Source organism: Bacillus sp. NMCN1, from assembly GCF_002998085.1.
Lineage (GTDB): Bacteria > Bacillota > Bacilli > Bacillales > Bacillaceae > Bacillus.
In genome coordinates, this window is record NZ_PVQL01000006.1 from 1 (window position 1) to 55,367 (window position 55,367).

The 55,367-nt window shown below is 41.8% G+C and carries 58 protein-coding genes, 2 tRNA genes, 1 rRNA gene and 1 pseudogene; 61 read left to right on the top strand and 1 reads right to left on the bottom strand.

The window, feature by feature from the left end:
* Positions 1-7 precede the first annotated feature (7 nt).
* From rrf to rsmI, 14 genes are all read left to right on the top strand, one after another.
* A 5S ribosomal RNA gene (rrf, locus tag C6W21_RS18415) occupies positions 8-123 on the top strand.
* A gap of 171 nt (positions 124-294) precedes the next feature.
* Positions 295-486 (top strand): sigma factor G inhibitor Gin, encoded by a 192-nt coding sequence (locus C6W21_RS18420; RefSeq protein ID WP_003217973.1) that lies wholly within the window; start codon positions 295-297, stop codon positions 484-486.
* A 128-nt stretch (positions 487-614) separates the two neighbouring features.
* On the top strand, positions 615-1,229 hold the full coding sequence (locus C6W21_RS18425) for a 5-bromo-4-chloroindolyl phosphate hydrolysis family protein (protein ID WP_106052203.1): 615 nt from the start codon (positions 615-617) through the stop codon (positions 1,227-1,229).
* Between the two features lie 19 nt (positions 1,230-1,248).
* Entirely contained in the window at positions 1,249-2,307 is a 1,059-nt protein-coding gene (locus tag C6W21_RS18430; protein WP_106052206.1) for a toxic anion resistance protein, read from the top strand.
* Positions 2,308-2,384: 77 nt separating this feature from the next.
* The gene (locus C6W21_RS18435; protein WP_106052208.1) at positions 2,385-3,794 is read left to right on the top strand and encodes an aminotransferase class I/II-fold pyridoxal phosphate-dependent enzyme; all 1,410 of its coding nucleotides are present in this window, start codon (positions 2,385-2,387) and stop codon (positions 3,792-3,794) included.
* Positions 3,791-4,429: a dTMP kinase gene (gene tmk / locus C6W21_RS18440; protein ID WP_106052212.1), complete on the top strand. Its 639-nt coding sequence runs from the start codon at positions 3,791-3,793 to the stop codon at positions 4,427-4,429. Before C6W21_RS18435 ends, tmk begins: the two co-directional genes overlap by 4 nt.
* 79 nt (positions 4,430-4,508) lie before the next feature.
* On the top strand, positions 4,509-4,838 hold the full coding sequence (locus C6W21_RS18445) for a cyclic-di-AMP receptor (RefSeq protein WP_012008640.1): 330 nt from the start codon (positions 4,509-4,511) through the stop codon (positions 4,836-4,838).
* A gap of 12 nt (positions 4,839-4,850) precedes the next feature.
* On the top strand, positions 4,851-5,291 hold the full coding sequence (locus tag C6W21_RS18450; RefSeq protein ID WP_106052216.1) for a YaaR family protein: 441 nt from the start codon (positions 4,851-4,853) through the stop codon (positions 5,289-5,291).
* Between the two features lie 11 nt (positions 5,292-5,302).
* Positions 5,303-6,292 carry a DNA polymerase III subunit delta' gene (holB, locus tag C6W21_RS18455; RefSeq protein ID WP_106052218.1) on the top strand — a complete coding sequence of 330 codons (990 nt, stop codon included), beginning with the start codon at positions 5,303-5,305 and terminating at the stop codon, positions 6,290-6,292.
* Between the two features lie 2 nt (positions 6,293-6,294).
* Positions 6,295-7,122: a competence/sporulation regulator complex protein RicT gene (gene ricT, locus C6W21_RS18460; RefSeq protein WP_106052221.1), complete on the top strand. Its 828-nt coding sequence runs from the start codon at positions 6,295-6,297 to the stop codon at positions 7,120-7,122.
* Between the two features lie 14 nt (positions 7,123-7,136).
* Entirely contained in the window at positions 7,137-7,490 is a 354-nt protein-coding gene (yabA, locus tag C6W21_RS18465) for a DNA replication initiation control protein YabA (RefSeq protein WP_106052223.1), read from the top strand.
* Positions 7,491-7,545: 55 nt separating this feature from the next.
* Entirely contained in the window at positions 7,546-8,289 is a 744-nt protein-coding gene (locus tag C6W21_RS18470; protein WP_044140390.1) for a tRNA1(Val) (adenine(37)-N6)-methyltransferase, read from the top strand.
* On the top strand, positions 8,276-8,572 hold the full coding sequence (locus C6W21_RS18475; RefSeq protein ID WP_106052225.1) for a GIY-YIG nuclease family protein: 297 nt from the start codon (positions 8,276-8,278) through the stop codon (positions 8,570-8,572). The genes C6W21_RS18470 and C6W21_RS18475 overlap by 14 nt, the downstream gene beginning before the upstream one ends.
* Positions 8,550-9,428, top strand: coding sequence for a 16S rRNA (cytidine(1402)-2'-O)-methyltransferase (gene rsmI, locus C6W21_RS18480; protein ID WP_106052228.1), 879 nt, complete (start codon positions 8,550-8,552; stop codon positions 9,426-9,428). The genes C6W21_RS18475 and rsmI overlap by 23 nt, the downstream gene beginning before the upstream one ends.
* Before the next feature lie 45 nt (positions 9,429-9,473).
* Here rsmI and abrB read toward each other — a convergent pair whose 3' ends face one another.
* The gene (gene abrB, locus C6W21_RS18485) at positions 9,474-9,764 is read right to left on the bottom strand and encodes a transition state genes transcriptional regulator AbrB (protein ID WP_087975202.1); all 291 of its coding nucleotides are present in this window, start codon (positions 9,762-9,764) and stop codon (positions 9,474-9,476) included.
* A gap of 520 nt (positions 9,765-10,284) precedes the next feature.
* Here abrB and metG point away from each other — a divergent pair.
* The 47 genes and pseudogenes from metG to lysS all read left to right on the top strand — a co-directional run bounded on the left by metG (position 10,285) and on the right by lysS (position 55,019).
* A complete protein-coding gene (metG, locus tag C6W21_RS18490; RefSeq protein WP_106052230.1) occupies positions 10,285-12,285 on the top strand; it encodes a methionine--tRNA ligase in 2,001 nt (666 codons plus the stop codon).
* Positions 12,286-12,367: 82 nt separating this feature from the next.
* Entirely contained in the window at positions 12,368-13,135 is a 768-nt protein-coding gene (locus tag C6W21_RS18495) for a TatD family hydrolase (protein WP_106052233.1), read from the top strand.
* 244 nt (positions 13,136-13,379) lie between these two features.
* Complete coding sequence (locus C6W21_RS18500; RefSeq protein ID WP_106052235.1) at positions 13,380-14,582, top strand: G5 and 3D domain-containing protein; 1,203 nt, start codon at positions 13,380-13,382, stop codon at positions 14,580-14,582.
* A gap of 160 nt (positions 14,583-14,742) precedes the next feature.
* Complete coding sequence (rnmV, locus tag C6W21_RS18505; RefSeq protein ID WP_106052238.1) at positions 14,743-15,303, top strand: ribonuclease M5; 561 nt, start codon at positions 14,743-14,745, stop codon at positions 15,301-15,303.
* Complete coding sequence (gene rsmA / locus C6W21_RS18510) at positions 15,296-16,174, top strand: 16S rRNA (adenine(1518)-N(6)/adenine(1519)-N(6))-dimethyltransferase RsmA (protein ID WP_106052240.1); 879 nt, start codon at positions 15,296-15,298, stop codon at positions 16,172-16,174. The genes rnmV and rsmA overlap by 8 nt, the downstream gene beginning before the upstream one ends.
* A 134-nt stretch (positions 16,175-16,308) precedes the next feature.
* Positions 16,309-17,193 carry a sporulation peptidase YabG gene (gene yabG, locus C6W21_RS18515; RefSeq protein ID WP_106052242.1) on the top strand — a complete coding sequence of 295 codons (885 nt, stop codon included), beginning with the start codon at positions 16,309-16,311 and terminating at the stop codon, positions 17,191-17,193.
* Positions 17,194-17,405: 212 nt separating this feature from the next.
* Positions 17,406-17,663 (top strand): biofilm formation stimulator Veg, encoded by a 258-nt coding sequence (gene veg, locus C6W21_RS18520; RefSeq protein WP_003217979.1) that lies wholly within the window; start codon positions 17,406-17,408, stop codon positions 17,661-17,663.
* 164 nt (positions 17,664-17,827) lie between these two features.
* Positions 17,828-18,013, top strand: a complete 186-nt coding sequence (locus C6W21_RS18525) for a small, acid-soluble spore protein, alpha/beta type (protein WP_012008653.1) — start codon at positions 17,828-17,830, stop codon at positions 18,011-18,013.
* 146 nt (positions 18,014-18,159) lie between these two features.
* Positions 18,160-19,029, top strand: coding sequence for a 4-(cytidine 5'-diphospho)-2-C-methyl-D-erythritol kinase (ispE, locus tag C6W21_RS18530; RefSeq protein WP_106052245.1), 870 nt, complete (start codon positions 18,160-18,162; stop codon positions 19,027-19,029).
* Positions 19,030-19,084: 55 nt separating this feature from the next.
* Positions 19,085-19,918, top strand: a complete 834-nt coding sequence (purR, locus tag C6W21_RS18535; RefSeq protein ID WP_106052247.1) for a pur operon repressor — start codon at positions 19,085-19,087, stop codon at positions 19,916-19,918.
* 38 nt (positions 19,919-19,956) lie between these two features.
* Positions 19,957-20,334 carry a 2-iminobutanoate/2-iminopropanoate deaminase gene (gene ridA / locus C6W21_RS18540; RefSeq protein ID WP_106052249.1) on the top strand — a complete coding sequence of 126 codons (378 nt, stop codon included), beginning with the start codon at positions 19,957-19,959 and terminating at the stop codon, positions 20,332-20,334.
* A 224-nt stretch (positions 20,335-20,558) separates the two neighbouring features.
* A complete protein-coding gene (gene spoVG, locus C6W21_RS18545; RefSeq protein ID WP_034324487.1) occupies positions 20,559-20,855 on the top strand; it encodes a septation regulator SpoVG in 297 nt (98 codons plus the stop codon).
* 199 nt (positions 20,856-21,054) lie between these two features.
* Positions 21,055-22,425, top strand: coding sequence for a bifunctional UDP-N-acetylglucosamine diphosphorylase/glucosamine-1-phosphate N-acetyltransferase GlmU (gene glmU, locus C6W21_RS18550; RefSeq protein ID WP_106052251.1), 1,371 nt, complete (start codon positions 21,055-21,057; stop codon positions 22,423-22,425).
* A gap of 22 nt (positions 22,426-22,447) precedes the next feature.
* Positions 22,448-23,401 carry a ribose-phosphate diphosphokinase gene (locus tag C6W21_RS18555; RefSeq protein ID WP_106052253.1) on the top strand — a complete coding sequence of 318 codons (954 nt, stop codon included), beginning with the start codon at positions 22,448-22,450 and terminating at the stop codon, positions 23,399-23,401.
* A gap of 136 nt (positions 23,402-23,537) precedes the next feature.
* Positions 23,538-24,164, top strand: a complete 627-nt coding sequence (locus tag C6W21_RS18560; protein ID WP_060595355.1) for a 50S ribosomal protein L25/general stress protein Ctc — start codon at positions 23,538-23,540, stop codon at positions 24,162-24,164.
* A gap of 140 nt (positions 24,165-24,304) precedes the next feature.
* A complete protein-coding gene (gene pth / locus C6W21_RS18565; RefSeq protein ID WP_012008658.1) occupies positions 24,305-24,871 on the top strand; it encodes an aminoacyl-tRNA hydrolase in 567 nt (188 codons plus the stop codon).
* A 55-nt stretch (positions 24,872-24,926) separates the two neighbouring features.
* Positions 24,927-25,157: an anti-sigma-F factor Fin gene (gene fin / locus C6W21_RS18570; protein ID WP_106052255.1), complete on the top strand. Its 231-nt coding sequence runs from the start codon at positions 24,927-24,929 to the stop codon at positions 25,155-25,157.
* Positions 25,158-25,224: 67 nt separating this feature from the next.
* Positions 25,225-28,758 carry a transcription-repair coupling factor gene (gene mfd, locus C6W21_RS18575; RefSeq protein WP_106052257.1) on the top strand — a complete coding sequence of 1,178 codons (3,534 nt, stop codon included), beginning with the start codon at positions 25,225-25,227 and terminating at the stop codon, positions 28,756-28,758.
* A 139-nt stretch (positions 28,759-28,897) separates the two neighbouring features.
* Complete coding sequence (gene spoVT / locus C6W21_RS18580) at positions 28,898-29,434, top strand: stage V sporulation protein T (RefSeq protein WP_003217990.1); 537 nt, start codon at positions 28,898-28,900, stop codon at positions 29,432-29,434.
* 193 nt (positions 29,435-29,627) lie between these two features.
* On the top strand, positions 29,628-31,232 hold the full coding sequence (locus tag C6W21_RS18585) for a putative polysaccharide biosynthesis protein (RefSeq protein ID WP_106052259.1): 1,605 nt from the start codon (positions 29,628-29,630) through the stop codon (positions 31,230-31,232).
* Entirely contained in the window at positions 31,222-32,706 is a 1,485-nt protein-coding gene (yabN, locus tag C6W21_RS18590) for a bifunctional methyltransferase/pyrophosphohydrolase YabN (protein ID WP_106052261.1), read from the top strand. The genes C6W21_RS18585 and yabN overlap by 11 nt, the downstream gene beginning before the upstream one ends.
* A complete protein-coding gene (locus C6W21_RS18595) occupies positions 32,703-32,963 on the top strand; it encodes an RNA-binding S4 domain-containing protein (RefSeq protein WP_008341839.1) in 261 nt (86 codons plus the stop codon). Before yabN ends, C6W21_RS18595 begins: the two co-directional genes overlap by 4 nt.
* Before the next feature lie 74 nt (positions 32,964-33,037).
* Positions 33,038-33,346, top strand: coding sequence for a sporulation protein YabP (gene yabP / locus C6W21_RS18600; protein WP_106052263.1), 309 nt, complete (start codon positions 33,038-33,040; stop codon positions 33,344-33,346).
* Positions 33,343-33,981: a spore cortex biosynthesis protein YabQ gene (yabQ, locus tag C6W21_RS18605; RefSeq protein ID WP_106052265.1), complete on the top strand. Its 639-nt coding sequence runs from the start codon at positions 33,343-33,345 to the stop codon at positions 33,979-33,981. Before yabP ends, yabQ begins: the two co-directional genes overlap by 4 nt.
* A gap of 18 nt (positions 33,982-33,999) precedes the next feature.
* Entirely contained in the window at positions 34,000-34,374 is a 375-nt protein-coding gene (locus C6W21_RS18610) for an FtsB family cell division protein (protein ID WP_106052267.1), read from the top strand.
* 82 nt (positions 34,375-34,456) lie between these two features.
* The gene (locus tag C6W21_RS18615) at positions 34,457-34,852 is read left to right on the top strand and encodes a S1 domain-containing RNA-binding protein (RefSeq protein WP_008357409.1); all 396 of its coding nucleotides are present in this window, start codon (positions 34,457-34,459) and stop codon (positions 34,850-34,852) included.
* A gap of 177 nt (positions 34,853-35,029) precedes the next feature.
* Positions 35,030-35,103, top strand: a tRNA-Met gene (locus C6W21_RS18620).
* Between the two features lie 26 nt (positions 35,104-35,129).
* Positions 35,130-35,201: transfer RNA gene (locus C6W21_RS18625), tRNA-Glu, on the top strand.
* Positions 35,202-35,404: 203 nt separating this feature from the next.
* Positions 35,405-37,888, top strand: a complete 2,484-nt coding sequence (spoIIE, locus tag C6W21_RS18630) for a stage II sporulation protein E (RefSeq protein WP_106052269.1) — start codon at positions 35,405-35,407, stop codon at positions 37,886-37,888.
* A 77-nt stretch (positions 37,889-37,965) separates the two neighbouring features.
* Positions 37,966-38,703 carry a vWA domain-containing protein gene (locus C6W21_RS18635; protein ID WP_106052271.1) on the top strand — a complete coding sequence of 246 codons (738 nt, stop codon included), beginning with the start codon at positions 37,966-37,968 and terminating at the stop codon, positions 38,701-38,703.
* The gene (locus C6W21_RS18640; RefSeq protein ID WP_106052301.1) at positions 38,687-39,694 is read left to right on the top strand and encodes a protein kinase domain-containing protein; all 1,008 of its coding nucleotides are present in this window, start codon (positions 38,687-38,689) and stop codon (positions 39,692-39,694) included. The genes C6W21_RS18635 and C6W21_RS18640 overlap by 17 nt, the downstream gene beginning before the upstream one ends.
* A 96-nt stretch (positions 39,695-39,790) precedes the next feature.
* A pseudogene (gene tilS, locus C6W21_RS18645) lies at positions 39,791-41,213 on the top strand (tRNA lysidine(34) synthetase TilS).
* Positions 41,210-41,749, top strand: coding sequence for a hypoxanthine phosphoribosyltransferase (gene hpt / locus C6W21_RS18650; RefSeq protein ID WP_008357399.1), 540 nt, complete (start codon positions 41,210-41,212; stop codon positions 41,747-41,749). Before tilS ends, hpt begins: the two are co-directional and overlap by 4 nt.
* Positions 41,750-41,844: 95 nt before the next feature.
* Positions 41,845-43,749 (top strand): ATP-dependent zinc metalloprotease FtsH, encoded by a 1,905-nt coding sequence (gene ftsH / locus C6W21_RS18655; RefSeq protein ID WP_034665747.1) that lies wholly within the window; start codon positions 41,845-41,847, stop codon positions 43,747-43,749.
* Between the two features lie 161 nt (positions 43,750-43,910).
* Entirely contained in the window at positions 43,911-44,687 is a 777-nt protein-coding gene (locus C6W21_RS18660; RefSeq protein ID WP_008341820.1) for a type III pantothenate kinase, read from the top strand.
* Between the two features lie 14 nt (positions 44,688-44,701).
* Positions 44,702-45,577, top strand: a complete 876-nt coding sequence (hslO, locus tag C6W21_RS18665; protein ID WP_012008671.1) for an Hsp33 family molecular chaperone HslO — start codon at positions 44,702-44,704, stop codon at positions 45,575-45,577.
* Between the two features lie 52 nt (positions 45,578-45,629).
* On the top strand, positions 45,630-46,532 hold the full coding sequence (locus C6W21_RS18670) for a peptidyl-prolyl cis-trans isomerase (protein ID WP_223249633.1): 903 nt from the start codon (positions 45,630-45,632) through the stop codon (positions 46,530-46,532).
* A 77-nt stretch (positions 46,533-46,609) separates the two neighbouring features.
* Positions 46,610-47,533: a cysteine synthase A gene (gene cysK, locus C6W21_RS18675; protein WP_106052277.1), complete on the top strand. Its 924-nt coding sequence runs from the start codon at positions 46,610-46,612 to the stop codon at positions 47,531-47,533.
* 124 nt (positions 47,534-47,657) lie between these two features.
* Entirely contained in the window at positions 47,658-49,076 is a 1,419-nt protein-coding gene (locus C6W21_RS18680) for an anthranilate synthase component I family protein (protein ID WP_106052304.1), read from the top strand.
* 13 nt (positions 49,077-49,089) lie between these two features.
* Positions 49,090-49,683, top strand: a complete 594-nt coding sequence (gene pabA / locus C6W21_RS18685; RefSeq protein WP_106052279.1) for an aminodeoxychorismate/anthranilate synthase component II — start codon at positions 49,090-49,092, stop codon at positions 49,681-49,683.
* Positions 49,680-50,528 (top strand): aminodeoxychorismate lyase, encoded by an 849-nt coding sequence (gene pabC, locus C6W21_RS18690; protein ID WP_106052281.1) that lies wholly within the window; start codon positions 49,680-49,682, stop codon positions 50,526-50,528. The genes pabA and pabC overlap by 4 nt, the downstream gene beginning before the upstream one ends.
* Positions 50,529-50,537: 9 nt before the next feature.
* Positions 50,538-51,395, top strand: coding sequence for a dihydropteroate synthase (gene folP / locus C6W21_RS18695; RefSeq protein WP_106052283.1), 858 nt, complete (start codon positions 50,538-50,540; stop codon positions 51,393-51,395).
* A complete protein-coding gene (gene folB / locus C6W21_RS18700) occupies positions 51,388-51,750 on the top strand; it encodes a dihydroneopterin aldolase (RefSeq protein ID WP_106052285.1) in 363 nt (120 codons plus the stop codon). Before folP ends, folB begins: the two co-directional genes overlap by 8 nt.
* Positions 51,747-52,250, top strand: a complete 504-nt coding sequence (gene folK / locus C6W21_RS18705; RefSeq protein WP_106052288.1) for a 2-amino-4-hydroxy-6-hydroxymethyldihydropteridine diphosphokinase — start codon at positions 51,747-51,749, stop codon at positions 52,248-52,250. Before folB ends, folK begins: the two co-directional genes overlap by 4 nt.
* Positions 52,202-52,435, top strand: coding sequence for a helix-turn-helix domain-containing protein (locus C6W21_RS18710; protein ID WP_106052290.1), 234 nt, complete (start codon positions 52,202-52,204; stop codon positions 52,433-52,435). Before folK ends, C6W21_RS18710 begins: the two co-directional genes overlap by 49 nt.
* Positions 52,428-53,429, top strand: a complete 1,002-nt coding sequence (gene dusB, locus C6W21_RS18715; protein WP_106052293.1) for a tRNA dihydrouridine synthase DusB — start codon at positions 52,428-52,430, stop codon at positions 53,427-53,429. The genes C6W21_RS18710 and dusB overlap by 8 nt, the downstream gene beginning before the upstream one ends.
* Positions 53,430-53,519: 90 nt before the next feature.
* Positions 53,520-55,019, top strand: a complete 1,500-nt coding sequence (gene lysS, locus C6W21_RS18720) for a lysine--tRNA ligase (protein ID WP_106052297.1) — start codon at positions 53,520-53,522, stop codon at positions 55,017-55,019.
* Positions 55,020-55,367: the final 348 nt, after the last annotated feature.

A 55,367-nucleotide genomic window follows, 5' to 3' on the forward strand; every position in this document is an offset into this window, starting at 1 on the left:
CATCAGGTTTGGTGGCGATAGCGAAGAGGTCACACCCGTTCCCATACCGAACACGGAAGTTAAGCTCTTCAGCGCCGATGGTAGTTGGGGGTCTCCCCCTGTGAGAGTAGGACGCCGCCAAGCTTTTCTAAGGATCAGTTCCATTCGGAACTGGTCTTTTTTGTTTTTTAAGAAAAGGAACAAACACCCGATCTGACATGGATACATATACTAAACTACCATCTGAAACATTCTTAATTTTGTATACAATTGAAAGCGCTAGGGCATACTGAAGCTATAAGTGGAGGTGTCACAATGAGCAAAAAAGAGCGAGAAGCGATTTGTTTGATTTGTGAAGAGAAAAAGACAAAGGGAATTTATTTATATCATCAGTTTTTGTGCCGAGACTGTGAGCGAAAGTTGATTTCTACATCGACCTCGGATCCTAGCTATTCCGATTATGTGAGAAAGCTTAAAAATCTTCATACGCCCCCTTTGTATTCATAGACCATTAGATGGTCTTTTTTTATGAGCTATGAAGGATTGGGCTTGCTTTTTGGAACTTAGTTTGGACATCATCCGTAATTCATAATAAGATAAACAGAGAGCCTGATTATTCATAGGAGTCGATGAACATGAAATCAATCTTTTATACATTTATATGGGCCATCCTCTCTACTTTTTTTTCGCTTGTGATTTTAACCGTTAGTATTGGGGTTTTCCATCATCATGCTGGATTATCGATACTGTATGCGATGATTGGGTGGGGTGTGATGTTTGTAGGGAGCAGATGGACTGCTTTCCAATTGTTTTTAAAGAAACACGGACTGTCTCGTAGTGATTATGTATATATCAAACAGCATTTAAAAGAAGCAGGGCAAAAGCTTGTGCGTTTAAAAAAAGCTTTATTTGCTGTGAAAAACGTACAAACGATCAAACATAATTATGAAGTTCTTCGGCTTGCACGACGAATCTATACAATAACAAAAAAAGAGCCAAATCGATTTTATGATGCACAGCGTTTTTATTTCGAAAGCTTGGATTCTGTCGTTGAACTAACTGAGAAATATGCACTATTGTATAATCAGCCTAATCGTAGTCATGAGCTGGAAATGACATTGAGCCAAACCCGAGTGACATTGACAGAGCTGCAAAAGCAATTGACGAATGATTTGCAGCAAGTTTTAGGAAGAGACATAGAAGCTCTTCATATTGAGCTTGAAGTAGCAGATAAAATGATAAAGAAATAGACGAAAGGAGTCAAACTCGATGAAACCGGAAGATCACGTCACACCATCACCTGTCTCCACTACAGATCTTCAGTTTCGGGTGTTTGATACCTTATCTGATGAAGAGAAAAAAGAAGCCATACAGCGTGCTAAGCAGATCCCTGACAATCCGCAAAAGCTGCTTTTCTATGGTACACGTGTGCAAGAACGATTATTGGAACAATCACAACAGATGATGAAATATGTTGAGAAAAAAGATATCGATCAAATAGGAGACGTGCTTGAGACCTTTTTGCAGCAGCTGCATGTAGTGGAGCCTGAGGATTTACTGCCAAAGAAACAAGGCTTTTTTTTAAAATGGTTTCAACGGGATAAACGATCTACTCAGGAGATCATATCGCGTTTTCAACATGCAAAATCACAGATCGAGAGATTGTCAGCAAGGCTTCGTTATGCAAGAGGCATATTAATCTCGGATCATATGTTATTAGAGCGTTTATTTGAAGAAAATCAAACTTATTTTCAAGAGATGACACTGCAGGTCGCGGCAGTTGAAGCGAAAATGACAACATTAGAGCAGCAGCCTATTTCAGAAACACAACTTTCTGTTGACCAGACAATAGAGGAGCAATTGATGAGTCAGGGATTCAATGAGGAAGAGTATGTGGAGAGACTAAAGGAACGAAAGTATGATTTGCTGTTAAGCCGGCAAATAGCATTGCAATGTAATGCTCAAATTCGGATGATCCAGCATACGAATCATACATTGGCCAATCACATTCAATCAACTGTTTCTGCGTCTATTCCTCTATGGATCAATCAAATGTCGATTGCGTTAACGCATATTCAGCAGCGGGCCAATTCAGCTCTTGAGAACCGAATCCAAAAAACATATGAAAAGGTATCGAAGCAGCAGGGACAGCTTCTTGAAGAGGCATCTTTTGCTCCTATAGATACGTTGAAAAAGGTTCAACGTCAATTAGCTGAAACATTACAGGAAACGTTACAGGTGAAAGAGCATGGAAGCCAAGAGCGAGCTCAATTGAAAAGCAGTATGTATGAGGCAGAACAGCAGCTGGTGAATCCAATAAAGGAATGAGAAACCATCTTTCGGTTCACTTGTTTGAACGTTATAATAGACTTAAGATATCGTTAAAGTGAAAAGGGTCGATATGTTTGAGAACACCTTTATATACAGCATTAGCACAGCATGCGGAAAAGAAGCCTTATTCTTTTCACGTTCCAGGACATCACAATGGAGATGTCTTTTTTGATGAGGCACGGTCTCACTATGCTTCAATCCTTCAGCTGGATGTGACGGAACTTGAAGGTCTAGATGATCTCCATCACCCGACTGGTGTCATTCAAGAGGCAGAAGATTTATTGACTAAGCTATATGGTTCAGATCAAAGCTTTTTCCTTGTGAATGGCACAACAGTCGGAAATTTGGCGATGGTGATGGCTGCATGCCGCACGGGAGACGAGATTTTTGTCCAGCGTAATTGCCATAAGTCTGTCTTCCATGCGATCGAGCTTGCAGGGGCAACGCCTATTTTGGTAGACGCTGAGATAGACCGACACTTGCATGTTCCAACACATGTGACGGATGATACAGTCAGAAAAGCCATAGCAAGACATCCTAATTGCCGGGCAATCGTTTTGACTTATCCGAATTACTACGGACATGCAGCTGATTTATCAAAGCTGATTCACATGTGTCATGAAGCAGGTATGATTGTTTTGGTTGATGAGGCACATGGTGCGCATTTTGTACTAGGTGGCGCCTTTCCTCCATCTGCTCTTTCCTATGGAGCGGACGTGGTGGTACAATCAGCACATAAAACCCTTCCGGCAATGACGATGGGTTCCTATCTTCATCTTCAAGGGGACCGAATCGATGCGAAGCGTTTGAAAACATTGCTCACGATGCTTCAAAGCAGTTCGCCCTCTTATCCAATTATGGCCTCATTAGATGTGGCGAGAGCTTATGTCGAAGAGATCAAAGGAAAAGGGACATTGGATGTAATCATGAAAGAGCTGACAGAGCTGAAAGATCAGTTCAACTGTCTGACTCATCTTGAAGTGATTGAGCCTGACTCGCTGCCTTCCGATCCGTTAAAATGTGTCATTCGATCAACAAAAAGACTGACAGGTTATGAATTAAAACGGGTGCTTGAGTCAGTGGATGTTCATCCAGAGCTTGCGGACGAACATCAGGTTTTACTTGTTCTTAGCTTAGAACAGAGGAAGGACGTTCCTTTCAAGCGGATCGAGCAGGCTCTTAAGAAAAGTAATTCATTGCTCAAAGGAAAAAACCATATCCAAAATGAGACGGTATCTATTGAGACTGATGAGCAAAATCAAGACATAGAGGCTGTCCCATTTGAACAAGCAGCAGGCCGGATGAGTGCAGAATCAATTATTCCCTATCCGCCTGGTATTCCTTTGATGATTAAAGGAGAGCGTATTAAGAAAGATCAAATTGAGGCGTTAAGCCGTTTGCTTGGACATCAGGTTCATGTTCAAGCAAGTCAGGTCATTCATCAGAGAAAATTATATGTTTATATAGAAGAGGAGACACTATGAGCGGTATGTTTATTACGTTTGAAGGACCAGAGGGCGCCGGAAAAACGACAGTGATTCGAAAAGTGTACGAAGAAATGGAACGTCAAGGATATGCAGTCATGGCGACACGAGAGCCGGGCGGCATTGACATTGCTGAGCAGATCCGTGAAGTCATTTTAAATGAAAAAAACACGAAAATGGATGCGAAAACAGAGGCATTGCTGTATGCAGCAGCGAGAAGGCAGCATTTGGCTGAAAAGGTAGAACCCGCATTGCAACGCGGAGAGACAGTCTTATGTGATCGTTTTGTTGATAGCTCTCTTGCTTATCAAGGCTATGCGAGAGGGCTTGGAATTGACCAAGTCAGATCAATTAACGACTTTGCTATTAATGGCACGATGCCGCAAATGACTATTTACTTTTCCATTACACCTGAGGAAGGGCTAAAGCGAATTCACGCCAATCAAGGAAGAGAAAAAAACCGATTAGACATGGAGACGCTGAATTTCCACCAGTTGGTCAGAGAAGGCTATGAACTGCTTATTGCGCAATCACCAGAACGATTCCATGTAGTGGATGCTTCTCAGCCGATGCAAGATGTATATAAAGAAGTACTTCGAGTAATTCAGGACACATTAAAGAAAAATCAAATATGACCTCATTCCCAATAGTTGTTATAATATAGAGGAAGACATCGGCATGTCACCTGTGCCTAAAACAAAGGAGGCCAATCAAATGAAATTAATTGTTGCCGTTGTACAGGACCAAGATAGCAGCAAGTTGTTGAAAATATTGACTGAACATCAATTCGGCGTGACAAAATTAGCTTCAACTGGTGGGTTTTTAAAGTCTGGGAATACGACTTTTATCATTGGTTGTGATGATGTCCGAGTGGATAAAGCGTTACAGCTTATAAAAGAAAATTGCCGTAAACGTGATCAAATGATTGCACCTGTATCTCCAATGGGTGGTAATGCAGATTCATATGTACCATACCCTGTTGAGGTAGAAGTTGGTGGAGCTACTGTCTTTATTCTGCCAGTTGAACAATTTCATCAATTCTAAGGATGGGTTGCTGTGAAAATTAATCAAGATATGCGGCTGCTTTTAGAAAAGCGTGAACGCCAAGGCATGAAAGGAAGCCAAACATCGGCCTCCTTTAAAGCATCGATGGAGACGCAAAGCGGCAAAATGCGCTTAGAGCAACTGACGGTCATGCTAAGTGATATCGAAGTGTTCGGTAAAAAGCTGACAAAGTCACGAAACTTAAAGGACTTGGCTAGATTTAAAGGGCTTGTGAAGCGCTTTGTAAAAGAGACAGTCGATAATGGATTAAATATAGAAACATCAAGAAGCTTCGACATTTATGGCAACACGCGTACACTCGCTTTAGTCAAAGCATTAGATGAAAAGCTGATAGAATTAACAGAGGATATGATGGACCAAGAGAAACCATCTATTGATTTGCTTGAACGTATTGGAGAAATAAAAGGTTTATTGATTAACCTTTACACATAGAGAGTGATAACATGGCAATTAGCTGGGATGACATGAATGATTTGCAGCCGCGCGTTATGCGGCTGATTTTTAATAGTATTGATAAAGACCGACTTGCGCATGCCTACTTATTTGAAGGAAAAAAAGGGACGGGAAAGCGTGATGCTGCGATGCTTTTGGCTAAGAGCTTTTTTTGCTTGGAAGCAGGAGTGAAACCATGTGAATCCTGTCAAAACTGCAAAAGGATTGAATCAGGAAACCATCCCGATTTACATCTCGTGCAGCCTGATGGTCAATCGATTAAGAAAGCGCAAGTGCAGGCATTGCAAGAAGAATTTACAAAAGCAGGTGTGGAATCTCACCGAAAAATGTATATCATTCTTCATGCGGACAAAATGACGGTCAATGCCGCGAACAGTTTATTGAAGTTCCTAGAGGAGCCTAACCGGGAAACGATGGCAATTTTAATCACTGAGCAATCGCATAAAATGCTGGATACGATTATTTCAAGATGTCAGATGCTTAGCTTTCAGCCGCTGCAGCCGCAATCCTTGGAGCAGCAGCTATTACAAGAAGGCGTATCTCAGCATCTTGCAAGGCTTTTGTCGAATTTAACCAACAATTTAGCAGAAGCACTCGAATTAAGTCGAAATGATCAGTTTGCAGAGTCTAGAGCGAAAGTGATAAAATTGTATGAAGTCTTACACCAGCGAAAAGAACATGCATTTTTTTATATACAGGATCAATGGATGCCTTTTTTCAAAGAGAAAGACCTTCAAGAAACAGGTCTGGATATGCTTTTATTTATATATCGTGATGTATTGTCGATTCAAATAGGAAATGAAGATAAAGTCATTTATCAAGACTTATTCCAGACAATGAAGCAGCACGCGCTGCATTCCACACAGCAGATGGTGACGAACCAGATCCTTGCTGTATTAGAAGCGAAAAAGAGACTTCAATCCAACGTGAATGCCCAAGGGCTGATGGAGCAATTGGTGTTGATGTTGCAGGAGGGATAAGCTTGTACAACGTAATTGGTGTTCGCTTTAAAAAAGCGGGCAAAATCTATTATTTCGATCCTAATGGATTTGATATAGAAAATGATAGTTGTGTCATTGTAGAGACGGTCAGAGGAGTTGAGTACGGACAAGTGGTCATCGCTAATAAAAAAGTAGATGAACACGATGTCGTTCTTCCTCTGCGCAAGGTAATTCGCGTAGCAGACGAACGAGACCGGCTCATCGTTGAGGAAAACAAAGAAGCAGCGATGACAGCCTTTGATACATGTCTTCAGAAGGTAAGTGAACACGGGCTAGAAATGAAGCTGGTCGATGTTGAATTTACATTTGATCGAAACAAGGTCATCTTCTACTTCACAGCGGATGGCAGAGTAGATTTCCGCGAGCTAGTGAAGGATCTTGCATCGATCTTCAAGACGAGAATTGAACTTCGCCAGATTGGTGTAAGAGACGAGGCAAAAATGCTGGGCGGCATAGGTCCTTGCGGGCGAATGCTTTGCTGTTCGACATTCTTAGGAGACTTTGAACCAGTATCCATTAAGATGGCAAAAGATCAAAACCTGTCGCTAAATCCTACAAAAATTTCAGGGCTTTGCGGCCGTTTGATGTGCTGCTTGAAATATGAGAATGATGAGTATGAAACAGCGAAAGAACAATTGCCGGATATAGGTGAAACGATTCAGACATCTAGTGGCTCTGCAAAGGTAGTAGGGCTCAACATTTTAGAACGAATTTTGCAAGTTGAATTAACCGGACAAGAAAAAGTGATAGAATATACTTGGGAAGAATTATTACAAGAAGGCGTTGTATCTGCACAAACAACTGAGTAACGAGGTGTGCCACCTTGGATAAAAAGGAACTATTTGATACGGTGATCAATTTAGAAGAACAAATCGGTTCTCTTTATCGCCAGTTAGGTGATTTGAAAAATCATATCGGTGAAGTGATTGAAGAAAATCATCAGCTGCAGATGGAGAATCAGCACTTGCGTGAACGTCTAGATCAGTCCGATCGAGACAAATCGTCTGTGACAGAGAATGATTCTGCTCAGAAGCCAGGTCATTCTGATATAGGAGAAGGTCATGATAACCTGGCTCGGTTATATCAGGAGGGCTTCCATATTTGCAATGTACATTATGGGAGCATACGTAAAGAGGGAGACTGTTTGTTCTGTCTGTCATTTTTAAATAAAAAATGAGAAAAGGCTTCCGCTGAATCGGAAGCCTTTTTCACAGGAAAAGAAAGGATACATCATGGTTTCGTTAAGAGAAGATGAACGATTAGATTACTTGCTCGCCGAAGATATGAAAATTATTCAAAGTAAAACGGTTTTCGCCTTTTCATTGGACGCAGTGTTATTAGCAAAATTTGCGTATGTGCCAATCCAAAAAGGAGAGATCATTGACCTTTGTACGGGAAATGGCATCGTGCCATTGCTGCTTTCGACTCGATCTAAGGCCTCCATTACAGGGGTCGAAATTCAAGAACGGCTGTTTGATATGGCAAAAAGAAGTGTGGCGTATAATCAACTTGAAAAGCAGATTGAATTGATTCACGGTGATTTGAATGATATGCCAGCACGCTACGGCAACCACAAAGTAGATGTCATCACATGTAATCCGCCATATTTTAAGACACCTTCTAAGGAAGAGATCAATGAAAATGAATACTTGGCAATTGCCCGGCATGAAATCCATTGTACTTTAGAGGACGTCATTCGTGTTTCTTCCACGCTGCTGAAGCAAGGGGGCAAATTGGCGATGGTTCATCGACCGGGACGGCTGCTTGAGATTGTGGAATTGATGAAGAAATACAGAATTGAGCCAAAACGAATTCAATTTGTTTATCCCAAACAGGGGAAAGAAGCCAATACCATCTTAGTAGAGGGGATAAAAGATGGAAAACCAGATCTGAAAATTCTCCCGCCTCTTTTTGTTTATGGAGATGATCAAGAGTATACAGAGGAAATCAGGACGATACTGTATGGAGAAGCATAATCATTATTTCTATGTATTGAAATGTGCAGACGGCAGCCTATATGCAGGTTATACAAATGATTTACAAAAAAGACTGACGACCCACAATAGTGGAAAGGGAGCAAAGTATACAAGAGCAAGGCGGCCGGTTGAGCTGTATTATCATGAATGCTTTGCAACCAAAAGAGAAGCCATGCAGCAAGAATATCGTTTCAAAACGTGGACACGGAAAAAGAAAAACCTTTATATAGAAGAAATGCGTTTAGAAAAGGAGGCGGCACATGAAAACACAGAAAAGCTTTGATGGTCAATCAGATATGGGCATTCTATATCTCGTCCCAACCCCAATTGGCAATTTAGAAGATATGACGTTTCGAGCCATACAAACATTAAAAGATGTAGACTATATTGCCGCAGAGGATACAAGACAAACGAAAAAGCTTTGTCATGTCTATGAAATTGATACGCCGTTAACGAGTTATCATGAGCATAACAAAGACAGCAGCGGCCACAAGTTAATTGCATGGTTAAAAGAAGGAAAAAACATCGCACTCGTGAGCGATGCTGGTTTACCGACGATCTCTGATCCAGGTGCTGAAGTGGTTCGAGACTTTACTAATATCGGCGGCTATGTCGTTCCGTTACCTGGAGCAAACGCTGCACTTACAGCACTCATTGCATCAGGAATTACGCCGCAGCCATTTTTCTTTTATGGTTTTCTTGACCGACAAAAAAAAGAAAAGAAAAAACAGCTCGAAGCTTTGAAGAAGCGCCAAGAAACAATCATTTTTTATGAAGCGCCCCATCGGTTAAAGGAAACGCTGACTTTGATGAAGGAAGTGTGGGGCAACCGGAATATCGCCATTACGAGAGAGCTGACGAAAAAATTTGAAGAGTTTATTCGTGGAGATTTAGAGTCTGTGCTGACATGGGCCGCAGAGCATCAAATTCGGGGTGAATTCTGTCTTGTCGTACAAGGTAATGATCAAGATGAAGAAGAGCTAAATGAAGAAGCCTGGTGGAAGTCCTTATCTGAAAAGGAACACGTAATCCATTATATAGAAGAAGGATTAACGTCGAAGGAAGCCATTAAACGTACAGCCGTCGAACGTGGTGTACCAAAGCGCATGATATACGATGCCTATCATATTGAACAATAAAGAAAGGTTCTTGCAAACGGTGCAAGAACCTTTTTTATATCAAACTTATTTTTGTGATTGAAGTTGGTTTTGGATTTCGTTAATGATTTGCTCTGCACCTTCACGGCTAAGAACTAATTTACCATTAGCAAGTTTAAGGTTATCGTCTGATACTTCACCTGTAACTTGGCAAGTCATGTTTGGTTTATATTTTTTTAGGATAATTTTTTCATCATCAACATAAATTTCCAAAGCGTCTTTTTCAGCGATTCCTAGAGTACGGCGAAGTTCGATTGGAATCACCACGCGTCCTAATTCGTCAACTTTACGTACAATACCTGTAGATTTCATCTTCATTCTCCTCCCAAAGAGTTCTTATTCTTAATATAATATTATCTTCGTCATTATTCGACAAATTCCTTACATTCATAGCATAACAAGGTTTCCATAAATCGTCAATCATTTTGTTTACTATTGTTTGTAAAATATGACTCTTAAAGTCAAAAGACCTTGAAACTGTTGATTTATAAGGATTTTGTGGGTTTTTTCTATGAAAATATGAGAAATGACGAGTCCAGATTAACAAGACTTTTGCCCTAAATTAGACAATTGTAAATCTGGAAATAGATTTCATACGACAATATTCGACAAAGTGTCGACAGGTTTGTCGTTTTTTTCGAAAAACTCATCTTTTTCGATCATTTCACCTTGTTCTATGTATATATGCTTGATCTTAAAGGCTAAGATGGTATCATAGAGAAAGCACAAGTGCAAAATTGAATGAATTGATCTGACACATTTTCATGTAATGATGATAACCGCTCTCGTCCATTGGGCGGGAGTTTTTGACATTTACACACACGCAGGAGGTTCCGACATGCCGGAAAAGAAAAAAACGTTTTATCTGACAACACCTATTTACTATCCGAGCGGAAAATTACATATTGGACATGCTTATACGACAGTAGCAGGGGATGCTATGGCTCGTTATAAACGTCTTCAAGGCTATGATGTGATGTATTTAACGGGTACAGATGAGCACGGACAAAAAATTCAGCAAAAAGCTGAAGAACAAAATATTACACCGATCGAGTATTTAGATCCGGTCGTGGCAGACATTCAATCATTATGGAAGAAACTCGACATTTCAAATGATGATTTCATCCGTACAACAGAAAAAAGACATACGAAAATCATTGAGCAAGTGTTTCAAAAACTGCTTGATCAAGGTGATATTTATTTAGATCAATATGAAGGCTGGTACAGTATTCCTGATGAGACATTCTATACGGAAACACAGCTTGTTGATGTTGAGCGGAATGAAAAAGGAGAAGTCATTGGCGGGAAAAGCCCTGACAGCGGCCATCCTGTCGAATTAATTAAAGAGGAATCATATTTCTTCCGTATGAGTAAGTATGCGGATCGTTTACTAGACTATTACGAAAAGAATCCATCGTTCATTCAGCCTGAATCAAGAAAGAATGAAATGATCAATAACTTCATTAAACCCGGTTTAGAGGATTTAGCTGTATCAAGGACAACCTTTGATTGGGGAATTAAAGTTCCTAACAATCCAAAACACGTCATCTATGTATGGATTGATGCGTTATTCAACTATTTAACTGCGATTGGCTATGGAACTGATCAGGATGAAAAATATAAAAAATATTGGCCTGCCAACGTGCATCTTGTAGGGAAAGAAATTGTACGCTTCCATACGATTTATTGGCCAATTATGCTGATGGCACTAGATCTGCCGCTGCCGAAACAAATTTTCGCACACGGTTGGCTGCTGATGAAAGATGGTAAGATGTCTAAATCAAAAGGGAACGTAGTAGATCCCGTCACATTAATTGATCGCTATGGCCTTGATGCGCTTCGTTATTATCTGCTTCGCGAAGTACCATTTGGTGCGGATGGTGTGTTTACACCAGAAGGATTCGTGGAACGTGTAAACTATGACCTTGCCAATGATTTAGGTAACTTGCTTAACCGTACAGTTGCGATGGTACAAAAATATTTTGACGGGACATTAAGCAGCTATAAGGGTCCAGTTAATGAGTTTGATGAGGAACTTAAAGCGGTAGCTGAGCAAACAGTCAAAGCCTATGAAGAAGCGATGGAAAACCTTGAATTCTCGGTGGCTCTTTCAAATGTTTGGACATTAATCAGCAGAACCAATAAATATATTGACCAGACAGCTCCATGGGTGCTGGCAAAGGATGAAACAAAACGAAAAGAGCTGCATTCTGTCATGTATCATTTAGCAGAATCACTGCGCATCACAGCGGTGCTCTTAACGCCATTCCTAACGAAAACACCTGAGAAAATCTTCTTCCAGCTTGGCATTAAAGAAGAGAAGCTTAAAAGCTGGGATAGCACTCTATCTTTTGGTGCCATTCAACAAGCGACGGTACAAAAAGGAGAGCCTTTGTTCCCTCGTTTAGAGGCAGAAGAAGAAGTAGCGTATATTAAAGAGAAAATGCAGGGAAGTGCACCAACGGTAGAAGAAGAGGAAGTAGAAATAGAAGAAACGGAATTACCTGAGCTGGGAGCAGAAATTGCATTTGATGATTTCTCAAAAGTTGATCTTCGAGTAGCGCAGGTACTGGAAGCAGCCCCAGTGAAAAAAGCCGATCGTCTCTTAAAGCTTCAGCTTGATTTTGGATTTGAAAAAAGACAAATTGTTTCAGGGATTGCCAAGCATTATCAACCTGAGGAATTAGTAGGGAAAAAGCTCGTTTGTGTAGCGAATCTCACACCAGTCAAACTCAGAGGGGAAATTTCCCAGGGAATGATTTTAACAGGAGAAACTGGTGGGAAATTGCAGGTTCTTGAAGTGGATCAATCTCTAGCAAATGGAACAAAAATTTTATAAATCAACAAAAGGTGTTCCACGTGTAACATTTCGTCGAACACCTTTTGTTTTTTAGAAGAATTGTCGAAAGGAGCAATCAACGATGTTATTTGATACACATGCCCACTTAAATGCTGAACAATATAATGAAGACTTAGAGCAAGTGATCGAAAGAGCGAAAAGTGAAAAAGTCGAGAAAATCGTGGTGGTAGGGTTTGACCGCCCGACAATTACGAGAGCAATGGAATTAATTGAAGAGTATGATCTCATATATGCAGCCATTGGCTGGCACCCAGTCGATGCCATTGATATGACAGATGAGGATTTGCTGTGGATTAAAGAATTATCTCAACATGAAAAAGTCGTTGCCATTGGAGAAATGGGTCTGGATTACTATTGGGACAAATCGCCAAAAGATGTGCAAAAAGAAGTCTTTAGACGTCAAATTGCTCTTGCGAAGGAAGTGAATCTTCCAATTATTATTCATAATCGTGACGCAACGGAAGATGTCGTGACGATCTTAAAGGAAGAGGGAGCGGCTGATGTTGGAGGAATTATGCACTGCTTTACTGGCAGCCTTGAAATCGCAAAAGCGTGTATGGAGATGAACTTTTATATTTCATTCGGTGGACCCGTGACATTTAAAAATGCCAAAAAACCGAAGGAAGTTGTTAAGGACATACCAAGTGACCGGCTTTTAATTGAAACAGACTGCCCATACTTAACGCCAGCGCCATTTAGAGGGAAACGTAATGAGCCAAGTTATGTGAAATATATCGCAGAACAGATTGCGGAGTTACGAGAAATAAGCATTGAAGAGCTTGCTGAATTGACCACAAAAAATGCGAAAAAAGTTTTCGGTATAAACTGACAGTATATGATGTCAATCCTTGTTTAAGCTTGTCCAATTGTGAAACATAACGAAAATGTTCTACACGTTTGCGCCTCCTCATAGGATAAGTTGTCGATAAGTCTTTCTTCCCTTCCTTCCATCAATCTCCCATAATAGGGTTACAATCGAGCATTTTTGTACAGTGGGTGGAAGGGTTGACAGGTTTTGAGATACTCTATATAATCTCTCCGAGGAGAAGGAGGCGTTTTTCATCGTACAAAAAATGAAAAATCTGTTTTCTGTTAAGCTAGGAAAAGGCAAGGTTTTATTACTAGTTGTTTGCTTGCTTTTAGCTGGAACTGGGACGGCTTACGGTGCGCATGAGCTCACTAAGCAGTCTATTACCATTTCAATCAATGGTAAAGAGAAGACAATTCGTACACATGAAGAGACAGTAGCACAGCTGCTTTCAGACCTTGGAATAAAGACCAGGGCGGAGGATCATATCTCTCCAAGTCTAAATACAAAAATTGAAGACAACATGAACATTGTGTATGATGCGGCTATACCGGTTCATCTGACCCTAGATGGGAAAGAGAAAACGATATGGACAACAGATCAGACGGTTGGAACATTATTGAAGAATGAGAAGATAGATATTGGGAAGCACGATCAAGTAACTCCAGGAAAGAATGACAAGATAAAAAAAGATATGAATCTTGTGGTTCAGCAGGCCTTCCAGGTCAGCCTAAATGATGGAGGAAAAGATAAAAAGGTGTGGACCACTTCGACTACGGTCGCTGACTTTTTAAAGCAACAAGAGCTGAGGCTCAAGAAGCACGATAAGATCAAGCCTGCGTTACATAGTAACCTTTCTAAAAAGAGCGCAGATATAAAGATCACTCGGGTGGAAAAAGTCACCGATGTAGTGGAAGAGAAAATTGCTTTTGATACCAAACATAAAAAGGATCGTTCTCTTGAAAAAGGAAAAGAGAAGGTGCTTAAAAAAGGTGAAGAAGGTAAATTGAAGAAGCACTATGCCATTGTGAAAGAAAACGGCAAAGTGGTGTCTAAAGAATTGATTAAAGAAGTGACTGAAAAAGATAGCAAGGATCGTTTAGTGGCTATTGGTACACAAGTATCCAAAAAAGAGCCTAAAGCGACACCTGCCGTTTCAAGAAGCAATGAATCGTCTGGAAAAGAATTTTATGTGGCGTCGACAGCCTATACAGCGAGCTGTGCTGGATGTACGGGCAGAACGTCAACAGGCTTTGATTTAAAAGCAAATCCGAGTGCAAAGGTCATAGCAGTAGATCCGAGTGTCATTCCGCTAGGCTCTAAAGTGTATGTGGAAGGCTATGGATATGCCGTTGCATCAGACACTGGATCTGCTATAAAAGGGAATAAAATCGATGTGTTCGTCCCAAATAAGTCGGCAGCTTATCAATGGGGAAATAAACGAGTGAAAATTAGAGTACTCAAATAAACACATCAAATCATTTATATGAACAGAGGGCTTTGCGCACCCTCTGTTTTTTTGGTTATAATAGAAGCACTGTTTTCTAATTAATTAGACGCAAAAACAGCATGAAAGGTTTCATTTTTTAACCAAAAATTGTTTATTGTTTTTGCAAGCGGAGGAATACATGAAAATCAAAGAAATCATTGTGGTGGAAGGTCGTGATGACACTGCCAGAGTGAAGATGGCAGTTGATGCAGATACGATCGAAACAAACGGATCAGCCATTGGTGATACAGTTATTCAACAAGTGCGTCTTGCTCAGGAGACGAGAGGGGTCATTATTTTAACTGATCCTGATTTCCCTGGTGAGAAGATCCGGAAAACCATCGCAGAAGCGGTTCCTGGCTGTAAGCACGCATTTTTGCCAAAACATCTTGCGAAGGCGAAGCGGGACAAAGGAATTGGCGTCGAGCATGCTTCCTTGGACAGTATTCGGGAATGCCTTGCCCATGTCCATGAGGAAATGGAAGAATCGGAAAGTGACATTACATTAGATGACTTATTTGACGCAGGCCTTATCGGTGGCGAATCATCGAAACGCCGCCGCGAACGACTAGGTGTGCTTTTAAATATAGGATATACCAATGCGAAGCAGCTGCATAAGCGCCTTCACATGTTCCAAATAACCAAACATGATTTTATTGCGGCCTTAAAGACCGTCATGCAGGAGGAAGCCGATGAATAAAGATATAGCGACACCCATCAGAACGAAGGAAATACTGAAGAAATACGGTTTCTCTTTTAAAAAGAGCTTGGGGCAGAACTTTTTAATTGATACAAATATACTCGATCGTATTGTCGATCATGCAGAGGTGACGGATGAGACCGGCGTGATTGAGATTGGGCCTGGTATCGGTGCATTGACCGAGCAGCTCGCTAAGCGTGCAAAGAAAGTCACTGCTTTTGAAATCGATCAGCGTTTATTGCCCATTTTAAACGATACGCTCTCTCCATATGATAATGTCACGATCATTCATCAAGACGTATTAAAGGCAGATGTGAGGAAGGTCATCGAGGAAAATTTTGCTGACTGTAAAGAAGTGATGGTTGTCGCCAACCTACCGTATTACGTGACGACACCGATTATTATGAAGTTGCTTGAAGAAAACCTTCCATTGAAAGGGATTGTAGTCATGCTGCAAAAAGAAGTAGCAGATCGTATGGCAGCAGTCCCTTCATCAAAGGAATACAATTCGCTGTCTATCGCAGTTCAATACTATACGGAAGCGAAAACGGTGATGGTTGTGCCTAAAACGGTTTTCGTTCCACAGCCTAATGTCGATTCGGCTGTGATTAAGCTGACCGTTCGTGAAACGCCTGCTGTCTCAGTAGAAAATGATGCGTTATTCTTTCAATTGATCCGTGCGAGCTTTGGTCAGCGCCGAAAAACCTTGATGAATAATCTCATGAACAATTTACCTGATGGAAAGAAACATAAAGCGATGATTGAAGAAGCACTTCAAACAGCAGACATTGATGGAAAGCGCCGCGGCGAGTCATTATCCATTGAGGAATTTGCCCGTTTGTCGAATGTTTTACAAAAAGCCCTGTTTTAAGGGCTTTTTTCTTTTGTTTTTCACCACTTCGTTTGTTCGGGCATAGGCTAGAAAGAACAGCACACATGAAAGACGAACATATTTAGCGCAAGACGATACCAACAGGATATGAGCCTGATTGTGGAGTGAAAAGCATGCAATTTCAAATAGGAGATATGGTGACAAGGGCATCCTATCAAATGGATATTATGTTTCGAATCATTCGAATTGATGAGACCGATCAGCACGAAGCCACCGCCATATTGCATGGGAATGAAGTGAGGCTGATTGCTGATGCTAAGGTGTCAGATCTCGTCAAGATTCAAAAAGAGGAACAGCTGACTAGAGAGAAGGATGACGAACGAAAAATCAATGAATCGCTCGATTTACTAAGACAGGATTATCAGCTGCTGCGGGAAAAACAAGAGTATTATACTTCTGAACAATATCAGCATCAGGAGCAGTATTTTCACATGCCTGGAAAGGTCCTTCATTTAGATGGAGATGCTTCATACTTAAAGAAATGCTTAGATGTATATGAACGAATTGGTGTACCTGTGTATGGTGTGCATTGCCATGAGAAGAAAATGCCAAGCATGATTGACTCGTTAATTGATCAATATCGACCAGATATATTGGTTATCACAGGACATGATGCGTATTCCAAGCAAAAGGGCGGCGTACATGATATCGGTGCCTATCGCCATTCTCGTCATTTCGTTGAAACGGTTCAAAAAGCAAGACGGAAAATCCCTCATTTAGATCAGCTTGTGATCTTTGCAGGTGCCTGTCAATCTCATTTCGAATCATTGATCCAAGCAGGTGCCAATTTTGCGAGCTCGCCTTCCCGTGTGAATATCCATGCCCTCGACCCCGTCTATATCGTTGCGAAGATCAGCTTCACTCCATTTGTAGATCGAATCAACGTGTGGGATGTGCTCCGAAATACACTAACAAGAGAAAAAGGCCTCGGAGGCATCGAGACGAAGGGTGTTCTAAGGGTAGGTATGCCATATAAAAGAGACCATGAATCGACATAACCCGACTGATTTCAGTCTGGTTTTTTTATGTTCAAAAAGAAATTTCAAAAGGATACATAATTCACCGGAATTTGAGAAAAATAGGGAGAAGAAAAGGTAGAAGTTTGTCAAAATTATTTTGTTGACAATGGCTCGTGTTCGTTGATATAATTTAATTTTTATTTGACAAAAACGGGCCGTTGTTGTATAATTATCTCAGTGAGGTGGATGCAATGGCGAAGACTTTGTCCGACATCAAAAGATCGCTTGATGGTAACTTAGGTAAACGTTTGACGTTAAAGGCTAACGGGGGCCGCCGTAAAACAATTGAGCGTTCGGGCATTTTAGCTGAAACGTACCCTTCTGTATTTGTGATTCAATTAGATCAAGATGAGAATTCGTTTGAAAGAGTTTCTTATAGTTATGCAGATATACTGACTGAGACGGTTGAATTAACATTCGATGATACCGCTAGCTCAGTCGCCTATTAATGGGCAGTGAACTTCTTGTTTACTGCTTTTTGTTTTGCCTTTTTTTTCTGAATGGGAGTCTGTCCATTTTTTGAAAGGGGTAAAAGGAAAGATTCGATACAAAATAAGAAAGCCACAAAAGCAGTGGCGCTGATTCGAATTCTCGACTAAAGGGGCTGTTTCGTTTGGGTAGACGCCGAGGCATTATGTCAGATGAGTTCAAATACGAGCTGGCGAAGGATCTTGGATTTTATGATACCGTCAAAAATGGAGGCTGGGGAGAGATTCGTGCGCGTGACGCAGGTAATATGGTCAAACGTGCCATTGAATTAGCTCAACAGCACATGGCTCAGGATGAGAATCAACGATAGAAAAACGGTCAGAGATACCTCGGGTGTCTCTGGCTTTTTTTGATGAAAAAGTCAGTGTGCTCGGTGTAAAAGCCTATATTCATCAGATCCATCAAATGTGATACAATATTGATACTTATGTTTAGATGGAGAAGTAGGTGAAATGTTTGCGTATTTTAGAAAAAGCACCGGCAAAAATTAATCTCTCACTTGATGTTCATGGAAAAAGACCGGATGGATATCACGAAGTGGAGATGGTGATGACAACAATAGACCTTGCAGATCGACTAGAGTTGACGGAGCTGGACAAGGATGAAATCCGTGTATCATCTCATAATCGATTCGTGCCAGATGATCAGCGTAATTTGGCTTATCAGGCGGCTAAATTACTCAAAACAAGGTTCGGTATTCAAAAAGGTGTATCAATTGTCATCACAAAAGCAATTCCAGTCGCAGCAGGTTTAGCTGGGGGAAGCAGTGATGCGGCAGCAGCTCTTCGCGGCTTAAATCGTTTGTGGAAGTTAAACCTCACGTTAGATGAACTAGCTGAGCTTGGAGCGGAGATCGGCTCAGATGTGTCTTTTTGTGTACACGGAGGCACAGCACTAGCGACAGGACGTGGAGAAAAGCTAAAGCATATTGCGACACCGCCGCATTGCTGGGTGATTTTAGCGAAGCCGGTGATTGGGGTATCTACAGCTGAAGTCTATAGACAATATGACGCAAGCAAAGTAGAACACCCGAATGTAAAGCGTATGATTGAAGCGATTGAAGCGAAAGATTATAAAGAGATGTGCGGCTCACTCGGAAACGTTCTAGAGTCTGTGACATTCAAGATGTATCCAGAAGTAGATATGATCAAAAGACAGATGAAGCGTTTTGGTGCTGACGCTGTTTTAATGAGTGGAAGCGGCCCTACAGTATTTGGCTTGATTCAATATGAATCGAAGGTACAAAGAATATATAACGGACTGAGAGGATTTTGTGATCAAGTATACGCTGTCCGCATGATCGGCGAACAAAATGCCCTTGATTAAATCCGTATATTAAGTTATATTTATCATAAATTATTCGGGTTCTGGGGGTAAGTTCATGAAGTTTCGTCGAAGCGGCAGATTGGTGGACTTAACAAATTATTTGTTAGCCCACCCGCACGTACTAGTACCGTTAACTTTTTTTGCAGAAAGATATCAATCTGCGAAGTCCTCCATTAGTGAAGACTTAACGATTATCAAACAAACCTTCGAACAGCAGGGAATAGGCACATTGCTTACTGTACCTGGTGCTGCTGGCGGAGTGAAATATATTCCAAAGATTCACCTAAAAGAAGCAGACGACGTAGTAAACGATATCGGAGAGGCTCTATCGACTCCTGAACGTGTACTTCCTGGTGGTTATTTATATTTAACTGATGTTTTAGGTAATCCATCGATCCTTGCGAAAATCGGTAAGCTGTTTGCGACCATCTTTGCAGACCGTGCGATTGATGTCGTCATGACCGTTGCGACAAAGGGTATTCCAATTGCCTATTCTGTTGCGGGTTATTTAAATGTGCCTGTTGTGATCGTTAGAAAAGATAATAAGGTAACCGAAGGGTCAACTGTTAGTATTAACTACGCGTCAGGTTCGTCTAACCGAATTCAAACCATGTCACTTGCAAAGCGGAGCTTAGATAAAGGATCCAATGTCCTGATCATTGATGACTTTATGAAAGCGGGCGGAACCATTAACGGCATGATGAATTTGCTTGAGGAATTTAATGCAAATGTTGCAGGGATCGGTGTTCTTTTAGAAGATGAAGGCGTAAATGAACGTCTTGTTGATGAATATGTATCGCTTTTAAAGCTTTCAACCATTGATATGAAGAAGAAGATCATTGAGATCAATGAAGGCAATTTTCACGAGTTTTTTCATTCGAAAGCTTAAGCTTTGATCAAACATGTAGTTGAATGGGAGAGATTGTTATGACAAAAGTTGTTCAAACCAAACATGCACCAGCAGCCATTGGACCTTACTCTCAAGGGATTATTGTCAATAACATGTTTTACAGCTCAGGGCAGATTCCATTAACGCCAGCTGGAGACTTTGTAAATGGAGATATTAAAGAACAAACACATCAAGTCTTCCGTAATCTTGAGGCCGTGCTTGAAGCAGCAGGTGCTTCCTTTGAGACAGTCGTGAAAGCAACAGTTTTTATCAAAGATATGGAACAATTCGCAGAAGTAAATGAAGTGTACGGTGAGTATTTCCATACACATAAGCCAGCTCGTTCATGTGTCGAAGTAGCAAGACTTCCTAAGGATGCACTCGTAGAAATTGAAGTGATTGCATTAGTAAAGTAAACAGGCAGTCTCAACGAAAGCCGTTTGGTTTCATCATATGCAGGAAAAGACATCATCATGATGTCTTTTTTTCACGGAGAGAATGTAAGCGCCGTCACTAAAATGACAAATAATGTATAAATATCCCGATATTTCAAAAAAGTTTAAAAAAAGAGCAGGAGAATCACCACAATCGTTGAATACCTAAGTAATGCTTTTATATTGGGAAAAGGTGGTGAACTACTGTGGAAGTTACTGACGTAAGATTACGCCGCGTGAATACCGATGGTCGCATGAGGGCGATTGCATCCATCACGCTGGACCACGAATTTGTTGTTCATGATATTCGTGTGATTGATGGAAACAATGGGTTGTTTGTTGCAATGCCTAGCAAACGCACGCCTGATGGAGAGTTTCGCGATATTGCACATCCAATTAATTCAGGTACTCGTGGAAAAATCCAAGATGCTGTATTAAATGAATATCATCGCTTAGGCGAAGAGGAAGAAACAATTGAATATGAAGAAGCTGGAGCTTCTTAATCATATGTGAATCCAAAAAGACAGTTTTAAGAGAAAATGGAATGTTTTCTTTTAAATGCTGTCTTTTTTGCGTTTTTCCTCATGTGTCTTATATGTTTCATCCGTTAGAAAAATATTGCACTTCCTCATGTATCCTTGAAATCAGTCCTTATTTAGGATATATTTTTCTATGGATAATAGGGATATTGGAGGCCAATCAATGGATAAGCGGTTCGCAGTGATTTTAGCAGCGGGAAAAGGAACGAGAATGAAGTCAAAGCTATACAAAGTACTTCATCCAGTTTGCGGAAAGCCAATGGTCGAGCATGTAGCAGATGAAGCGTTAAAGCTTTCTTTAGCCAAGCTAGTGACGATTGTCGGTCATGGAGCAGAGAACGTCAAAGAGCAGCTTGGAGACAGAAGTGAGTACGCACTTCAAGAAGAACAGCTGGGAACAGCACATGCCGTCAAACAAGCAAAGTCGTTCCTTGCGCAGGAAAAGGGAACAACCATTGTCATTTGTGGTGATACGCCATTATTGACAGCGGAAACAATGGAAGCTATGTTGAGCGAGCATCAAAAACATCAAGCGAAAGTCACTATTTTAACAGCACATGCGGATGACCCGACAGGTTATGGTCGTATTATTCGTGACGAAACCGGTGCTGTCGTGAAAATTGTGGAGCATAAAGATGCGAATGATGCGGAACGTCAAGTGAATGAAATTAATACAGGGACTTATTGCTTTTCAAATGAAGATCTCTTCCGTGTGATTGAGCAAGTATCGAATGAAAATGCACAGGGTGAATACTATTTGCCAGACGTCATTGAAATCTTAAAGAATGAAGGGCAAACGGTTGCAGCATATCAAACACCGCATTTTGAAGAAACACTTGGAGTCAATGATCGTATCGCTCTATCACAAGCAGAGCAATTCATGAAGCGACGTATTAATCATCAGCATATGAAGAATGGTGTGACCTTGATTGATCCTGAGAACACATATATTTCACCAGATGCTGTCATCGGTGAAGATACAATCATTTATCCTGGGACGGTCATCAAAGGGAATGTAAAAATCGGTGCAGACGCTACTATTGGGCCAAACACTGAAATTGTTGACAGCATCATCGGAGATCGCACAGTGATTAAGCAATCTGTCGTCTGCGATAGTGAGGTTGGAGTCGATGTGACAATTGGGCCGTTTGCTCATATTCGCCCGTTGTCGAAAATTGGCGATGAAGTGAAGATCGGGAATTTTGTCGAAATCAAGAAAACGGTTTTCGGTGACCGCAGCAAAGCATCTCATCTAAGCTATATTGGAGATGCAGAGGTCGGAACTGATGTAAACCTTGGCTGTGGCTCTATTACAGTCAATTATGATGGGAAGAACAAATTCTTAACGAAGATTGAAGATGGCGCTTTTATTGGCTGTAATTCAAATCTCGTGGCACCAATCACTGTCGGAAAAGGGGCATATGTTGCAGCTGGTTCAACGGTTACAAAAGATGTACCGCAGGATGCATTGTCTATTGCTAGAGCAAGACAAGTCAATAAAGAAGATTATGTGAAAAATATTCATAAAAAATAATCCAAATACCCGGAGGTTTACCATGTCTAATCGTTATGCTGATGCGAATTTAAAGATATTCTCTTTGAATTCAAACCCTGAACTTGCTAAAGAAATTGCCGATCGTATCGGAGTTGATGTAGGAAAGAGCTCTGTTAAACGCTTTAGTGACGGTGAAGTCCAAATCAATATTGAAGAAAGTATTCGCGGCTGTGATTGTTACGTCATTCAATCCACTAGTGCGCCAGTCAATGAGCACATTATGGAACTCCTCATTATGGTAGATGCACTAAAACGCGCTTCTGCGAAAACGGTCAATATTGTGATCCCTTATTACGGATATGCACGTCAAGATCGTAAGGCAAAACCTCGTGAGCCAATCACTGCGAAGCTTTTTGCGAACTTGCTTGAGACAGCAGGTGCTACACGTGTCATTGCGCTTGATCTTCATGCGCCGCAAATCCAAGGTTTCTTTGATATTCCAATCGATAACTTAATGGCTGTGCCAATCTTAACAAACTATTTCGAACAGAAAAACTTGAATGATATCGTCGTTGTGTCTCCTGACCACGGTGGTGTGACACGTGCGCGTAAAATGGCAGACCGTCTGAAAGCGCCAATCGCCATTATCGACAAACGTCGTCCAAAGCCAAACGTTGCTGAAGTGATGAACATCATTGGTAACATTGAAGGCAAAACGGCGATTCTCATCGATGATATCATTGATACGGCTGGTACCATTACACTTGCTGCAAATGCACTTGTGGAAAATGGAGCGGCTGAAGTATATGCTTGCTGTACTCACCCAGTGTTGTCTGGTCCAGCAGTAGAACGTATCACAAACTCTAAAATAAAAGAATTAGTTGTGACAAACAGTATTCACTTAACAGATGACAAGAAAGTTGAAAAAATCATTCCGCTTTCAGTTGGGCCTTTGCTTGCAGAAGCCATCATCCGTGTACATGAAGAAGAATCTGTGAGCTACCTTTTTAGCTAATTTTCTGATCAAAAAAGGCCCTAGCACCCGCTTAGGGTCTTTTTGCTATCATCATTCACAGCAAATAGGTTTAAAATGATTCGCTTATGGGTAATTATGAGAGTAGTGACAAAAATGAAATAGGATGGTGCTGAATATGGCAACTTTAAAAGCAAATAAAAGAACTGATTTCAAACGTTCCACACTGCAAAAAATCCGTCATTCAGGACACGTTCCTGGTGTCATATACGGAAAAAATACAGACAACCTGGCTGTTTCACTAGACAGCATCGATTTATTAAAGACCTTACGTGATGAAGGAAAGAATACAATCATCACACTAGACGTGAACGGTGAAACAAAATCCGTGATGGTCACAGAATTACAAACAGATCCGCTGAAAAATGAGCTTGTCCATGCAGATTTCCAAGTGGTCGACTTACAGCGTGAAATTGAAGCAGATGTACCTGTCCAGCTGATTGGTGAATCTAAAGGGGTAAAAGATGGCGGTGTGCTTCAGCAGCCACTATTTGAACTATCGATTACAGCGAAACCAAAAGATATCCCGCAGCATATTGAAGCAGATATTACAAACTTAGAAGTGAATGATGTCCTAACAGTCGCTGATTTGTCTGTTCAGTCATCATATCAAGTGAATAACGATCCAGAAGAAGTCGTTGCATCCATTTTGCCGCCTCAGCAATCAGAGGTTCCTGAGCCAGATAGCGAAGAGGAACCAAAAGAACCTGAGGCCATTAAAGAAAAGGATAACGATGGAGAATAACTGGTCATTTAGAGACGTAACCCTCCCGCGGTTGCGTCTTTTGTGCTAGAATGAAAAGAATTCATACGTTTTTACATGAGGCAATCCAATTGGCTCATTTTTTAGGCGTGTGCTTTGTGACAAAGGAGGTTATTGGTTTCATGATTGCATTCGTTGGATTGGGTAATCCAGGAAAAGAATATGAAAAAACAAGACATAATGTCGGGTTTATGACAATAGATGAATTATCGAAAAAATGGGACATCCCTTTAAATCAATCAAAATTCCATGGACAATTTGGAACGGGGTTTGTTTCAGGGCAAAAGGTTCTACTTGTAAAGCCGCTTACATATATGAACTTATCAGGAGAATGCGTGCGTCCGCTAATGGATTACTATGATATTCCTCTTGAACATTTGAAAGTCATCTATGATGATCTTGATTTGCCAACTGGCCGGATTCGTTTGCGTACAAAAGGAAGTGCAGGCGGGCATAATGGAATCAAATCGTTGATTCAGCATTTAGGGTCACCTGAGTTTGACCGATTCCGTATCGGCATTGGACGTCCTCAAAATGGCATGAAGGTCGTCGATTACGTGCTAGGACGCTTTTCTGAAGAGGAACAGCCTGACATTGCATCAGCCATCCAGGCGTCTGTCGAGGCATGTGAGGCGGCTTTAACAAAGCCATTTTTAGAAGTGATGAATGATTTTAACAAGAAGGTATAAGAATGATAAGCAAAGCACATACTGATCATAAAATCTCAGCATGGGAGGATCACGTATGGCTTTGCATTATTACTGCCGGCACTGTGGTGTAAAGGTTGGCAGTCTAGATGAATCCACTGTTCAAAGTGAAGCACTTGGATTTCATCACTTAACAAATGAGGAAAGAAACGATATGATTTCTTATAGGGAAAATGGTGATTTACATGTACAAACCATTTGTGAGGATTGCCAAGAGGCGCTCGAAAGAAATCCTGATTACCATCAGTATCATACCTTTATTCAATAAAAAGCTTTGGTGTAGATATTAGACCAAAGCGTTTTTCTGTTTTAAACAAGCAGGGAGGAGGAGCCAAATGAAAAATATACAATCATTTATCAAACAAAGTGATGATTTTCAGTCCATTTTTAATGGGCTAAAGGAAGGGTTAAAAGAACAGCTGCTCGCCGGACTATCAGGCTCCGTCAGATCTTTATTTACAGCCGCTATATCAGACGAACTTAAGCGGCCGATGTTTATTGTGACTCACAACTTGTATCAAGCACAGAAGGTAACAGATGATCTTGCCAGTGTGATGTCAGATCGCTCGGTCCTTCTTTATCCTGTTAATGAACTCATTGCTTCAGAAATTGCCGTTGCAAGCCCTGAGCTCAGAGCGCAGCGTCTAGATGTTCTAAACCGGCTGGCGAATGGAGAAAACCCCATTATCGTCACTCCGGCTGCTGCGGTGCGTAGAATGCTTCCGCCAGTTGAGCTCTGGAAGGAGAGTCAGATCCATTTAAAGCTTGGTGAAGAAATTGATTTGGAGGCGTTTTCAAAACAACTTGTACAAATCGGTTATGACCGGACGTCGATGGTTGCTGCGCCCGGAGATTTTAGTGTGCGCGGAGGAATCATTGATATTTATTCGTTAACGGAAGATCATCCGATCCGTATTGAGCTGTTTGATACAGAAGTAGACTCGATTCGAACGTTCCATTCAGATACACAGCGTTCATTAGAAACACTTCAAGAGATTAAAATCGGTCCCGCAAAAGAGCTGATTGTGAGAGGTCCTGAACGAGTGAGAGCAATTGAACAGCTTGATCAAGGACTTGCGAAGAGCTTAAAGAAATTCAACTCAGACCAGCAAAAAGAACTGCTACATCAACATATTTCTGCTGATCGAGAGAGGCTGCTAGAAGGTATCGTGACACAGGAAATGACGAAGTACCTGTCCTATTTCTATGAAAAGCCTGCTAGTTTGCTAGATTACACATCACAGGATACGATTATTATTTTAGATGAAATTAGCAGAATTCAGGAGATGGAAGAACAGCTTGAACAGGAAGAAGCTGATTGGACAATTAGCCTGCTTGAAGAAGGCAATATCCTTCATGATTTATCTCTTTCTTTCCCGTTCCAACAACTGATCAATCAGCAATCGCGGTCTATTCTGTACTACTCCTTGTTCCTGAGACATGTTCAGCAGACAAATCCGCAAAATATCGTCAATGTATCTAGTAAGCAAATGCAGAATTTCCACGGGCAGATGAATGTGCTTGCGAGTGAAATTGAACGCTACAAAAAACAACAATACACGGTTGTCTTCTTAGGTGCGGATGAAGAGCGGACAGACAAACTGTCTTCTGTCTTGCATGATTATGACATTGAAGCCGCTCTTGCCAAGCCGGACGCCGAGCTTGTAAGCGGACAGGTATATATTTTACAAGGTGAGCTGCAAACAGGCTTTGAACTGCCGTTATCGAAAATTGCCGTGATCACAGAAGGCGAGCTCTTCAAGAAACGTGTGAAGAAGCAGGCACGTAAGCAAAAGCTGACCAATGCAGAGCGAATTAAGAGCTATTCAGAGCTTCAAGTCGGCGATTATGTGGTGCACATTAACCACGGGATCGGTAAGTATTTAGGGATTGAAACGCTTGAAATCGGCGGCATTCATAAAGATTATTTAAATATTCATTATCAAGGAAGCGACAAGCTTTATGTACCGGTTGAACAAATTGATCAGGTGCAGAAGTATGTCGGATCAGAAGGTAAAGAACCAAAGCTGTACAAACTAGGCGGCAGCGATTGGAAACGTGTGAAGAAAAAAGTGGAATCATCTGTACAGGACATCGCAGATGATCTCATTAAGCTGTACGCAGAACGTGAGGCAAGCAAGGGGTATGCCTTCTCACCTGATCATGAGATGCAGCGCCAGTTTGAATCAGCGTTCCCTTACCAGGAAACAGAAGATCAAATCCGTTCGATTCACGAAATAAAACAAGACATGGAGCGGGAGCGTCCAATGGACCGCCTGCTTTGTGGAGATGTGGGATATGGAAAAACAGAAGTGGCTATTCGAGCGGCCTTCAAAGCGATTGCTGACGGAAAACAGGTTGCCCTGCTTGTGCCGACAACCATCTTAGCGCAGCAGCATTTTGACACGATTATGGACCGATTCCAAGACTATCCTGTCAAAATCGCTCAGCTGAGCCGTTTCCGTACGAGAAAAGAAACAACCGAAACGTTAAAAGGGCTGAAAAACGGAACGATTGATATGGTCATCGGCACACACCGTTTGCTTTCTAAAGATATTGTCTATAAGGACTTAGGTCTGTTGATCATTGACGAAGAGCAGCGTTTTGGTGTGACACATAAAGAGAAAATTAAACAGATGAAAGCCAATATCGATGTACTGACATTAACGGCTACGCCAATTCCGCGTACGCTGCATATGTCTATGCTTGGCGTACGGGATTTATCGGTTATTGAGACACCGCCTGAAAATCGTTTCCCTGTTCAAACCTATGTGGTCGAGTACAATGGCGCTTTAGTCAGAGAAGCGATTGAGCGAGAACTATCACGCGGCGGTCAAGTTTATTTTCTTTACAACCGTGTTGAAGATATTGAACGCAAAGCAGATGAAATCTCCATGCTAGTCCCAGACGCGAAAGTCAGCTATGCACATGGGAAAATGAGTGAGAACGAGCTGGAATCAGTGATGATCAATTTCCTTGAAGGTGAATCAGATGTATTGGTCAGTACCACCATCATTGAAACGGGAGTCGACATTCCAAATGTGAACACGCTCATCGTCCACGATGCGGATAAAATGGGGCTTTCTCAGCTGTACCAGCTAAGAGGACGAGTAGGACGCTCAAATCGTGTCGCATATGCTTATTTCACGTATCGAAAAGATAAAGTTCTGTCTGAAGTAGCAGAGAAGAGACTTCAAGCTATAAAAGAATTCACAGAGCTCGGTTCAGGCTTTAAGATTGCGATGCGGGACTTAACGATTCGAGGAGCGGGGAACTTACTTGGTGCACAGCAGCATGGATTCATTGATTCTGTTGGATTCGACCTCTATTCTCAAATGCTGAAAGAAGCCATTGAAGAAAGAAGAGGCGATACAACGGCTCTAGATAAATTCGAGCCGGAAATCGATCTGCAAATCGATGCCTACATCCCGGACACTTACATTTCAGATGGGAAGCAAAAGATCGAGATGTATAAACAGTTCAGAGCGATTGGATCAATCGAAGAGCGAAAAGAGCTTCAAGATGAAATGATCGACCGATTTGGTGAATATCCGCAAGAAGTGGCGGACTTGTTCACGATTGCGACGATGAAAGTATACGCAGTGCAGGAACGTGTCGAACTGATCAAGATGGAGAAAGGCATTGTCAGACTCACCCTTGAAGAGCAAGCAAGCAGTGCAATCGACGGTCAAAAATTATTCGCACTCGGCAGTAAATATGGACGTGATATTGGCTTGGGAATGGAAGGCAGCAAGCTGATTATTTCTGTCCAAACGAAAGGCAAGAAGACTAAGGAATGGCTTGAGATCGTTCTGAATATGCTTCGAGGTCTTCAAGATGTGAAAAAAGAAACCATTCCATCTTCATAAAATTTTGTTTGTCTCTCGTGTATATTACGTTTGATGTGACAGATACTAATCTCAGGGTCAAGTGGTGAATGTTGCATAAAGTGGACGCTTTTGTTCCATTCACCCAACACATCATCTAACGAAAGAGAGGCAGCAGTGAATGAAAGCAACTGGAATTGTACGCCGCATCGATGATCTAGGTAGAGTGGTTATTCCGAAGGAGATTCGCAGAACATTGCGCATCCGGGAAGGAGATCCGCTTGAGATTTTCGTCGACCGCGATGGAGAAGTGATATTGAAGAAATATTCGCCGATTAGTGAGCTAGGAGACTTTGCGAAGGAATATGCTGATGCATTATTCGACAGTTTGGGTCATTCCATCCTGATCTGTGATCGAGATACGTACATTGCTGTATCCGGTAGTTCGAAAAAAGAGTACTTAAACAAATCCATCAGTGATTTACTTGAACGAACAATGGATCAGCGTAATTCTGTATTAGAAGAAAGCAAAAAAGAAATTCAACTTGTCGATGGTATTGATGATGACGTATCTGCTTATACCATTGCACCTATTGTTGCAAACGGAGATCCGATTGGCGCCGTCGTCTTATTTTCTAAAGAGCGTTCAATGGGAGAAGTGGAGCATAAAGCGGCAGAAACGGCAGCTGGCTTCTTAGCCCGTCAAATGGAACATTAGGTCTAATAACTCTATATCATTTTGATAAAACGAAAGAATGCCGATGAAATCATTTGATTTTGTCGGCGTTTTTTATATGGGATGAAACAAAACGAGGAATGTGCCGTCTACTCCTTAGAGAGAAACGGCTTTTCATTCACGTATGATATAATGAGTGCGTTTAACTGTAGATCTATTTTTAAAGGAGTCATCCATGAAAAATGCTGTGAATCTTCCGCATTGGTTTTTCCAGGGTGCGGTGATTTTGACCATCGCAGGCTTGTTATCAAAGGTACTAAGTGCCGTTTATCGTGTTCCGTTTCAAAACATCGTAGGGGACACAGGGTTTTATATTTATCAGCAAGTGTATCCCTTCCTTGGCATTGCCATCATGCTCGGCACCACAGGGTTTCCTGTCATGGTGTCTAAGCTTCTGAGTGAGCATGGGGAAGAGAATCGAAGGATCATTACAAGGGTATCCTTGGTCTATATCACTTTACTGAGCCTGGTCTTATTTCTTTGTCTTTACATAGGAGCAGGCAGAATTGCGAGCCTTATGGCGGACAGTCAACTAATCCTGCTCATCCAAATGAGTGCTTTCGTGTTTTTATTTCTTCCGCTCACCGTAATGCTGAGGGGAGTGTTTCAGAGTGACGGTATGATGCTTCCAACAGCTGTTTCTCAATTGGTGGAGCAGCTCATCAGGGTAGGCGTCCTGCTTTTTTTATCCTTTTATTTCGTGAGTAACGGCTATTCGCTTTATGAAACAGGGGCGGGTGCGGTCTTCTCCTCCATAGCGGGAAGTGCCGCCTCACTCATACTGCTTCTTTTGCTTTGGCTGACTTACCGAAAACAGTCTGCTGCAAATATGACAGGCAAACAGGCGACACTTCGGAAAAAGGCTGTACTGAAGAGTTTGGTGCTGTATACATTCACGATTTGTGTCAGCGGATTGCTCATTTTATGGATGCAAATGATTGATGCCTTTCATCTGTATGCATTGCTGCGCAGTGAGGGTCTGAGTGAAGCCGAGGCAAAGGCGGCAAAAGGTGTGTATGACCGAGGTCAGCCGTTCTTACAGCTAGGGACGGTGTTTGCCATTAGCATCGGAACCTCCCTTGTGCCATTTTTGTCGGCGGCCATGAGGAATGGAGAGCATGACGCGATAAGGCAAAAAGTGCGTACATCGTTTAAGACCACGTCGGTTTTAGGGATTGGTTCAGCAGTTGGGCTGATTTGTATTCTAGCGTCAGTCAATACCATGCTTTTTCGTAATGATTTAGGTACCGATGCGCTGCAAATATTCTGTATTTCCATCGCATTTACATCGATTGCGATTACGCAAGCAGCTTTACTTCAAGGGCTCGGGCATACTGTGTATCCAGCTGTTGTGGTGATTCTCAGTGTGCTGGTGAAATGGATACTAACGCTTGCACTTGTCCCGCTATTTGGCATCTACGGTGCCGCATGGTCAACCGTATGTGGTTTTCTCGCTGCAGCTCTGCTCAATGCCGTTTATTTGAGGCATAAAGGATGGATTTCGCTGAGAGAGCTGTTTCCAGTGAAAATTCTTTTATCGGCCGCTTTCATGGCCATTGTCTTAATAGGGTATCAGGCACTGTTTTCTTGGGTCATTCCATTTGAAAAACGGCCTTTTTCCGTTTTAGAGAGCCTGACGTCAGTTTTTATTGGTGGTTTCGTCTTTTTATATAGTATTCTTAAACTAGAAGTATTTACGGACGAGGAATGGAGACTCATTCCATTAGGAGAAAAGATTTTATATTTTAAACAGATGAGAGGGAATCAAAATGGCAGGTAAGATTACCGTCGTCGGTCTCGGGGCAGGCGACATGGATCAGCTAACGCTCGGTGTATACAAGCAGCTGAAGCAGGCGAAGGAAGTATTTATGAGAACGCAGGATCATCCGCTTACCGCAGAGTTGATGCAGGAGGTCCCATCGCTGACCTTTTTTGATGAGATTTATGAAAAGCATGATCAGTTTGATTCGGTATATCAGGAAATCACTGAAATTTTATTTGCAGAGGCTGCGGAAAAGGATATTGTGTACGCAGTACCAGGCCACCCATTTGTCGCAGAAAAGACCGTCCAGCTATTAGTTTCTCAGCAGCAAGAGCGCGGGATTGAGGTGTCTGTTGCTGGTGGACAAAGCTTTCTAGATGCGACGTTTAACTCCTTGCAGATTGACCCAATCGAGGGCTTACAATTTGTTGACGCAGGGGATATGAGAGCGGATGATCTAAAATTAACCCAGCATGTGCTGATTTGTCAGGTATATGATCAGATGACAGCTTCTAATGTGAAGCTCACGCTAATGGAAAAGCTTCCTGACGATTATGAAGTCTATATTGTGACTGCGGCTGGAAGCAGTCAGGAACAGATTACAGCCGTTCCTTTATTTGAACTTGATCGAGATGTGTCGATAAATAACTTAACGAGTGTTTATGTACCTCCGATTCAAGATGAACAGCTGCTTTATCAACAATTTGATACTTTCCGTGACGTTATACGTACATTAAGAGGTCCGGGCGGCTGTCCATGGGATCAAAAACAAACCAATGAGTCACTTAAACCCTATTTAATTGAAGAATGCTATGAACTGCTTGAAGCGATAGATGAAGATGATCCAGACCATATGGTGGAAGAGCTCGGAGATGTGCTGCTGCAGGTGTTACTTCACGCTCAAATTGGTGAAGATGACGGCTTTTTCTCAATTGATGACGTCATCCAGCATGTCACAGAAAAAATGATTCGTAGACATCCCCATGTGTTTGGTGACACAATTGTTTCTGAAGCAGCAGATGTGGTCGCCAACTGGGAAAAAATCAAGCAGCAGGAGAAGCCGGAGCGGGCAGCCTCCATTTTGCAATCCATTCCGGCGACGCTTCCAGCACTAACAAAGGCATATAAGCTCCAAAAGAAAGCCGCCAAGGTAGGCTTTGATTGGACAGATGTGAAAGATATTTGGAACAAATACGAAGAAGAAAAGCAGGAATTTCTCGTTGAAGTGGCAGAGAAGCCGGACGAAAGTGCAACGAAGCAGATGAAAGATGAATTTGGGGATCTTTTGTTTGTTCTCGTCAACATTGGAAGGTTCTATCAGCTAGAGCCTGAAACGGCGCTCGCTTCCGCCAACACAAAATTCATGCGTCGCTTTCATCATATCGAACAAAAAGCAAAGGACATGAGACGTTCATTAGAGGATTTAACGCTAGAGGAAATGGACGATCTATGGAACGATGCCAAACGTATAGAAAGAGGTGAGCATACATGAGACTAGATAAATTTTTAAAAGTGTCCCGTTTAATTAAAAGAAGGACACTGGCAAAAGAAGTAGCTGATCAAGGCAGAATTTCCATTAACGGCACACAGGCGAAAGCCAGCTCTGACGTGAAAGAAGGAGACGAGCTTCAAATCCGTTTTGGTCAAAAACTTGTGACGGTTCAAGTCAACGAGTTAAAGGACACGACGAAAAAAGAAGAAGCCGCTGGCATGTATACTGTGCTAAAAGAAGAAAAAACAGCAGAATAGGGCTTGTTCTAAATGATCCTCCTGTCACATACAATGCAGTAACAATGCAAGTATGAGATATGGGGGATGTATAAATGAATCAATATTATAATCAACCTCAAGGCACGAACCTGTCATCAGAAGCGGAGCACAATGTCACAATGCGAAACAGAAAGCATTTAGATATTACCGGTGTCAAACAGGTGGAAAGCTTTGATAATGAAGAATTTCTGCTTGAGACGGTCATGGGGATTCTCGCTATCCGTGGGGAAAATCTGCAAATGAAAAACCTAGACGTCGAAAAAGGCGTTGTGTCGATCAAAGGACGTGTCTTTGACTTAATTTATGTAGATGAGCAGCACGGGGAGAAAGCTAAAGGATTTTTTAGCAAGCTGTTTAAATGACGCTGACAGTCCAGTTTTATACGATGCTTTCGATGGTAGCGATGGGCATCTGGCTGGGCGCATCGCTTGATACGTACAAGCTGTTTGTGAACCGGGAAAAAACAGCAAAATGGCTTTTGGTCATACACGATCTTCTTTTTTGGCTGGTACAGGGTCTCTTATTCTTTTATGTCTTGCTGCTGACAAATGAGGGAGAATTCAGGCTTTATATCTTTCTAGCCGTTGCACTAGGTTTTTCGATGTATCAGGCATTGATGAAACAGCTGTATATGAACATTCTCAAGTTTATGATGATGTGTGTGTATCAGACCGCTCTCGTCCTTAAACGGCTGGTCATGTCCATCGTCTTCCAGCCAATCCGCTGGCTGGTGACATTGATCATAAGTGCTCTTATGTTCTTGCTCCACTCGCTCTTACGTCTTGTTCATTTTACGTTTCGGCTCGTGTGGAAGGTGCTCTCGATTGTTTGTTATCCGCTCATCTGGTTACTCAATGTGACCATTATTCATCGGATTCCCGAAAAATGGCGAACATCAATGAGACTGTTTTTCTCAAAAGGAGCAGGAATTTTACAAGGGGCCAAGAAATTATCTGATACCATCAAAACGAAATGGAAACAATTCTGGACAAAGTAAGAGAGGAGGCCTTCAACCTTGAATAAGAGAAAAAGAAATATCGCACAAATTCAAAATGATTACCAAAAACAAATGGAACAGCAAGCACAGCGCTTAAAACGCAAACGCCGTGGACTCCTTAGAAGGCTTACCGTGTTTGGTGTGATCGTGCTTATGTTTGCTGTCTTGGTGACAAGTGCCCTCTGGTCGCAATCGTCCTCACTAAAGGAAAAAGAAGAGAAGAAGATTGCGCTCGAAAAAGAATTGAAGCAATTACAAACAAAGCAGGAAGATATTTCTGATGAAATTAAGAAGCTGAAAAGCAAGGAATACGTACTCGAACTGGCACGAAGGGACTATTATATGTCCAAAAAAGGCGAAAAAATCTTTGATGTCGGCAATAAGAGCGATTAGCCTTGTTGACACTTAAAATTCAGTTTATGTATAATTGAACAAATGAGATTTTTTTATAAGTCTAAGGAGGAGCACTTTTTTTATGTCGATTGAAGTTGGCAGCAAGTTACAAGGGAAAGTTACGGGCATTACAAATTTTGGAGCTTTTGTGGAGTTGCCAGGCGGTTCAACTGGTCTCGTTCATATCAGCGAGGTAGCCGATAACTATGTAAAAGATATTAATGAGCATTTAAAAGTCGGTGAACAAGTTGAAGTGAAAGTGATTAACGTTGAAAAAGACGGTAAAATCGGCTTGTCCATTAAAAAAGCAAAAGATCGTCCTCAACAACAATCAAGACCGAGCAGAAATGATTTCCGTCCGAAGGAATCGTTTGAGCAAAAAATGAACAAATTCTTAAAAGATAGTGAAGACCGCTTAACATCTTTAAAACGTAACACGGAATCAAAACGTGGGGGACGCGGAGCAAGAAGAGGTTAACTTGTTGCTGCTTTCTATATATCTTTCACAACAAAGCACCTGCTGTCCGCAGGTGCTTTTTTTCTTGATCAATACGACATTTTTTGAGACTTCGTCATTTAATTTAAAACTTTCTATTGACGGACAAGCGATTCCTTTGTATTATAGATCTTGTGCTTCTTAGCGCATTTTTATTATGGCGGTGTAGCTCAGCTGGCTAGAGCGTACGGTTCATACCCGTGAGGTCGGGGGTTCGATCCCCTCCGCCGCTATCCTTTTTAGTAGAACATAAAAGCAAGGCCCGTTGGTCAAGCGGTTAAGACACCGCCCTTTCACGGCGGTAACACGGGTTCGAATCCCGTACGGGTCATCTTCGAAACAGCTTTCTTTAGGAAGGCTGTTTTTTTGTGTCTTCGTAAAATTCTGATGAAAGACATCGACTTTCATGAAAGTATGCCTCTTTGACGAATAAAGCGTCGAACGTTTTATGGAAACGACAACTTCTTTTGACAAAATTTCTTTTTCACCTTCGCTATAATGACAAGCAACGAATATCAGGTGGGGGATGAAAAGATGGAAAAACTAGAAAGAAGAACTGATTTAACAGGAGCGGGGTTTGAAAGAATCAGTGCAGGGTTAAAAAAGATGAAAAACCTGTTTCTTCATCACACGCATTCTCTTTTTTTCTATAAAGGATTTATTTATGTTGTTCTTGGTTTTTTATTAGGACGAGCCTTTATATTATCTGAAATTATGCCGTTTGCTCTGCCTTTCTTTGGCTCCATGCTGCTTATCAAAAGAGATAAGGCCATGCTTGCTTGTCTCGCTTTACTCGCTGGAGCCATGACGATATCACCTCAAAACGCATTGTTTGTGTTTGCGTCGTTGAGCGTGTTTCTCCTTATGTCCAAGGTGGTTTCTTTCATCATCAAAGATCCAGTGAAAACATTGCCGGTTGTCATTGTGCTGTCGATGCTGATCACCCGAGGAGCATTTGTTTACCTAGAGCAAGGTGCTGTGCAAAGCTACGATTACGTCATGGCGGGTGTCGAAGCAGGACTTGCCTTCATTTTGACACTGATTTTTCTTCAAAGCCTGCCGATATTTACAGTCAGGAAAATCAAACACTCCTTAAAGGTTGAAGAAATTATTTGCTTTATGATTTTAATTGCCTCAGTTTTAACAGGTCTGGCTGGAATCACATTTCAAGGGATGCAGGCAGAGCATATTTTGTCACGTTATGTAGTGCTGAGCTTTGCCTTTATTGGAGGAGCCAGTATTGGTTGTACGGTGGGTGTCGTGACAGGATTAATTCTCGGTCTCGCTAACATCGGAAATCTTTATCAGATGAGTCTTCTTGCTTTTTCAGGCTTATTAGGGGGATTGCTGAAAGAGGGGAAGAAAGCAGGCGCAGCCATTGGCTTAATTGTGGGTTCCTTACTTATTTCCCTGTACGGAGAAGGGTCAGCAGGACTCATGACCACGCTGTATGAATCACTTATTGCGGTTGCGCTCTTCTTGCTCACGCCACAATCAGTGACCTCTAAGGTAGCGAAATATATTCCTGGTACAGTAGAGCATGTACAGGAACAGCAGCAATACGCCCGGAAAGTACGAGATGTGACAGCAAAAAAGGTAGACCAATTTTCTAATGTATTTCATGCGCTGTCTGAGAGTTTTGCGACATTTTACGAATCCATTCCTGAAGAAAAGAAAAAGGAAGAGGATGTAGATCTTTTTTTAAGTACGATCACAGAACGATCCTGTCAAACGTGCTATAAGAAAAATAAATGCTGGGTGCAGAACTTTGATACAACCTATGAACTGATGAAACAAGTTATGCATGAATCTGATGAAAAAACCTACGAGCATAACCGGAAATTGAAGAAGAAATTTAGTCAGCACTGCTCAAAATCAAAACATGTCGAGGAATTGATTGAAGAGGAGATCGCTTACTATAAAGCCAACCAGACCCTGAAGAAAAAAGTCCAAGACAGCAGACGACTTGTAGCCGAACAGCTGATGGGGGTCTCACAAGTGATGGAGGATTTTTCCCGGGAAATAAAACGAGAAAGAGAACAGCATTTTATTCAAGAAGAGCAGATGATAGAAGCACTTCAGCACTTTGGAATTGAAATTCAGCAAGTAGAAATTTATAGCTTGGAGCAGGGGAATGTCGATATTGAAATGAGAATCCCATATTGCCAAGGACATGGTGAATGTGAAAAAATCATCGCCCCTATGCTCTCAGATATTTTAGAAGAACAAATTTTAGTCAAAGCAGAGCAGTGTGCAGAGCACCCAACAGGCTATTGTCACGTTGTATTTGGCTCTGCAAAATCATATCGAGTGGCTACAGGCGTAGCGCATGCAGCAAAAGGCGGAGGATTAGTGTCTGGGGACAGCTACAGCATGATGGAACTGGGTGCGGGTAAATATGCCGCGGCTATTAGCGATGGAATGGGCAATGGAGCAAGGGCTCATTTTGAAAGCAATGAAACGATTAAGCTGTTGGAAAAAATATTGGCGTCAGGTATTAATGAAAAAGTGGCGATCAAAACCATTAATAGTATTTTATCTTTACGAACGACAGATGAAATCTATTCAACATTAGATTTATCAATTATTGATTTACAGGATGCGAGCTGTAAATTTCTCAAGATTGGTTCAACACCTAGCTTTATTAAACGGGGTGATCAGGTGATGAAGGTACAAGCGAGCAACTTACCGATTGGAATCATTGATGAATTTGAAGTGGAGGTTGTGAGTGAACAGATGAAGGCAGGAGATCTGCTGATTATGATGAGTGATGGCATTTTTGAAGGACCAAAGCATATTGAAAATCATGATCTGTGGGTGAAGCGCAAAATGAAAAGCTTTAAAACAGAAGACCCGCAAGAGATTGCTGATTTATTAATGGAAGAGGTCATTCGAACAAGAGCGGGGCAAATTGACGACGATATGACGGTGGTTGTCATCAGGCTCGATCACAACACTCCAAAATGGGCATCCATTCCGACTGGAACATTCTATCTTGAGAAACAAGAGATTTCTTAAAATATCGTATAATATGAATTTCTTCTGGCGATGATGGGGATATAAAGCATTCAGTTACGATCCCAGGAGGAATGAAGATGCGAAAAGGTCACGTAAACCAAATCTTATTGATTACTGATGGCTGCTCAAATCACGGGGAAGATCCACTTGCGATTGCCTCATTGGCAAAGGAACAAGGGATTACAGTCAATGTCATTGGCATTATGGAGGAAAACAGACACGATCATGAAGCAATGAAAGAAGTCGAGGGGATTGCTCTCGCAGGCGGAGGCATTCATCAGGTTGTCTACGTCCAGCAGTTATCGCAAACGGTACAAATGGTCACAAAAAAAGCGATGACACAAACCTTACAAGGTGTTGTGAATAAAGAATTGCAGCAAATACTTGGCAAAGACACTGAAATTGAAGAGCTTCCGCCTGATAAACGTGGGGAAGTGATGGAAGTAGTCGATGAGTTAGGAGAGACGGTCCACCTTCAAGTACTCGTGCTTGTTGATACTAGTGCAAGTATGAAACCGAAGCTGCCGACAGTCAAAGAAGCACTCATCGATCTCTCTATTAGTTTAAATTCAAGGATTGGTGAAAATCAGTTTGGGATGTGTATATTTCCCGGGAAAAACTCAGATGCTGAAATTGTGTTGAATTGGACGCCTCGATTCGATTCGTTATCATCTATTTTCCCGAAACTGACCACTGGAGGAATTACTCCAACTGGACCAGCGCTTCGAGAAGCACTCCAGCATTTCAAATCAGTTCGTTCGCGTAAAGGGCTGCTTGAAGCAAAGGAAGAGCATGATGATGAATTCGGCTTCTAACATTCCGTTAGGCACGGTGATTCAAGGGAAATGGCATCTCCATCATTACCGCATTGTAAAAGAGCTGGGAAAAGGGGCGAACGGTATTGTCTATTTAGCTGAATCGCCAAATGGTCAAGTAGCCCTTAAAGTGAGTGATGACAGTATGCTCATTGCATCTGAAGTCAATGTATTAAAATCCTTTTCAAAGGCTCCTGTGAAAACCATGGGGCCTTCTTTTTATGATATGGATGATGCGATTTATCCCGGCATGCATCAAAAGCGTTCCTTTTATGTGATGGAGTATGTCAGAGGCCCGTTACTGCTTGAATTTGTAAAACAAAAAGGTGATGAGTGGATCGTCGTTTTAATGGTTCAGCTTTTATCTAACCTGGCTCATTTACATCAAGAAGGCTGGATTTTCGGTGACTTGAAGCCAGATAATCTCATCGTGTCTGGTCCCCCAGCCGCGATCCGGTGCATTGATGTAGGAGGAACGACAAAAGCAGGAAGGGCAATCAAGGAGTATACAGAGTTTTTTGATCGAGGCTATTGGGGATTCGGCACAAGAAAGGCAGAGCCTTCTTATGATCTGTTTGCCTTAAGCATGGTGATGGTGAACTGTGCGTATAAGAAAGAATTCAAAAAAGGAGCAGAACCGAAAGAGCAGCTTTACAGAGCCATTGAAGGACATCCTTTATTAAAGCGATATGAAAGGGTGTTAAAGGCTGCTCTACAAGGTAAATATCAATCAGCGGCGGATATGAAAAGCGCGATGCTGAAAGAAGGACAGCTGATCGCTTCAAGAAAAACGAGTCAAAAGAAGCAGCGGCAAAAAAACGGGCAAAAGCCCGCTGTTCAACAAAATCAACGGGTGACTTCACGATCGAGAGTTGCAGCAGCAAAAAGAACTCCTGTACGTAAAAAAGCAGGCGGGCTTTTTGAAACTATTCTTATCGTATTCAGTGTACTTGCTCTTTACTGTGCATATGTGGTTTTGTTCCTGCTATAGACCTGTAAAAAAGCAGGCTTCATCTTTGCTTGGAGCTACTGAAAGTGATAGGATATGTATATCTTTAAATTACCTGCTCTTTGTGAGGAGGAAGTTGTGAATAGAATTGAATCATTTTTGAAAAAACATGATGTTTACCTTGAAAATACGACAGTCATTGTCGGGGTTTCTGGCGGACCAGATTCCATGCTCTTACTGCACGAACTAAACAAGCGCCGAAAAGGTTCCTATCAGCTGATTGCAGCCCATGTAGATCACATGTTCAGAGGAGAAGAATCCTTTGCTGATTTGGCATTTGTTGAGGCTTACTGTAAGGAGCAGGGGATTCCTTTTGAATCGGCCCGCATACAGGTCACCCAATATGCAAAAGAAAACCGCTTAAACAAACAGGCAGCTGCAAGGGAGTGCAGATATGCTTTCTTTCGTCAATTGATGGAGCAATACAACGCTCAATTTATAGCGCTTGCACATCATGGAGATGACCAAGTGGAAACAATGATGATGAGGCTTGCGAGAGGGACTGTTGGAATAGGACTCGCTGGTATTCAAGCAAAACGCCATTTTCAAGATGGATGGCTGATTCGGCCGCTCATTGGATATTCCAAGGACGACGTGCTAACAGCTTGTGAAAAAGACCATATTCCCTATGTCATTGATCAAAGCAATCACACTGATGACTACTTGAGGAACCGGATAAGAAGACACATTCTTCCCGTGTTAAAAGAAGAGGTACCTCATGTACATGAAAGCTTTCAGTTTGTAAGTGACATGCTGACTGAGGATGAGCAATACTTGCAGGCATTAACAAAGGAACAAATGAACCAAGTGATAACGAATCAATCGCCTAAGCAAATTGAGATCAAAACGAAGCCTTTGCTTGACCTGCCTTTGCCTTTACAAAGAAGAGGCATTCAACTAATATTAAACTATCTTTATGAAAACACTCAATCAGCGTTTTCAAATCAGCATATTCTAGGGACTTTGGACTGGTTATCTCATACCGAACAACCGTCTGGATCATTAGATTTGCCAAAAGGTTTACAAGCTGTCAAGTCTTATGATTACTGTATGTTTACCTTTGAACGATCGCTTGTACTAGACCAGTCTTATGCTCTTCATTTAAAGGGTGAGCTTGGAGAGGAGCTTTTCCTTCCAAATGGGCAGTCTATCGTGGTATCAAATCATGTTCCGAAGGATGCACGGAACGGAAACCATTTTTTCTTGCTTCAAAAAGATCATGTTCGTCTCCCTTTGATCATTCGCTCACGAAAAAATGGTGATCGAATCAAACTTAAAGGGATGAATGGATCAAAAAAGGTGAAGGATATATTTATTGATAAAAAAGTGCCTCTTGCAGAAAGAGACAGCTGGCCGATCGTCACTGACTCGGATCATCAAATCATCTGGATACCAGGTCTGAAAAAATCCGTTTTTGAAGAAATTGATATGACAAACAGCGATCTCATTGTATTACAATATAGACAGCATGAAAATTTGTAGGGGGCAAGCAAAAGCATGAAACAAGATATTGAAAAGATTTTGATCTCAGAAGAAGAGATCCAGCAAAAAGTGAAGGAACTGGGTGCAACATTAACCAGCGATTATGATGGTAAATTTCCCCTGGCTATTGGTGTTTTGAAAGGGGCTCTTCCATTCATGGCGGACCTGATCAAACACATTGATACATATTTAGAACTTGATTTTATGGATGTATCTAGCTACGGAAAATCTACCGTATCTTCAGGAGAAGTAAAGATCATTAAGGATCTTGATACTTCTGTTGAAGGAAGAGATATTTTAATTATGGAAGATATCATCGACAGTGGGTTAACTTTGAGCTATCTGGTAGAGCTTTTCCGATACCGTAAAGCAAACTCCATAAAAATTGTGACATTGCTTGATAAACCAAGCGGTCGTAAAGCAGACATCAAAGCAGATTATGTTGGATTTGAAGTGCCAGATGCATTTGTTGTCGGCTATGGATTGGATTTCGCTGAACGTTACCGAAACCTCCCGTATATTGGAGTGTTAAAACCATCTGTTTACGAAGGCTAATCAGCATGCGTATACATGAGGTTATTGGTTGTATTGGAATGATTTTCTATGATACTATTGAACATAGTTGTGCTTACTGTGGGAGGAGGTAAGGAATGAATCGGGTTTTTCGTAATACGATTTTTTATATACTTATTTTATTACTTGTGATAGGGGTAGTCAGTTGGTTAGGATCCCCTAATCAAAAGCCTGAGAACATGTCTTACAGCAAATTTTCGCAAAATCTAAGTGCGGGAAAAGTGGAGAGTATCTCTATTCAGCCTGTAAGAGGGGTTTATGAAATTCGTGGTCAATTAGATGGCGCGAAAAAAGATCAATACTTCATTACCCATGTTCCAGATGGTCAAGGTGTTGACCAAATTTACAGTGCACTGAAGAATACAGATGTAAAAGTAGAACCAGCACCTGAAACAAATGGATGGCTGCAAGTTCTGACAACCATCATTCCGTTTATCATCATCTTTATCCTGTTCTTCTTCTTATTGAACCAAGCTCAGGGCGGTGGAAGCCGTGTCATGAACTTTGGTAAGAGTAAGGCGAAGCTTTACACAGAAGAGAAGAAACGTGTGAAATTTAAAGATGTTGCGGGTGCAGATGAAGAAAAGCAAGAGCTTGTAGAAGTGGTTGAATTCCTGAAGGACCCACGTAAATTTGCGGAGCTTGGCGCAAGAATCCCTAAAGGGGTTTTACTAGTAGGGCCTCCAGGTACAGGTAAAACGTTGCTTGCGAGAGCATCTGCAGGAGAAGCAGGCGTTCCTTTCTTCAGCATCAGTGGTTCTGACTTCGTCGAGATGTTCGTCGGTGTCGGTGCATCACGTGTACGTGATTTATTCGAAAATGCGAAAAAGAATGCACCTTGCTTAATCTTTATTGATGAGATTGATGCAGTTGGTCGTCAGCGTGGAGCAGGTCTTGGCGGCGGTCATGATGAGCGCGAACAAACGCTTAACCAGCTTCTTGTTGAAATGGATGGTTTTAGTGCGAACGAAGGTATTATTATCATTGCTGCGACGAACCGTGCAGATATCCTAGATCCTGCATTGCTGCGTCCGGGACGTTTTGACCGTCAAATTACGGTTGACCGCCCAGATGTCATTGGCCGTGAAGAAGTACTGAAGGTTCATGCGAAAAACAAACCGCTTGATGATACAGTGAACTTGAAAGCCATTGCAAGCAGAACACCAGGGTTCTCTGGAGCAGATCTTGAGAACTTACTAAACGAAGCAGCGCTAGTTGCTGCTCGTCATAACAAAAAGAAAATCGATATGCGTGATATCGACGAAGCGACTGATCGTGTCATCGCTGGGCCGGCGAAGAAAAGCCGCGTCATTTCGAAGAAAGAACGTAATATCGTGGCTTACCATGAAGCAGGTCATACTGTGATTGGACTTATCCTAGACGAAGCGGATATGGTGCATAAAGTAACGATCGTTCCTCGTGGTCAGGCAGGCGGATATGCGGTCATGCTTCCAAGAGAAGACCGTTATTTCCAAACGAAGCCAGAGCTTCTTGATAAAATTGTCGGCTTGCTCGGCGGTCGTGTTGCAGAGGAAATTACGTTTGGTGAAGTAAGCACAGGCGCTCACAACGACTTCCAGCGTGCAACAGGCATTGCAAGAAAAATGGTTACTGAGTTCGGTATGTCTGATAAGCTTGGTCCGCTTCAGTTCGGTCAAGCACAAGGTGGTCAAGTGTTCCTAGGCCGTGATTTTAACAACGAGCCGAATTATAGTGAAGCCATTGCTTACGAGATTGACCAAGAAATTCAGCGTTTCATCAAGGACAGCTACGAACGTGCGAAACAAATTCTCACTGAGAACAAAGATAAGCTAGAAATTATCGCACAAGCCCTTCTAGAAGTTGAAACATTAGATGCTGAGCAAATTAAATCTCTTTACGAAACTGGAAAGCTTCCAGAGCGTATATACGCGGATGACGAAGAGAAAAACGATGATGTGAAAGTGAACATCAAGAAAAAAGAAGAAGATGAGGAGATCTAATCTCCTTCTGTGAAAGCTGCCGGGATCACCGGCAGCTTTTTTTATTTCGATTCATGAATGGATCGGTTTCGAATTGTTTACAAATGGAACTCAATTCGTGTATGGTATGATAGAAAGTCGAAAAATGCTCTTTTGAGAAACTATTCAAAGTGGTGATGAAGTTGTTACTCGTGATAGATGTAGGAAACACAAATACCGTTTTAGGTGTTTATCATAATGGCGATCTAAACTACCATTGGCGAATTGAAACAAGCCGTCATAAAACAGAAGACGAATTTGGTATGGCCATCAGGTCTTTATTTGATTATGTGGGGCTGATGTTTGATCAAATAGAAGGAATTATCATCTCGTCTGTTGTCCCGCCAATGATGTTTGCACTAGAAAGAATGTGCGAGAAGTACTTTCACATAACACCCCAAATTGTAGGGCCTGGAATGAAGACTGGATTAAACATTATGTGTGACAATCCAAAGGAAGTCGGGGCTGATCGAATTGTGAATGCAGTAGCGGCGATTCACCTATATGGGGCACCTCTCATTGTGGTAGACTTTGGCACAGCGACAACCTACTGCTATATCAATGAACAAAAACAATACATGGGTGGGGCAATTGCACCTGGTATTACCATCTCAACAGAGGCTTTATATACAAGAGCGGCGAAGCTGCCGAGAATTGAAATTGTCCGTCCAGATCACATTGTTGGAAAAAACACTATTAGTGCGATGCAATCCGGCATCCTTTATGGATATGTTGGGCAAGTCGAGGGAATAGTGAAACGGATGAAGCAGCAAGCGAAACAAACACCGAAAGTCATTGCAACAGGCGGTTTGTCCACATTGATTGGAAATGAATCAGACTGCATTGATATTGTCGATCCGTTCTTAACATTAAAAGGACTTCAACTCATTTATGAACGTAATCGTGTCGGTGTACTATAGGAGGTTTAAATCGAATGGATTACTTAGTTAAAGCGTTAGCATATGACGGAAAAGTCCGAGCATATGCTGCAAATACAACAGATACAATCAATGAAGCACAAAGAAGACACCATACATGGCCAACAGCATCAGCAGCGATTGGCAGAACAATGACAGCTACAGTCATGATGGGTGCTATGCTAAAAGGCGAAAATAAGCTAACGGTCAAAATTGAAGGCGGTGGACCAATCGGTGCCATCATTGCTGATGGAAACGCAAAAGGTCAGGTGCGTGGATATGTCTCAAACCCACAAGTACACTTTGACTTAAATGAACATGGCAAGCTGGATGTCAGACGTGCAGTCGGGACATCTGGAACGTTAAGTGTTGTCAAAGATATCGGACTGAAAGATCACTTTACAGGACAAACAGAGATCGTCTCAGGTGAAATTGGAGATGACTTCACTTATTATCTTGTCTCTTCTGAGCAAGTGCCTTCCTCTGTAGGCGTAGGGGTTCTGGTCAATCCAGATAACTCGATCCTCGCAGCAGGCGGTTTCATCATTCAATTGCTACCTGGAACAGAAGATGCTGTCATCGAAAGACTAGAAAAGCGGCTCTCAACCATTGAACCCATTTCTAAACTCATTGAAAAAGGGATGACACCAGAAGAAATTTTAGAAGAAGTACTCGGAGAAAAACCTCAAATTTTAGAAACTGTACCTGTCGAATTCTCTTGTAACTGCTCAAAAGAACGTTTTGCTAATGGCATTATCAGCCTAGGAAAAGCCGAAATTGACGACATGATTGAACAAGACGGACAAGCAGAAGCTCAATGCCATTTTTGTAACGAAACGTATGTATTTACAAAAGAAGAGCTAGAAGAGCTACGTGAAGAAATAACCCGCTAAGCTCTAAGCAGCGGGTTTTCTTTTTAGAATGGAAAGGAGACAAAAGATGAGACTGAAAGCAAGAGTAGTATGGACATTTATCCTTGTGTTGCTCATGATCAATGCCGTTGTCATTGCATATGTATTAACAAAGTCGCAAATGTCACAGGCTTCTTCAAACGGGAAGAGCGGTGAAGAAATTGCGTCGATTGGAAAAGAGAAGGTGACGCGTCAAGATTGGTTAAAGAAGATGGAAGACCGCTATGGCAAGGCAACACTTGAGCAAATGATTAATCAGAAGGTGGTCGATCAGCTTGCGAAAGAAAACAAGCTTGAGGTGTCTTCAAAAGAGATCAATCGTGAATTGCTGATGCTTAAAGCGGTATCTAATAATTTCTACGAAGATGGACATACAAGTGAAAAGGAATGGAAAGAACAGATTCGTTATCAAATTTTATTAGAGCAGCTTTTAACGAGAGATGCTGTCGTTTCTGAAAAAGAAGCGAAATCCTTTTATGAAAAAAACAAGGACTTATATCAATATGATGATTCATACCGTATTCGTCATATCGTCGTGAAGACAAAGGGCGAAGCTGAGAATGTATTGAAGGATCTAAAAGGCGGATCTAGCTTCGAAGCGGTGGCAGCTGAACGCTCCATTGACCGCTACACCTCTCCATATGGCGGAGATCTTGGGTTTGTAACAGAAGAACAAGAAAGTATCCCAGCCCTATACATACAGGAAGCTCAAAAGCTTCAGCCAGAGGAGTGGACGAAAGAGCCGATCGAGACCAAAAACGGGTATGCCATTATTCAACTAAAAGAAAAATTAAATGGCCGCTCCTTCTCTTATGAAGAAGTCAAAGACCAGATCAAAAGGCAGATTGCCATGGAAGATCTAGGTGAAAAGGCGAATGTCAAAACCCTGTGGAAAGAAGCAAAAGTCACATGGTTTTACGATGGCGAGCAGGACTAAAAGCATTGACAAAATTTTTTGAAATTGATAATTTAATATTAATACAATAAAATTACTCGGAGATAGAGGTGTTAGTGATGGCTCGTATTGCAAATTCAGTTTTTGAACTAATAGGAAATACACCAGTCGTTAAATTAAACCGTTTAGTAGATGAAAACAGTGCGGATGTCTACTTGAAACTTGAATATATGAACCCTGGCAGCAGTGTAAAAGATCGTATTGCGTTAGCGATGATCGAAGATGCTGAAGCGAAAGGTACTTTAAAAGCCGGCGACACGCTTATCGAACCAACAAGCGGAAACACAGGGATCGGTCTTGCGATGGTAGCGGCAGCTAAAGGAATTAACGCAATTCTAGTGATGCCAGACACAATGAGTCAGGAGCGCCGCAACCTTTTACGCGCTTATGGTGCAGATCTTGTATTAACACCAGGTGCAGAAGGAATGAAAGGTGCCATCAAAAAGGCAGAAGAATTGGCAGAAGAGCACGGTTACTTCATGCCTCAGCAATTTAGCAACGAAGCCAATGCAGAGATTCACCGTCGTACTACAGGAAAAGAAATTCTTGAACAGTTTGACGGCGAGCTTGATGCATTTATTGCAGGTGTTGGTACGGGCGGCACGATTACGGGTGCTGGTGAAGTCCTAAAAGAAGCCATCCCATCGATTCAGCTTTATGCGGTAGAGCCGACAGATTCTCCTGTACTATCAGGCGGAAAGCCAGGCCCGCATAAAATTCAAGGGATTGGAGCAGGTTTTATCCCTTCAATCTTGAACACGGAAGTATATGACGGCATTATCCAAGTGAAAAACGAAGATGCATTTGAGCTTGCAAGAAAAGCAGCGAAAGAGGAAGGGATCCTTGGCGGTATTTCTTCAGGAGCAGCTATTTACGCAGCACTTCAAACAGCGAAGAAGCTTGGTAAAGGGAAAAAGGTTCTGGCAATCATCCCAAGTAATGGGGAGCGTTACCTCAGTACACCTCTTTATCAATTCGATTAAACCAATTACCCCAGCATTTGCTGGGGTTTTTTTATGAAATCTGTAGATGGAAAGCAAATACTATTTTCTAAATAAATTGGATTGCATTACAATAAGATTAATGAAAATGAAAAAGGATGATAACATGACACAACGCAGGCCGATGGGCATCAAAATTCCTTTTACGAAAGATGCATTTTTGAAAAGATACGAACAATTAACTGCTGGCGAAACACACCATGTTCTTCTTGAAAGTGCTCGCGGCGGTTCATACAGCATTGCTGGCATTCACCCAATCGCTAAAGCGAAGGGGAAAGACGGGATGACAACCATCCATTATCAAGATGAGGTGCTGTTCAAAGAAGGCGATCCGTTCAGAGCGTTTACGGATTGGTTCCAAACCTTTCAAACCGAAACGAATGAGGAATACCCTGATTTTCAAGGCGGGGCGATTGGATTTTTAAGTTATGATTATGCTAGATATATTGAGCATTTTAAGATGCTGTCCATTGATGACCTGAAAACACCTGATCTTTATTTTCTCGTGTTTAATGATGTTGCGGTCTTTGATCATGAAGAAAACGTGCTGTGGCTGATCACTCACACAGAGGGAGCGGAACCTGTGAGTGACACTCATCAAAGACTCGAAGAATTGAAGAGAAAGTGGACAAGCACTTCAGAAGAATCAGCGCAATCACCTGTTTATGAATCTTTTGCAGAATTTGTACCAGCAGCACCTTTTACCGAAGAAACCTTTGGAGAAGCAGTAGAGAAAATTAAGCAATATATCGCAAATGGTGATGTGTTCCAAGTGAATTTATCCATCAGACAAGATGAACAGCTCCACACACATCCGTATGATTTATACAAAACGTTACGTCAAGTCAATCCATCTCCGTATATGTCTTATCTGCACACGCCTGATTTCCAGATTGTTTGTGGATCTCCAGAGCTGCTTATTAAGAAAAAGGGGACTCAATTAGAAACAAGACCGATTGCGGGTACAAGATCAAGAGGCAAAGACGACGCTGAGGATCAAGCGCTGGCAAAAGAGCTCATTGAAAATGAAAAAGAACGAGCGGAGCATGTGATGCTCGTGGATCTTGAGCGGAATGATCTTGGACGCGTGTCCACTTATGGCTCAGTAAGAGTGAACGAATTTATGGCGATTGAGAAATATTCACACGTGATGCACATTGTATCCAACGTACAAGGGGAACTGCGTGAAGATTGTGATGCAGTAGATGTCATGAGAGCTGTATTCCCAGGCGGAACAATTACAGGTGCTCCAAAGGTGAGAACAATGGAAATCATAGAAGAGCTTGAGCCAACAAGACGTGGGCTTTATACTGGATCTATAGGCTGGTTTGGATTCAATCAAGATATGCACTTTAATATCGTCATTCGTACAGCGTACTGTACCGAAGGAAAAGCCTTTTTGCAGTCAGGTGCGGGGATCGTCATCGATTCTGTACCAAAGCACGAATACAAAGAATCGATTAAAAAAGCCTATGCAGTAAAAAAAGCATTACAGCTGAGCAAAGAAGAGACTATTTTGAGTTAGAGGTGAGCAGAGTATGATATTAATGATTGATAATTATGATTCATTTACGTACAACCTGGTCCAGTATTTAGGTGAGCTTGGAGAAGAATTGATCGTGAAACGGAATGATCAAGTAACCATTCAAGAAATCGAAGAGCTTCAGCCGGATTTTCTCATGATTTCTCCAGGGCCATGCAGTCCTGATGAAGCGGGAATTAGTATGGAGGCGATCAAGCACTTTGCGGGAAGTATTCCGATCTTCGGTGTGTGTCTAGGGCATCAATCCATTGCGCAAGTTTTTGGCGGAGATGTCGTTCGTGCAGAGCGCTTAATGCATGGTAAAACGTCAGAGATTGAACATGACGGCAAAGGTGTCTTCACTGGACTCCAAAATCCGCTTGTCGCAACGAGATATCATTCATTGATTGTCAAAAACGAGACGCTGCCGGAATGCTTTGACGCAACAGCCAGCACAAAGGAAGGCGAGCTCATGGCCATTCGCCATAAAGAGCTGCCTATTGAAAGTGTACAGTTTCATCCTGAATCGATTATGACGTCCTTCGGAAAAGAAATGCTGAAAAATTTCATTGAAACCTATCGTAAAAAGGGGCATGAAGTAAACGCATGATCATTTATCTGAACGGTCAGTATATAGAGGAGAAAGATGCGACTCTTTCTCCTTTTGATCATGGTTTTCTATATGGCATCGGTGTATTCGAAACATTTACCAGCCTGGCAGGACAAGTCTTTCTGTTAGATTGGCACCTTGAAAGGCTCAATCAATCATTGCGTGACCTTTGCATCGAATCCACAATAGAGAAACCATTTGTACTTGACATCATTCATACCTTATTGAATAAAAACGAAATAGCCCGTGGTCATGCGAGAATTCGCTTCAATGTTTCTGCAGGCAGAGGCAATGGATTTTCTGCAGATCCTTATGAAGAGCCTGTCGTTTTTGTCATGATCTCTCCATTCCGGCCCGAATCTGTTTTAGATGAGAAGCAGGGAGTCATTCTTCAAACGAGGAGAAATACGCCGGAAGGTCCAAGGCGCCTCAAGTCTCATCATTATATGAACAACCTGCTGGCTAAAAGAGAAGTGGGAAATGATCCGTCGTTAGAAGGCATCTTTTTAACAAAAGAAAATGATGTGGCAGAAGGAATTACCTCCAATATATTTTGGCGAAAAGGTGATGTAATCTATACACCTTCACTTGATACAGGAATTTTAAATGGAGTCACTCGCCGATATTGTATCGAAACGCTTCAAGCGATGGGTGCTTCACTAAAAGTAGGGCGATACCCAGTCTCGCATTTGCTATCAGCTGATGAGGCATGGATGACCAATTCTGTTCAGGGGATTGTGCCTTTCAGAAGTATAGGGGAAATCTCCTTGCACCAAAACAGCTGGCTCATCTCAACAAAGTTGAGAACGCAATATACAAAAGAACGTCTAGATCACAAAGAGTAGGTGGACACAATGACACAACAAGTGATAAAACAGCCTAAAATCATACAAGCCAAGCACCACAACCTTAGTTATGAAGAAAAGACATTGGTCATGGGCATTTTAAATGTCACACCTGACTCTTTTTCAGATGGAGGAAAGTTTAATCAAGTGGATAAAGCGCTAGGTCATGCAGCGCAGCTGATAGAAGACGGGGCGCATATTATTGATATTGGCGGAGAATCGACTCGCCCAGGAGCGGCACTTGTCTCAGAACAAGAGGAGCTTTCAAGAGTCATTCCTGTCATTGAAAAGATCACAAAAGAATTGGATGTACCGATTTCCATTGATACGTATAAAGCCCATGTTGCAGATGAAGCGGTGAAAGCTGGAGCTTCCATCATTAATGATGTATGGGGAGCGAAGGCAGATCCTCAAATGGCGCATGTGGCAGCGAAGCACAATGTGCCGATTATTTTAATGCACAATCGGCCAGAGCGAAACTACACACATCTAATTTCAGATATCATCGCAGATTTGAAAGAAAGTGTTCAAATTGCGAAACAAGCGGGTGTCCGTGATGACATGATCATATTAGATCCAGGTGTAGGTTTTGCGAAAAATAAAGAGGACAACCTGATGGTCATGAATGAGCTCGAACATTTTTGTCACCTTGGGTACCCACTGCTCTTAGCTACATCTCGAAAACGATTCATCGGAGCTGTCTTAGACCTGCCGCCTGAAGCACGTACTGAAGGAACGGGTGCTACGGTCTGCCTTGGGATTCAAAAAGGCAGTGCGATGGTTCGCGTACATGATGTAAAAGAAATCGCAAGAATGGCAAAAATGATGGATGCCATGCTGAATAAGGGAGGCGCTTATCATCGATAAAGTATATGTAAATGGAATGGAATTTTACGGCTATCACGGCGTATTTGCAGAAGAAAATAAATTAGGACAGCGATTCCGTGTGGATTTAACAGCTTCACTTGATTTAAGTAAAGCCGGACAAACGGATGACCTCAATGAGACCATCAATTATGCAGAGCTCTACCAAATCTGCAAAAGCATTGTAGAAGGTGAATCAGTCAACCTTGTTGAAACGCTGACAGAAAGAATTGCGAGCCAAGTGTTAAAGGACTTTCCGACAGTTCAGGAATGTACAGTGAAGGTGATCAAACCAGATCCGCCAATTCCAGGACACTATCAGTCCGTTGCAATTGAAATGACGAGATCGCGCGCATGAACAATACCGCATACATCGCTTTAGGTTCGAACATAGGAAAAAAGGAAACCTATTTAAAAGAAGCCGTCAAAAAACTGCACGAACATCCAGAGGTTCAAGTCAAATTGATCTCATCTATATATGAAACAACACCTGTAGGTTACGAAAACCAAGATGACTTTTTAAACATGGCTGTGAAAATTTCCACCTCGCTTCGTCCGCATGAACTGCTGTCACTTACTCAGAAAATCGAGCAAGAGTTAGGCAGAACAAGAGAAGTGAGATGGGGACCACGAACGGCTGACCTTGACATTTTACTGTATAATCGTGAAAATATTGAAACAGAACAGCTTGTAGTGCCACATCCTAGAATGTACGAACGTTTATTCGTTCTCGTTCCGATGAGTGAGATTTGCCCAGAAATCGGCGAAGTACAAATAAATGCCGTAACAGACCAAGAAGGTGTAAGCATATGGAAAAAGACATGTGGGGTAGAAGAATTCGTGCATACCGAAAGCTAAAAGGGTATACTCAGGAAGGGTTCGCGAAAAGACTGGGTATCTCTGTCTCTGTCTTAGGAGAAATTGAGCGAGGTAATCGATTACCAACAAACCAATTGGTTGGTGAAATAGCAGATGCTTTAAATATAACGGTGGAAGAACTTTCGCCAATTCTTGAAGAAGGAAGGAGGGGAAATGATGTTTAAAATCGGAGATATCGACATTAAAAACAAAGTGGTTCTCGCACCTATGGCTGGTGTGTGCAACTCTGCCTTCAGACTGACAGTTAAAGAGTTTGGAGCGGGTTTAGTCTGCGCTGAAATGGTCAGTGACAAGGCGATCCTGATCAACAATGCAAGAACAATGGGTATGCTATACATTGATGAACGGGAAAAGCCTTTGAGCCTTCAGATATTTGGAGGTGAAAAAGACACACTCGTCGAAGCGGCAAAGTTTGTAGACCAGAACACAACAGCAGACATTATTGATATCAACATGGGCTGTCCTGTACCAAAGATTACGAAATGTGATGCAGGAGCGAAATGGCTGCTTGATCCAAACAAGATATATGAAATGGTTTCTGCTGTCGTAGAAGCTGTAGATAAACCTGTTACGGTGAAAATGAGAATGGGCTGGGACGAAGACCACATCTTCGCTATCGACAATGCCCGTGCTGTTGAACGAGCGGGCGGACAAGCGGTTGCGCTTCACGGACGGACGCGTGTGCAGATGTACGAAGGAACAGCGAATTGGGATATTATAAAAGAGGTCAAACAATCTGTTTCCATTCCTGTCATCGGCAATGGAGATGTCAAAACCCCTCAAGATGCAAAACGTATGCTTGATGAAACGGGTGTAGATGCTGTCATGATCGGAAGAGCCGCACTAGGAAACCCGTGGATGATCTATCGAACGGTTCATTATTTAGAAACCGGTGAACTGAAAGAAGAGCCAAACGTACGTGAGAAGATGTCAGTGTGCAAACTTCACTTAGACAGACTCATTGATCTGAAAGGCGAGCATGTGGCTGTCAGAGAAATGAGAAAACACGCAGCATGGTACTTAAAAGGTATCCGAGGCAATGCGGACGTAAGAAATCAAATCAATCAAAGTGAAACGAGAGCGGAGCTTGTACAAGTTCTTGATGACTTTACGATCGAAGCCGAGGCAAAAGAGCTTCAAAGTATAAAAGTAGGATAAGACTATCTTTCTTTTTGTAGCTCACTGCTAGTGCATGTACTGGCAGTTTTTCTGCTTTTCTCTGCAAAATACATTATTGGAGTGATTTAAATGAGTAATGAAGGGCTTAATAACGAAGAATTAAATGACCAATTCCAGGTCAGACGTGACAAAATGAATAAAATGAGAGAAGAGGGTATCGATCCATTCGGTGAACGATATGATCGCTCTCATCAATCTGCGCAAATTATCGCTGAATATGACGAGTTTTCTAAAGAAGACTTAGAAGGAAAATCGGCTCAAGTGACAATCGCTGGACGTATGATGACAAAGCGCGGAAAAGGAAAAGCTGGCTTTGCACATATACAAGACTTAGAAGGACAAATCCAAATATACGTTCGTAAAGATAGTGTAGGAGAAGAAGCTTACGAGTTATTCAAAAGTTCAGACCTAGGCGATATCATCGGTGTAACAGGAACGGTGTTTAAAACGAATGTAGGAGAACTTTCTATTAAAGCGACTAGCTTTGAGGTTCTCACAAAAGCACTTCGCCCGCTTCCTGATAAATATCATGGATTAAAAGATGTTGAACAACGCTATCGTCAGCGCTACCTTGACCTGATTGTAAATCCAGAAAGTAAGCAGACGTTCATCATGCGAAGCAAGATCATTCAATCCATGAGAAGATACTTAGATTCAAAAGGATACCTAGAAGTTGAAACACCAACAATGCACAGCATCCCTGGTGGTGCATCAGCACGTCCTTTCATTACTCATCACAATGCACTGGATATGCCACTTTATATGCGTATTGCGATCGAGCTGCACTTAAAACGCCTAATTGTCGGAGGCCTAGAGAAAGTATACGAGATTGGCCGTGTATTCCGTAACGAAGGTGTATCAACTCGTCATAACCCAGAATTCACTATGATCGAGCTGTACGAAGCTTACGCAGATTACAAAGACATCATGAACCTAACTGAAAACTTGATTGCTCATATTGCCGAAGAGGTCCTAGGCACAACCACTATTCAATATGGAGAAGATGAAATTGATCTCAAGCCTGAATGGAAGAGACTCCATATGGTTGAAGCGGTCAAAGAAGCAACTGGTGTAGACTTCTGGCAGGAGATGTCTGTAGAAGAAGCGACACAGCATGCCGCTGATCACGGAATTGAAATTACAAAAAACATGACAGTAGGTCATATCATCAATGAGTTCTTCGAGCAAAAAGTAGAAGAAACATTGGTTCAGCCTACATTTATTTACGGACACCCAGTGGAGATTTCTCCATTAGCTAAGAAAAATCCTGAAGACCCTCGCTTCACTGATCGCTTTGAGCTATTTATCGTACGCCGTGAGCATGCTAATGCATTTACAGAGCTAAACGATCCAATCGATCAAAGAGAACGATTCGAAGCTCAATTAAAAGAACGTGAAGAAGGAAATGACGAAGCGCATCTAATGGATGACGATTTTGTTGAAGCATTAGAATATGGCATGCCTCCAACAGGCGGTCTAGGAATCGGTATTGACCGGTTAATCATGCTATTAACAAATTCTCCATCAATCAGAGATGTACTGCTTTTCCCACAAATGAGAAACCGCTAATACATTAACCAAAGCGCCATTTTATCTATGGCGCTTTTTATTTTTCATAAAATGAAACTTTTTTTAAAAAAACTATTGCAAGGAAAGAATCAAGATGGTATATTATTATTCGTTGCCGCAAAACAGCAATGAGGTTAAAAAAAGAAATTGAAAAAATTCTTGACTTTAACCGATACGAAATGTTAAGATATTAAAGTCGCTTACGAGCGATAATGAAAATGATCTTTGAAAACTAAACAAGACAAAACGTACCTGTTAATTCGAGTTTTTATAAAAAATCCTATGATATATCATAGGTAGTCAGTCAAACGCTGACGAAAAACAAAACTTCGGTTTTGTACTTTTTCG

Coding starts and splice junctions, on each gene's coding strand:
- rnmV (WP_106052238.1), top strand. CDS start 14,743: ATGAAAATCAAAGAAATCATTGTGGTGGAAGGTCGTGATGACACTGCC.
- C6W21_RS18585 (WP_106052259.1), top strand. CDS start 29,628: ATGAAAAATGCTGTGAATCTTCCGCATTGGTTTTTCCAGGGTGCGGTG.
- metG (WP_106052230.1), top strand. CDS start 10,285: ATGCCGGAAAAGAAAAAAACGTTTTATCTGACAACACCTATTTACTAT.
- yabN (WP_106052261.1), top strand. CDS start 31,222: ATGGCAGGTAAGATTACCGTCGTCGGTCTCGGGGCAGGCGACATGGAT.
- C6W21_RS18560 (WP_060595355.1), top strand. CDS start 23,538: ATGGCAACTTTAAAAGCAAATAAAAGAACTGATTTCAAACGTTCCACA.
- hpt (WP_008357399.1), top strand. CDS start 41,210: ATGAAACAAGATATTGAAAAGATTTTGATCTCAGAAGAAGAGATCCAG.
- dusB (WP_106052293.1), top strand. CDS start 52,428: ATGTTTAAAATCGGAGATATCGACATTAAAAACAAAGTGGTTCTCGCA.
- mfd (WP_106052257.1), top strand. CDS start 25,225: ATGAAAAATATACAATCATTTATCAAACAAAGTGATGATTTTCAGTCC.
- C6W21_RS18595 (WP_008341839.1), top strand. CDS start 32,703: ATGAGACTAGATAAATTTTTAAAAGTGTCCCGTTTAATTAAAAGAAGG.
- pabC (WP_106052281.1), top strand. CDS start 49,680: ATGATCATTTATCTGAACGGTCAGTATATAGAGGAGAAAGATGCGACT.
- purR (WP_106052247.1), top strand. CDS start 19,085: ATGAAGTTTCGTCGAAGCGGCAGATTGGTGGACTTAACAAATTATTTG.
- abrB (WP_087975202.1), bottom strand. CDS start 9,764: ATGAAGATGAAATCTACAGGTATTGTACGTAAAGTTGACGAATTAGGA.
- C6W21_RS18640 (WP_106052301.1), top strand. CDS start 38,687: ATGAATTCGGCTTCTAACATTCCGTTAGGCACGGTGATTCAAGGGAAA.
- pabA (WP_106052279.1), top strand. CDS start 49,090: ATGATATTAATGATTGATAATTATGATTCATTTACGTACAACCTGGTC.
- ftsH (WP_034665747.1), top strand. CDS start 41,845: ATGAATCGGGTTTTTCGTAATACGATTTTTTATATACTTATTTTATTA.
- C6W21_RS18470 (WP_044140390.1), top strand. CDS start 7,546: ATGGTTTCGTTAAGAGAAGATGAACGATTAGATTACTTGCTCGCCGAA.
- fin (WP_106052255.1), top strand. CDS start 24,927: ATGGCTTTGCATTATTACTGCCGGCACTGTGGTGTAAAGGTTGGCAGT.
- veg (WP_003217979.1), top strand. CDS start 17,406: ATGGCGAAGACTTTGTCCGACATCAAAAGATCGCTTGATGGTAACTTA.
- C6W21_RS18475 (WP_106052225.1), top strand. CDS start 8,276: ATGGAGAAGCATAATCATTATTTCTATGTATTGAAATGTGCAGACGGC.
- C6W21_RS18710 (WP_106052290.1), top strand. CDS start 52,202: ATGGAAAAAGACATGTGGGGTAGAAGAATTCGTGCATACCGAAAGCTA.
- C6W21_RS18680 (WP_106052304.1), top strand. CDS start 47,658: ATGACACAACGCAGGCCGATGGGCATCAAAATTCCTTTTACGAAAGAT.
- yabP (WP_106052263.1), top strand. CDS start 33,038: ATGAATCAATATTATAATCAACCTCAAGGCACGAACCTGTCATCAGAA.
- holB (WP_106052218.1), top strand. CDS start 5,303: ATGGCAATTAGCTGGGATGACATGAATGATTTGCAGCCGCGCGTTATG.
- yabG (WP_106052242.1), top strand. CDS start 16,309: ATGCAATTTCAAATAGGAGATATGGTGACAAGGGCATCCTATCAAATG.
- rsmI (WP_106052228.1), top strand. CDS start 8,550: ATGAAAACACAGAAAAGCTTTGATGGTCAATCAGATATGGGCATTCTA.
- C6W21_RS18635 (WP_106052271.1), top strand. CDS start 37,966: ATGCGAAAAGGTCACGTAAACCAAATCTTATTGATTACTGATGGCTGC.
- C6W21_RS18445 (WP_012008640.1), top strand. CDS start 4,509: ATGAAATTAATTGTTGCCGTTGTACAGGACCAAGATAGCAGCAAGTTG.
- C6W21_RS18420 (WP_003217973.1), top strand. CDS start 295: ATGAGCAAAAAAGAGCGAGAAGCGATTTGTTTGATTTGTGAAGAGAAA.
- yabQ (WP_106052265.1), top strand. CDS start 33,343: ATGACGCTGACAGTCCAGTTTTATACGATGCTTTCGATGGTAGCGATG.
- folP (WP_106052283.1), top strand. CDS start 50,538: ATGACACAACAAGTGATAAAACAGCCTAAAATCATACAAGCCAAGCAC.
- C6W21_RS18495 (WP_106052233.1), top strand. CDS start 12,368: ATGTTATTTGATACACATGCCCACTTAAATGCTGAACAATATAATGAA.
- lysS (WP_106052297.1), top strand. CDS start 53,520: ATGAGTAATGAAGGGCTTAATAACGAAGAATTAAATGACCAATTCCAG.
- hslO (WP_012008671.1), top strand. CDS start 44,702: ATGGATTACTTAGTTAAAGCGTTAGCATATGACGGAAAAGTCCGAGCA.
- cysK (WP_106052277.1), top strand. CDS start 46,610: ATGGCTCGTATTGCAAATTCAGTTTTTGAACTAATAGGAAATACACCA.
- tmk (WP_106052212.1), top strand. CDS start 3,791: ATGAGCGGTATGTTTATTACGTTTGAAGGACCAGAGGGCGCCGGAAAA.
- C6W21_RS18425 (WP_106052203.1), top strand. CDS start 615: ATGAAATCAATCTTTTATACATTTATATGGGCCATCCTCTCTACTTTT.
- C6W21_RS18615 (WP_008357409.1), top strand. CDS start 34,457: ATGTCGATTGAAGTTGGCAGCAAGTTACAAGGGAAAGTTACGGGCATT.
- pth (WP_012008658.1), top strand. CDS start 24,305: ATGATTGCATTCGTTGGATTGGGTAATCCAGGAAAAGAATATGAAAAA.
- spoVT (WP_003217990.1), top strand. CDS start 28,898: ATGAAAGCAACTGGAATTGTACGCCGCATCGATGATCTAGGTAGAGTG.
- ridA (WP_106052249.1), top strand. CDS start 19,957: ATGACAAAAGTTGTTCAAACCAAACATGCACCAGCAGCCATTGGACCT.
- rsmA (WP_106052240.1), top strand. CDS start 15,296: ATGAATAAAGATATAGCGACACCCATCAGAACGAAGGAAATACTGAAG.
- C6W21_RS18555 (WP_106052253.1), top strand. CDS start 22,448: ATGTCTAATCGTTATGCTGATGCGAATTTAAAGATATTCTCTTTGAAT.
- folK (WP_106052288.1), top strand. CDS start 51,747: ATGAACAATACCGCATACATCGCTTTAGGTTCGAACATAGGAAAAAAG.
- spoIIE (WP_106052269.1), top strand. CDS start 35,405: ATGGAAAAACTAGAAAGAAGAACTGATTTAACAGGAGCGGGGTTTGAA.
- C6W21_RS18500 (WP_106052235.1), top strand. CDS start 13,380: ATGAAAAATCTGTTTTCTGTTAAGCTAGGAAAAGGCAAGGTTTTATTA.
- C6W21_RS18430 (WP_106052206.1), top strand. CDS start 1,249: ATGAAACCGGAAGATCACGTCACACCATCACCTGTCTCCACTACAGAT.
- glmU (WP_106052251.1), top strand. CDS start 21,055: ATGGATAAGCGGTTCGCAGTGATTTTAGCAGCGGGAAAAGGAACGAGA.